Source organism: Peribacillus muralis (genome assembly GCF_001645685.2).
Taxonomy (GTDB): Bacteria; Bacillota; Bacilli; order Bacillales; family DSM-1321; genus Peribacillus; species Peribacillus muralis_A.
The window spans coordinates 3,471,933-3,529,603 of record NZ_CP017080.1; the positions used below are offsets into that span (position 1 = coordinate 3,471,933).

Here is a 57,671-nt window from a genome sequence, read left to right on the forward strand (position 1 = left end):
CCGAAGGCTCGACCCCATCCACCCGGTCAATGAATTGCTGCTCAGGCACTGGCTTCCATTCATTTTTCGCTTCGTCGGTTACATATAAAGAGTCCAAATGATCGGATGAGAAGACTTCCGCAAAAGATTTCGTCACCCGGTCATATTGATCTGTCCCAATTTGATCATCACAAAAGAATCGCTTTAACCGGTTGAACTGCGCTTTGCCAATTTTTTTGTATAAGTAGATATTCAGCATCCCATCCGTGAAAAACTGCTGAGGGGACAGCGGCGGGTTCAATTCATAGATGAATTCCTTCGAATCATTCTTCGATTGCTTATATACATTCAGCAAGCCTATTCCCTCCAGTAATAGACGTGCTTCATAAATGTCGCCTAACTTCATGCCGATGGTATTCATCAATTGATAATGTGAGGAGGTTTCCGACCATAACCTGTTTTCCTCAAGCTCACTCCACAGCGTCATGTATAGGCTGATGCAGATAGGTCCAATAAGAGGTTGATATAGTCGGGTCAGTATTTTCCGATCATAATCATGAAGCAGCCCCGCAGATGAAACCAAGTATGAATCCGCTGGGAGCAATTCTTGCCAATGCATTGACATCTCCATTCAAACCTTTCAAAAGATGTAGTGAAAAAAGAGCCAAAGTGAATCTTCAGCTCTACTTTCTTTCTTTATTGATCAAATCCTTCAGTTCATCGATAAAGACATTGATATCTTTAAATTGCCGATAGACGGATGCGAACCTTACATAGGCAACCTCATCGACTTCCGCCAGCTTGTCCATCACCATTTCGCCGACATTGTCGCTTTTCACTTCCGATATGCCCTGGTTGCGCAGTTCTTTCTCTACATAACTGGTAATTTGCTCTAGCTCCTTCAAGGGAACCGGACGTTTTTCGCAAGCCCTGATTAAGCCACGCAGGATTTTATCACGACTGAACTCTTCGCGTGTCCCGCCTTTTTTGACTACAATAAGCGGTGTTTCCTCCACCTTTTCAAATGTCGTGAACCGAAAACCACATGCCTCGCATTCACGGCGACGTCGAATCGATTTGCTTTCATCGACTGGCCTGGAATCGAGCACTCTTGTTCCATTATATTGACATGATGGGCATTTCATCATTATCAGCTCCGTATTTTATGTAGGACTCCCCTATCTAAATGTTCCCCAAGTAATTTATCTTCTAGCTCAATCTTATATTAAAAGGAACGGCCAGTACAAGTAAAAAGTGTAACTTGAAGGCAGCAGCCGTTATCTTCCTTTATTTCAGGACCTTCTGAAAAGAACGAATCATTGCATTAAAAAAGAGATGCACCCATGGCATCTCTGTGTATACGTGTTTTTTATAGGGCACTTATATTGGTTTTTTTCATTTGTACAGGACCTAATCCACGTGGCAATTCGATGTTTTCACGTGTTTGCGCATTTAAAGCTTCTGCAATATAATCTGCCGCAATGTTCGGATCCAAGTTACCGCATGTATAGACATCAATGCTCGCATAGCCGTGTTCCGGAAAACTGTGAATCGTCAAATGTGATTCAGAAATGATGACAACCCCGCTGACTCCTTGTGGAGCAAACTTGTGAAAGGCAACTTCGCGTACCTCTGCACCTGATTTCAAAGCAGCATCAACAAATATCTGTTCAATCAAATCGATATTGTTCAGTTTTTCAAAGTCACAACCCCAAAGTTCAGAAATGACATGTCTACCCATTGTTTCCATAGTGTAAGCTGTTTCCATATTAAGCTTCCCCCTTACAATGATTAAAATTAGTTCTGATAACTACCACGGGGGAAAGTTAGTCCAAAGAGGTCCTAACCCTTTAAGTAGCCATCATGCGAACCGTCTTTTGAAGAAGTTCACGATTCATAGTATATATTGTTTGAATTTTTTTTGCAACTCCAAATTTGAAGTTTTGGAAAGATAAACTGCATTTGGAAAAGGTATATCAGCTTTCCAAGCAGCCAAGATTGCCTTTATTCCAGTTTATCGCGACACCTCATCACCGTAAGCAACTAGATCAATCTGTTGAAAAAAGACTTTCATGTAGGTCGTTTTAAGAACTCGCGAGTAACGCTCCAAAATGGTGACAGAAAGCAGTAATTAGGAGGAGAACCCGGGTCAAATTGGCTGGTAAAGGAAGAAAGTGACGAGAAACGGCCTCCGACAGCGTGTGAAAAGCGCAATTTTTATGGGAATCCGCCTCAAAATCGATGCAAAGCCAAAAACCTCGAGTCATAAGAAGTTGGAATCCAGCTTTCCCCCCATTCCTTACTGTAATTGCCCATTACCTAAAGACAGCGGAACAAAAAAAGATGTCGCCTGCAAATGCAGACGGCATCTTTACAAAAGGACATGTTAAAATTCCAGCAGGCTTATTTGACTGATAATTCAACTTCTGACGTTTTTTTCAATTCGGATGCCACCAGTTTCACAAGATCGACTACCCGGTTGGAGTAACCCCATTCATTATCATACCAAGCAAGTACCTTGACTTTCCTGTCACCAATCATCATCGTTGTCAGCCCATCGATGATGGCGGAATGGGGATTGGTTTTGAAGTCACAGGAAACCAGTGGTTCCGTCGTGAACTCCAATATCCCTTTCAGTTCATTTTCCGAGGCATCAATGAATGCTTGGTTCACGTCATCGATGGTGACATCTCTGTTTAAGTCCACAACAAGGTCGACCAAGGACACGTTAGGTGTAGGTACGCGGATAGCCATTCCATGAAGCTTGCCTTTTAATTGAGGCAGCACGAGGGAGATGGCTTTTGCAGCTCCTGTCGTCGTAGGAATGATGCTTTCCGCAGCGGCACGCGCGCGTCTTAAGTCTTTATGCGGGTTATCGATATTATTTTGATCATTCGTATAAGAATGGATTGTTGTCATCAAGCCGTTATTGATGCCGAATTTCTCATCAAGCACCTTCGCAACAGGTCCAAGGCAGTTAGTGGTGCAGGATGCATTGGATATCACAAAATGCTTGTCAATTTCCAGCACTTCCTCATTGACGCCCATGACAATGGTAACGTCTTCATTTTTACCCGGTGCAGATAATATTACCCGTTTTGCCCCTGCTTCCAAATGAAGAGCCGCTTTAGATCGTTCATTGAATTTGCCTGTAGCTTCGATTACGATATCTATGTTCATCTCTTTCCAAGGCAATTGCTTTGGATCGCGGTTATTGATTAGCTGTACCCGGCGGCCATTCACAACAAGTGAATCATCCTCCGCTACAATGATTCCGTCAAATTTACCATGTATCGTATCATACTTTAGTAAATGGGCTAAAGTTTCAGCAGGATAGCTTGCATTAATGGCAATAATGTCCAAACTCTCATCTAATATGGCCTTTCGGAAAACCATTCTTCCAATTCTCCCAAATCCGTTAATCGCTATTCTTGCATTCATTGTTCGGACCCTCCTGAAAATATTAATGTTATACTTATTACCCCTCTTATGTAATTAGTATAACATATTTCAGTTTTATTGTGCTAATAAAATTGCGGATTGTTTCTTTTTTTTCAACACAAAAGGAAGAAACACAATGGTTCCTTCCTTTTGTGTAAACTATATGACATGCCAATCGTTAAGTATGGCCCTGACCTGCTTCTTCGTTTCCGTCAGTTCACCATTATTATCAATGACCGCATCCGCTAAAGCTTTCTTATCGGCTAAAGGCATTTGTGAATGAATTCGGGCAAGGGCATCCGCTTCCGATAGGCCATTCCTATTCATCAAGCGTTCCAACTGAACTCTTTCATCCGCATAGATCAAAAGCGTTTTTTCCACCATGTATGTCAGCTTGCTTTCGAATAAAAGCGGAATATCCATGAATACCGTTTCTTTGCCTTCAGCAAGCGCTTCTTCCGTTTTGAGGCGCATCCATTTTCTAACGGCCGGATGCACAATGCCATTCAACAGCAGCCGTTTTTCCCGATCATGAAAGATGATCGCCCCCAGCTTGGCGCGATCAATAGTCCCATCCGCCAATAAAATATCTTTACCAAATGCACGCAACACTTGCTGATAGGCCTCTTCACCAGGCTCAACGACAGCACGGGAAGCCAAATCTGCATCTATGATCGTGAAACCGAGCTCCTGTAAATAGAGGCTGACACTGCTTTTCCCGCTGGCGATCCCCCCGGTGATTCCGATGATTTGTCCCATAAGCTCCCCCTTTTACATCTTTTATCATAACTTGTATAACCCGATTAAGATCAATAGTACACCCGGAAGAAAGGTCAAACGCTGAACCACTTTATTATTTGAAAGCAATTTCCCGCTTTGAATTCCGCTCCATATGAAAATTGAACTCATGACAGCGATGCATGCGGCAAGGATAATGGGGGAAATTCCGATCATGGCCGCGCCAACACCAGCCCCGAACGCATCAAGCGATAAGGCGAATCCTAGGACGAGCGCTTCGATTCCGGTTATCGTACCTGATTTGTCAAAATCGGCATTCAATGGTTTTTGTAAAATATTGATGACGACCCCGAGTGATTTAATTTCAAAATTGAAGATGATCTTCTCATGATAACTATCTTCTTTCTGATCTTTGTCCGGCTTGAAATACTGGTATACCATCCAGGCACCAAGGAAAATGAGAATGATGCCTCCCGTTTTTTCTGCCGCCCCGATGGATATGAGCTGACTGATGAATTGCCCGATGACCATCGCTATGCCTAGACTCAATGCAGAACAAAATGAGATGACCGCTATTGACTTAAGCGGAATCTTCATTTTCCGCATACCAAATGTCATGCCTACACCAAATCCGTCAATACTAACTGCAAAAGCAAGAAAAATAATCTGTAGCCACATCGGAATATTGCTCCTTCCCTTCTCGTTGCTACCTTAGTATATGGAAGGAGCCCATCCGATGTGTGTGAATGCACGAGCTAAATTAGCGGCTGGCATACTGGGCAAATATGTGTGCCGCGCCCTGCTACAACAAGCTTTTCAAGTGGCGTCCCGCATGTTTTGCAGCTCTCGCCCTTGCGCCCATAGACATTCAGCTCGAGCTGAAACATGCCGATTTGCCCTTGGGAGTTGACATATGAACGAATCGTGCTTCCTCCCTTTTCGACAGCCTCACCTAGTGTGGCAATGATTTCAGCATGAAGCTTTTCGATTTCTTCCAAGGAAAGCGAGGAAGCTATCCTCTCGGGATGGATGCCGGAACGGAATAACGACTCGTCCACATATATATTCCCGATTCCGACGACAACCGTTTGGTCAAGGAGCACCGGCTTGATTTTCCTGTTGGTTCTTGCCAATTTAGCCCTGAGCCCCTCGACAGTGAAATCCACCGATAACGGTTCAGGTCCTAAATGCAGCAATGGCAGTCGCTCTAATTCCTCCCCTTTGGCAAATAAGTGCATCGTGCCGAATTTACGAACATCGCGGTACCGGAGTTCGCTGTCATCCGTGAATGTGAAAATCACATGTGTATGTTTATCATACGGTTCTTCCTTTTGATGCACCCCGTATTTGCCTTCCATCCTTAAATGCGAAACCATCGAATATTCATCCAAGGTGAAAATGAGGAACTTGCCCCGCCTGCCGATCGCTTGGATCGTCTGCCCCTTCAATGCATCCTGAAACTGTTCGATTGGCTCGGGCGCTTTAATGATTTTTGGCCAGAAAACGGACACTTCCTTAATCTCTTTTCCAAGTACGAGCTGCTCTAACGTTCTTCTGACTGTTTCCACTTCTGGAAGTTCTGGCATTGCAATCACCTATCTTTTCTTATTTGGCATCAAACCATGTTGGCCCGAAGGCATAATCCACTTTAAGAGGCACATTCAATGCGATGGCATTTTCCATTTCCTCAGGAACGATCACCTTCAGGATTTCGAGCTCCTCCGGCGGAGCTTCAAAAATCAATTCATCATGCACTTGAAGAAGCATCCTCGTCTTGAGTCCGTCCTTAATCAGTCGCTTGTTCATGTTTATCATCGCAAGCTTGATGATATCGGCGGCACTTCCTTGAATCGGTGTATTCATCGCCGTACGTTCGGCAAAGCTCCTGATGTTGAAATTCCTGCTTGTGATCTCAGGTATATAGCGCCTTCTTTGGAGGAGGGTGGTGCTGTATCCTTTTTGACGAGCTTCATGTATGCTTTCTTCCATATATTCCTGTACACCCGGAAAGCTCCTTAAATACTTCTCGATGAACTCCCCAGCTTCTTTTCTCGTAATGCCCAGGCTTTGTGATAGCCCGTAGTCACTTATCCCATAAACGATCCCGAAGTTAACCGCCTTGGCCTGGCGTCTCATGTTCGATGTGACTTCCTCAGCCGATACATGGAAGACGTCCATCGCTGTTTTTGTATGGATGTCCATCCCAGCCTGGAATGCTTCCACAAGTCCGCTGTCATTGGCAATGTGTGCCAACACGCGTAATTCGATTTGCGAATAGTCAGCTGCGAAAATGATCCAATCCTTTTCGGAAGGAATGAAGGCCTGCCTGATTTTTCTTCCTTCCTCAAGCCTGATCGGGATATTTTGCAGATTCGGATCTGTCGAGCTTAACCGGCCCGTCTGGGTCAGCGCTTGGTTGAAACGGGTATGCACCTTATCGGATTTGCCATTGACCACTTTTAGCAAGCCTTCGATATATGTGGATTGCAGCTTTCCAAGCTGCCGGTACAGCAATATATCCTTCACGATATCATGCTTGCTCTCCAGCTTTTCCAGCACATCTGCTGATGTGGAATACCCTGTTTTCGTTTTCTTCATGACCGGAAGCTCCAACTTTTCAAAAAGTATGGCCCCAAGTTGTTTAGGTGAATTGATATTGAAGGCTTCTCCTGCCAAGTCAAAAATTCTGGCTTCGATCGTCCTTAAGCGGACGGCCAATTCCTGCCCCATATTTTTCAACCGGCCAATATCCACCTTGATGCCCTGCCATTCCATGTTTGCCAGGATGATCGATAATGGCAGTTCAAGATCCGTCAATAAATGATATTGCTCAAACTCATGAAGTCTATCGATCATCGGTTCTTTCAATGAAAGTATCGCCTTGGATTTCCGGGCAATATGCTCGCTCAATTCAGCTTCACCTGGGATCATGCGTTTTGCGCCTTTTCCATAGAATGCATCATCGGTTTCAAGAGGTACCGCCCCTTGGGTTTTGGTGATTTCCGCCACTTCAGCCACTGACTCTGCAGGATCCAGGATATAAGAAGCTAAAAACACATCAAAATCGATTCCCTTGATGTCGACTCCCCGATGGCGAAGTGCCACCACGGTGCGCTTCGCATCGAAAACCGTTTTCTTTTTCGTTTCATCCTCGGCCCAGGATTTGAATGGCCCCGAGCTCAATGCACTGTCACCATGGAAGTAGAAATGACCATGCTCATTACTGATGGCAATCCCGATGATGTCCGCGCGATGGTAATTATCTTCTAGGATTTCGACATATAGAGCACTATCATCCGTGAACATCCCTTCTGTCATTTCTGCCGTATTGACCTCTATCTTTTCCTGCTCAAGCGGAACACTTTCCGTCACATCCAATTTATCGAGCAAGGTCGAAAAGCCTAGCTCTTTATAAAATGAAATGACCCGATCCTGGTCCATCCCGCTGTACTCGGTCTCGTTCAGGGACACATCAAGCGGCGCTTCCCTCGTTATCGTGGCAAGCTCCTTGCTTAAAAGAGCCAGATCCTTGTGTTCTTCTATTTTCTCTTTCAATTTTTGTCCGCTTACCTCCCCAGTTGACTGAAGGAGGTTTTCGACCGTTTCAAATTGATGCAACAGTTTAAGGGCCGTTTTCTCGCCAACCCCAGGAATCCCGGGAATATTGTCGGAAGCATCTCCCATCAGCCCTTTTAAATCAATGATCTGCATAGGGGATAGCCCGTACTTTTCATGTATATGCTTTGGCGTATATTCCTCAATTTCAGTAATTCCCTTTTTCGTTATCGAAACCGTCGTACTAGGGGAAGCGAGTTGCGTCAAATCCTTATCACCGGAAATGACTTTGACTTCGAATCCATCTTTTTCTGCTTGTAACGACAGTGTACCGATAATATCATCCGCTTCGTAATTCTCCAGTTCATATCGTTTGATTTGAAAACAATCGAGTAATTCGCGAATGAAAGGAAATTGCTCGGACAGTTCAGGCGGCGTTTTCTGGCGTCCGCCTTTATATTCCTTGAAGGTCGCATGCCTGAATGTCGTCTTGCCCGCATCAAACGCTACAAGTATATGCGTCGGTTTTTCCTCCGCGAGTATGCGGTTGAGCATCATCGTGAATCCGTAAACGGAATTCGTGTGCACCCCTTTATCATTATTCAGGAGCGGAAGCGCAAAAAATGCTCGGTAAGCAATGCTGTTCCCATCTATGAGTACTAATTTTTTATCCATATCCGTCTACCTCCAGACCAACTGGTTTATGTATTTTCAGCTTCTATTCATACCGCAAAAAAGCCGTTCATTTTCTCCCTCTATTCTACCATGAGTAGAAGCGGAAAGAAAAATGACGGCTATGCGATTATTTTGTATTCCCCATTAACAAGCTCGCATAAGGGGAATCCGATGGCAGTACGATGACCGTTTGATCGCCGATCGTTTTTTTGTAGGATTCAAGAGTCCGGTATAGTTTATAGAATTCCGGATCCTTGGAAAAGGACTTATTATAGATTTTCGCTGCTTCCCCTTCTCCTTCCGCCCTAATCACTTCGGCATTCGCCTCCGCAGTCGAGAGCAATTCCTTCACCTTCCGATCCGTATCCGCAATGATCCGGTTTTTCGTCGCGTCACCTTTGGACAGGTACTCCTGCGCTTTCGATTCACGCTCGGAAATCATCCTTTTGAAAACGGACGCTTCATTTTCAGCAGGTAAATCCGTCCTTTTTATCCGGACATCCGTCAAGCTGATGCCATAATGGTCATTTTGCAGCAGCGAGTTGACCTTTTCCGTTATGCGGTCATTTAAACTTCCTCTGGACGACTTCTCATCATTGATGATTTCATCATAATTCAATTGGCCCAGCTCTGAACGAACGGCTGAATAGATGAACTCCCCCATTTTCGTTTCCGCATTTTCTATCGTCCGTGCATTTGTAATCAACTTCTTGGGATCTTCGATTCTCCATACTGCGTAGTTATCGATCAGCATTCTTTTTTTATCTTTCGTATTGATTTCCGCCTCGGATACATCGGAACTCATTTGATACTTCGGCAAGGTCATTACGCTTTGGATGAATGGCGCTTTCACCTTTAATCCAGGGGTTTTGTCGATCCTTACAACCTCACCGAATTGACGGACGACTTTGTATTCTCCCTCTTTGACGATATAGACATTGGTGAATATGATCAGCAGCAGCACGATGAAAATAATGAAGAAAATGCCAATCCTGAAATAGCCCCTCCAATGAAAGTCGCCTTTTTTCAGCTCAGTGAAATCGATTATTTTCCCGCTCATTGTTTTGCGCCCCCTTCCGCTTTTCCTTCAGATGGATCCTGCTTTTTCGTTTCAGTATCAGAAGCCTTATCTTCGGAAGCTGGCGCTTTTTTCGTTTCCTCTTTTTCCAGGGAACGAAGCGGCAAATATTTCATCGTATTTCCATCATCATTCATGATATAAATCTCGGCATTCGGTAATACTTCTTCAAGTGTCTCAATAACAAGGCGGTCCTTCGTGATTCCCTTATTGCCTTTATACTCACTATATAGCTTTTCAAAAACAGCTACATCCCCGCGAGCGGACTCGGTACGGGCAGCTTTATCCCCGTTGGCCTGTGAAATGATGGCGTCTTTTTCCCCTTCCGCTTCATTCATCCGTTTATTTTCATATTTTTCAGCTTCGTTTCGTTTCGTATTAGCCGTTTCACGAGCATCCGTCACGTTCGTGAACGCTTTCCGCACTTCTTCATTCGGTAACTCGACATCCTGGAGCTTGACGGCAGAAATGGAAATCCCAACATCATACTTCTCCATCAGCTGGGTCAATAATTCCCGTACATCCGCTTCGATTTGCGCTTTCCCGGAAGTGAGTGCATCATCGATTTCCGTGCTGCCGATGATGCTCCTTAATGCAGCAGAAGTGGTGTCATATAATATTTTTTCTGGGTCATCCGCATTATATAGATATTTTGGAGGGTCCGTGATTTTCCACTGAACAACCAGGTCGGCCAGCACGATATTTTCATCACCCGTAATCATTTTCGTCTCACTCGGGTAATCCTTCATCTCTCCGTCCTCTTCCTTATATCCGAACTTAAGGCTGAACGTTTCTTTCGATAGCTTCTCAACCGATTGTATCGGCCAAGGCAGTTTAACGTGAAGACCTGGTTCCGTGATCGTCTCCTTTACCTTACCAAACGTCATGATGACAGCCTGATCGGATTCATCGACCGTATACCAGGTCGATATCGCAACAACCCCCAAAATTAAAATAAGAAAAACAAGTCCTGTGATCGTATAGATCCTTTTTAAGCTAACGATATGTATCACCCCTTCTTTGCCGTTATATCTTATTTACGCAAGAAGGGGCCTAAAGTTTCATGAAAATGAAATATTTACCTGACTAAACAATTGGGAGATACCCACAATCGGACATGACACAAAATAAAAGACAGAGACGATTTGTCTCTGTCCTTGCTTAACTCCTTGGATGAGGGGCTGTACAATCATTGTATCCCGCCATTATGAAGTCGATTTTAAGGAATTGTAAAGGCTGTGTAAATTTACAAAGAACGATTTACATTTTTCCTTTTAAGCTTTTATTTAGTGTCACCGTAAATGTCGTGCCTGTGCCAGGTGTGCTTTCCACCCTGATATTCCCTTTATGGACTTCAATGATATGCTTGACGATCGCCAGGCCAATCCCCGTTCCGCCCGAATCACGGCTTCTTGCCTTATCAATGCGGTAAAACCTTTCAAAGATCCTCGGCAACTCCTTTTCGTCAATGCCAATCCCATTATCCTGAACGGTAATGTCCACAGTCTGTTCATTTTCAATGACATTCACGGACACCCGTCCGCCATTTGGCGTATAAGTCAATGCGTTCGTTATCAAATTAATGAACACCTGTTTGATTCTATCCGATTCCCCTTCGACATAAACATGGTCCGGCGATGCTTTAATTTCAAGCATCACTTCTTTTTGCTTCAGCTTCCCTATCAACATCTCCTGTATTTCCCCAAGAATTTTCGTTAAGTCAACGACGCCTGCTTTCAAAACGAATTCCTGTTGCTCCATCTTGGACAAATTCAAAAGCTCCTGAATCAGTTCTTGCAGCCGGTCGCTTTCTTTCAAAATGATCGATAAGAAGTGCTTCAATGTCTTTTCGTCTTTTAAGGCACCATCCAGCAATGTTTCGGAAAAGCCCTTAATGGAAGTAATCGGTGTCCTCAATTCATGTGAAACGTTCGCCACGAAATCCTTTCGCATTTGCTCGAGCCGCTTCAATTCGGTGATATCATGGAAAATGAGCAGGATTCCCTTCCATTCGTCATGATTTCCGATGATTGGCGCCCCATAAATTTCAAAATGCTTGCGCTCTATCTCAAGCGGCATTTTCACCTGCCGTTTTATCGTTTTTTCGGTTCGGAAAATCTCTTCGATGATCGAGATGACTTCCTGATCTTTAATGACCGAATAATATTCTTGAAACAAAAACGTAGCGGCATCCACACGGAAGCTTTTTTTGAATTCGCGATTGATTACGGTGGTATACCCCTTGCTGTCAATAAGCAGTACACCGCTACCGATATTTTCTACCAGCGTTTCCAACCGATCCTGATTCATTTCCCTCGCTATTTCGGTTTCTTGAAGGTTCCTTGCCAGTATGTTCAAGGACGTAGTCAGCATTCCCGTTTCATCGGAGTGCCGCTCCAACGTCCTAGTCCCATAATTCCCTTTGGCCAACTCAATGGCTGCCATCGTCGCTTCCTCGATCGGCCTGGTATAGTATGAAGTGATTTTACTGGCAAGCATGAGAATGATGATCAAAGCCACCCCTAAACAAATGATCAAAATTTGCCACATTTGCTTATTCACTTGATGAATGGCTTTGATTTCGTTGCTATGGACAACAAAACCCTCAATCTCGCCATCCTTTTCGACCGTCTTCCAATAATAATGAAGGTCCGAATCCCCTTCAACCACTTCATATCCTTCCCCATGCTTACGCCCTTTTTCCAACGTAATTTCACGAAGGACCTTTTCGTGGTTTTTCAGTATCTCATTGGATGATGTCGAATCGTATAATATGTCCCCATTCGTTGAGAGAATGGTTAAATTCGAGTCCAAGAGCGGCGTCAGCTTCTCCGTTTTCCCTTTTTCCAAAAAGGAGGCGATCCCCCCGTGCTCTTGAATATATGTAGATATGAAAAATGTTTCATTCTGTATACGCTCATTGAATGTTTTAATATAATAACTTTTGAAAAGATGTCCCAATAAAAAGCCCACGGCCATCAGGACAACCATCACAAGCGTGATGAGGGTAAACAGAAGCTTCTTGCGATAGGTCGTCATTCTTTTTTAGGCTCCTCAAGCTTATAGCCCAAACCTCTGATCGTCTTGATATATAAAGGTTTTTTTGTATCAATCTCGATTTTTTCGCGAAGATGGCTAATATGCACATCGACGATTCGGGAATCCCCCGCAAAATCATAATTCCAGACCGCACTTAACAGCTGGTCCCTCGTTAAGACTCTTCCTTTATTTTTTGCCAAATACAAAAGTAATTCAAATTCCTTTGGAGTCAGTTCTAATTGCTCTTCATCAAAGAATGCTTCATATCGATCAGGGAACACCTTCAAGTCTCCTAAATTCAAGAGTCCATCCTCCTGATCATGACCTGCCTCATTTCCATTGGATTGCAGCTGCGATCTTCTTAATATGGCTTTGATCCTTGCCACAACCTCACGTGGACTGAACGGCTTGGTTAGGTAATCATCCGCTCCAAGTTCAAGCCCCAGCACCTTGTCAAATTCATCGTCCTTGGCCGTCAGCATCAAGATCGGAATATTGATCTTCTGTTGGCGAAGCTGTTTACATACCTCTAGCCCGTCCATTTTAGGCAGCATCAAATCCAATACGACCAAATCGGGACGTATATCCACAGCAGCCTGAAGACCTTCCTCTCCATCCAAAGCCGTGATCACCGAATAGCCTGCTTGCTCTAGGTTGTACTGAAGTAAGGTAACGATTGATTGTTCATCATCCACTACGAGAATTTTCTTTGACATTAGATCCTCCTGAATTATGTATTACCCACATAGACCAATTCTTCTGTCTACTCATCCACTTTCATTATAAAGAATATTATTTGAAATTCACACAAAAAAAATCACTTATCGCGTTCCACTTTTCATTGTTCCCGATAATGGATGAAAAAAACTGCCTGAAGATGGAGAGTTAGGTCTTAGCCTCCCTTCCCATATCCAGGCAGTTTTATCGGGGGAACCTTCATAGATCCTTACTGAAGGACCTGCATGACCGCTTTAACAGACTCGACCGATTTGGAAAGTGCCGCTTTTTCGTCATCAGTCAATTCAAGCTCGATGATTTGCTCAATACCGTTGGCACCCAGTACAGTCGGCACACCGAGGTAGATTCCTTCGAATCCGTATTCACCTTCAAGATAAGCAATTGATGGAAGAACACGTCGTTGATCTTTGAGGATCGCTTCAGCCATTTCCACTAAAGCCGCTGCAGGTGCATAATAGGCGCTGCCGTTTCCGAGAAGGTTTACGATTTCACCGCCGCCAGTACGGGTACGGGCCACGATTGCATCCAAACGTTCTTTAGGGATCAATGTTTCCAAAGGGATTCCGCCAGCATATGAATAACGTACCAACGGGACCATATCATCCCCGTGTCCGCCTAGAACGAAACCAGTCACATCTTTAACGGACAAGTTTAGCTCACTCGCAACGAAAGTACGGAAACGAGCTGTATCGAGGACACCTGATTGTCCGATCACCCGTTCCTTGGGAAAACCTGATTCTTTATAAACGGTATACGTCATTGCATCGACTGGGTTCGTCAATACGATGATCGTTGTATTTGGAGAATGTTTAACCACTTCTTTAGTTACGGATTTCATGACTTTTTGATTGGTTTGAACTAAGTCGTCACGGCTCATGCCAGGCTTACGGGCAATACCGGCAGTGATGATGACCACCTCGGAGTCTTTTGTATCGGCATAATCGGAAGTACCGATGATGTTAGCGTCGAAACCTAGGACGGGACCTGCTTCCGCCATATCCAGCGCTTTACCCTTTGTAGGGTTTTCCGCTTGCGGAATATCGACTAAAACGATATCACCAAGCTCTTTTTGAGCTGCAAGGAATGCTGCTGTGGCGCCCGTGAAACCTGCACCGACCACCGTGATCTTTTTACGCTTGGACATATTATCTCCTCCTTGAAATCATGCAATTTTCAGAAATCTAAAAACATCCTCATGTACACATATAAGCCTTCCGGAAAAGAACCCGCAGAGGAACTTTTCCGGAAAGCATCATAAGCAAAGATTATTATTTAAGGTTTTTGATAAGCTCGTCAGCGAACTCCGAACATTTAACTTCTGTAGCACCTTCCATTAGACGGGCAAAGTCGTATGTAACAACTTTAGAAGCGATCGTTTGTTCAACTGATTTCGTGATGCTGTCTGCAGCTTCGTTCCAGCCAAGGTGTTCAAGTAAAAGAACGCCTGAAAGAAGAACGGAAGATGGGTTCACTTTATCAAGACCAGCATATTTTGGAGCCGTTCCGTGAGTTGCTTCGAAGATGGCATGTCCAGTTTCGTAGTTGATGTTTGCTCCAGGAGCGATACCGATTCCGCCAACTTGTGCAGCCAATGCATCGGAAATGTAATCTCCGTTCAAGTTCATTGTTGCAACAACGTCAAACTCTTTAGGACGAGTCAGGATTTGTTGTAAGAAGATATCCGCAATGGAATCCTTAACGATGATTTTGCCTTCAGCTTCAGCAGCAGATTGTGCTTTGTTAGCAGCTTCAGTGCCTTCTGCGTCTTTAATTTTGTCATATTGGTTCCATGTGAACACTTTATCGGCGAATTCTTGCTCAGCCACTTCATAACCCCAAGTTTTGAATGCACCTTCCGTGAATTTCATGATGTTCCCTTTATGAACAAGAGTTAAAGATTTACGGCCTTCTTTGATCGCATAGTTAAGCGCAGAGCGAACAAGACGTTTTGTTCCTTCTTCGGAAATCGGTTTGATCCCGATACCTGAAGTTTCTGGGAAACGGATGTTTGTAACACCGAATTCATTTTGTAGGAAGTCGATCAATTTCTTCGCTTCATCAGAGCCTTTTGCATATTCGATGCCTGCATAGATATCTTCAGTGTTTTCACGGAAGATGACCATGTCAGTGTCTTCCGGACGTTTGACTGGTGAAGGTACACCATCAAAGTAACGTACTGGGCGAAGACATACGAATAAGTCCAATACTTGACGCAATGCCACGTTCAATGAACGGATACCGCCGCCGATTGGAGTTGTAAGAGGTCCTTTAATAGCGATCAGATATTCGTTAATGACATCAAGAGTTTCTTGCGGAAGCCATTCGCCTGTTTGGTCAAATGCTTTTTGTCCAGCTAAAACTTCTTTCCATTCGATTTTCTTTTCGCCATTGTAGGCTTTTTCAACTGCTGCGTCCAATACGCGAGAAGCTGCTGCCCAAATATCAGGACCGATTCCGTCTCCCTCAATAAAAGGAACGATTGGGTTGTTTGGCACGTTAAGAGCACCGTTAGTAACTGTAATTTTTTGGCTTTGTGTCATGTCTCTTACCTCCGATTCAAATTCAAAGGTTAGATCGTCCGCCATTCAAGCAGGCAGCACCACTAACCCTTTTTTACTCACATCTATTAATTTACTACAAATCCGATGAAATAAAAATAAGTTTCGAAAAACTTTTGATTAGCGTTTTTCGATCGGTACGTATTTTTGCATACCCGGTCCAACATACTCTGCACGAGGACGGATCAAACGGTTGTTTGAATACTGCTCAAGGATATGAGCGATCCAGCCTGAAGCACGGCTCACAGCAAAGATTGGTGTAAATAGGTCGTGCTCGATACCTAGACTATGGTATACCGAAGCAGAATAGAAATCCACGTTTGGCGGAAGATTTTTTTGACCGGTTACGATGTCATTGATTTTAATGGACATATCATAATATTGAGGTTGTCCAGTAAGCTCCGTCAATTTTTGGGACATTTCTTTAAGGTGCTTGGCACGCGGATCTCCTTTACGGTATACACGGTGGCCAAAGCCCATGATTTTTTCTTTATTGGCTAATTTTTCGTTGATGTAAGGCTCGACATTTTCAACGGAACCAATTTCCGTAAGCATTTTCATGACTTGTTCGTTAGCTCCGCCGTGAAGTGGGCCTTTTAAAGCGCCAAGGGCAGAAGTAACACCAGAATAGATATCCGATAATGTAGCCACACAAACGCGTGCCGTGAATGTGGAAGCGTTCAGTTCATGGTCAGCATGAAGAACCAATGCTTTGTTGAATGCTTCTTCTTCGATTGCCGTTGGTTCATTGCCGCTTAACATATATAAGAAGTTAGCAGCAAAGCTTAAATCTGTACGCGGCGCAATCGATTCTTTTCCTTGACGGATACGAGCGAAAGTTGTTACCAATGTAGGGATTTTAGCTTGGATGCGGATGGCTTTACGATAGTTAGCATCTTCACTCATTACATCTGCCTCTTCATCATATAGACCAAGCAGGGAAACGGCTGTGCGAAGAGCTCCCATTGGGTGCACTTTATCAATTGGGTAAGTTTTGAAATGATTAACCACTTCAGCTGGAATTTCAGCATTTTCAGCAAGTTGTTTAGTTAACTCTTCTAATTGGCTTTTAGTCGGAAGAGCTCCATGCCATAATAGATAGATTACTTCTTCGAATGTTGCATTTACAGCCAAATCATCGATATCATAACCTACATACGTTAATGTATCATCGATGATGGAGCTTACTGATGAAGTTGTTGCTACCACACCTTCAAGACCTTTTGTTGCTGTCATACTAAATCTCTCCTTTTCCTGAGTATTCCCCTATGTCCTTGCTCGTTGCGTATAAATATAGCGCTTCCAAGAGATTAGCCTTTGATTACAACCATCTATTTTTTAGCAGAAGACATACATCTTAAGTTGGAAGCGTTCACAGATTAAACCCCCACAATAGTAAAATGTACGCTAAACCTTAAGAAAAGATCTAAAAATTTAATGCTTGTAGCCATTCCTAGTGAGCGCTTGCTCAATAACTACATCTTTTTTAAGATTCCTCAAAAATATCATTGATATCCCGAATCCCAATTTTTTATAATCCTGAGCAGTTACATCATTATTATAAACAATAAACACTTTTTTGGGAATGAAAAGCACTTAAAATGTGAAAAAATTATTATTTTATCAGAAGAATTAGCTACATATTCTCTTGCTTTTTAAAAGAGGATTCAAACGTTTTTTTAGAAAATTCGTTACAAAGCAGAAAAAATGAAACATTAAATAGAAAATCCACATGACCAAGTTGGGCGGACCATCCTGTCATCCGCCACTCCTTCATTTGAAAAAATTGAAGATCTGCATGCATAAATAAGCAATGCCTGCCCCGATTAACGGTCCGACAGCAACGCCCTTGAATAAGGCTACCGCAAGAATCGTCCCGAAAACAAGGGCCGTGGTGATATGCGGATCATGAGACAAAAGCGTAATCCCATTTTTCGCTATAAGTGCAACCGCTATTCCGGATGCAAGCGCGATCCAGGCATAAGGAGATTTAACCGCATCCCCGAGTTCCTTGAACCCTATTGCCCCATTCGCTATCGGTATCAGTACGGAAATGGTGATGATCGTGACTCCCAAATTGATTCCTTTCGCCTCCAGATAGGGGAAAACCTTTGCGTCGAGACCAACCACCTTCATGAATAGCAGAAAACCTGCAGCCATGATCAGCGACGTATTCTTGCCGAACCAGCCGATTGCTGCAAGTAAAATTAAAAATGCGATAGGTCCGTTTACCATTATACCTTCGACTCCATTCTTCTTTTTTTATTATTTTAACATAGCAAACGCCATTCTTCCCTCGTCATGTGAGCCATCAATTGGCTGAAATAGTTATATGAAAGGACGAAAGAAACTTTCCTTTCATTTCCATTCTCGTTACAATTATAATACAAACTTTATAATAGAAGGAGGATATGTCTTGAATCCAATCTATCTGTATCGCTTCATTCGCTTTTTACTCGTCATCGGCGGGGTAATTTTAGGTGGAATTGGCTTGTTTTTTTTATCTAAATATACATATCCATTCATCATTGCGATGGTAATCGCATTCTTGATGAATCCGCTTGTCACTTTCTTCGAGAAGAAAGGCAGGTTACCAAGGGGGTTTGCCGTATTCGTTTCTCTCTTACTCATTTTCCTTTCATTCGCAGGGCTCATCACCTTACTGGTTACCGAAATCATATCAGGGACCAATTACCTTGCAGGAGTCATACCTGAACACATCGAAACGATCGTGGACTATATTGAGTCCTACATCGCCACCACCATCATTCCTTTATATAACCAAATCGCTGCGATGTTCAATAATTTGGATGTCGACCAACAAGATACCGTCCTCAAGAATATCCAGAATATCGGGGAATCCATCACTACGGGAGTAAGCGGGTTCATTCAAACGTTCTTGAAGAACATCCCCACGATCATCGGCTGGTTCCCAACCACTGCAACGGCACTCCTGTTTACGCTGCTTGGCACTTTCTTCATCAGCAAGGATTGGGACACTTTCGGCAGGATGACTGGCAGGGTGCTGCCCGATAAGATTTTCTCTGGCGCCAAGCGTTTGTTCCGGGACTTGAAACGGGCCTTATTCGGCTTCATCCGTGCTCAATTCACGCTTGTTTCATTGACGACTGTTACGATTTTGATTGGGTTTCTCATTTTAGGGGTGAACTATTCGATCACGATTGCCCTGATTTGCGGCTTGGTCGATATCATTCCTTATTTAGGGACGGGCACCATCTTCATCCCATGGATCATATTCGAGTTCATCGTTGGAAATACGAGCCTTGCCATCGGTTTGTCCGTGCTTTACATAATCGTCGTCGTCCAGCGGCAATTGATAGAGCCAAAGGTTCTCTCTTCCAGCATCGGTCTTGACCCGCTTGCCACCCTCATCGCCCTGTTCATCGGTTTCAAGCTGATCGGGTTCCTAGGACTGATAGCAGGTCCTGTCGCACTCGTGATATTCAATACACTTCAGCGTGCCCATGTCTTCAAGGCCATCTGGTCCTTCATCATCGGCGCGGATACAAAAAAAACCATATAAAAACAACCGATCTATATATGTTAGCATTCTCCTAAAGACCAGATAAAAATCCGCCTCGGATGGAGGCGGATTTTTTATATGTCACCCTTATTTGGAAGTCTCGAATTGCTCTGCTTCCGTAGAACCCGCAAGTGCCGTCGTAGACGAGGTTCCTCCTGAAACGACTTGTGCCACTTCATCGAAATAACCCGTTCCTACTTCACGTTGATGGCGTGTTGCCGTATAGCCATCAGGTTCACTGGCGAACTCAGCTTGCTGCAATTCAGAGTATGCAGCCATGCCGCGCTCTTTATAACCTAAAGCAAGATTGAACATGCTATGATTCAATGAGTGGAAGCCTGCAAGCGTAACGAATTGGAATTTGTAACCCAATTTACCTAATTCGACTTGGTAAGTGGCTATTTCTTCATCGCTTAATTTCGCTTTCCAGTTGAATGATGGGGAACAATTGTAAGCTAGCAGTTTCCCCGGAAACTCTGCATGGATCGCTTCCGCAAAGCGGCGGGCATCTGCCAGATTAGGTTCCGAAGTCTCACACCAGATGAGGTCGGCATATGGTGCATAGGCCAAGCCGCGTGCAATGGCCTGGTCCAGACCTGCATTCGTGCGGTAGAATCCTTCTGGTGTTCTTTCACCTGTGATGAAAGGCGCATCCACCGGATCGATATCATCGGTAATCAAATCAGCCGCATCTGCATCCGTACGGGCGATCAAGATGGTCGGTGTCCCCATTACGTCCGCTGCCAAACGGGCGGAAACCAAATTACGTACGGCCGTTTGTGTCGGAAGAAGGACCTTGCCGCCTAGGTGGCCGCATTTTTTCTCGGAGGAAAGCTGGTCTTCAAAGTGAACGCCGGACGCTCCGGCTTCGATCATTCCTTTCATCAATTCGAAAACATTAAGGGCTCCCCCAAAACCTGCTTCAGCATCCGCCACGATTGGAGCGAACCAATCGATATCATCTTTGCCTTCAGCAAAGCTGATTTGATCTGCACGCTGAAGAGTCTGATTGATGCGTTTCACTACTTGCGGCACAGAGTTGGCCGGATATAAGCTTTGATCCGGATACATTTGCCCTGCAATGTTGGCATCTGCTGCCACTTGCCAGCCACTAAGGTAAATCGCTTTTAGGCCAGCCTTCACCTGTTGCATGGCTTGGTTGCCCGTCAATGCTCCCAAAGCATTGATGAAATCCTCTGTTTTCAATAAGTCCCATAGTTTTTCAGAACCTCTGCGAGCCAATGTTTGCTCAATATCGATCGATCCTCTTAATTTAATCACTTCTTCGGCCGTATAAGGACGTTTGATCCCAGTCCACCTTGAGTCGTTTTCCCAGCTTTGCTGTAATTTTTGCGCTCTTTCATTCGTCATTATCATTTCCTCCTATTTTATATGAATATTTAAATATCAAGATAGTTGTTTGTATGCCGAATTGGTTAAGAAATCAGCAAACTCATCGGCTTCGATCAATTCTTCGAATAGTTTAGTAGCTTCCATGAACTTTCCTGCTTCGAAGGTTTCTTTTCCTACCTCCGATTTAATGGCCGCCAATTCTTCTTCTTTGATTTGGTGGAATAATGCCTCGTCTATTTTCCTGCCATCATCGAGAATCCCTTTTGGATGACGGATCCATTGCCAAACTTGAGCTCTTGAAATCTCGGCCGTTGCTGCATCCTCCATTAAGTCATTAATCGGCGCTGCCCCTCTGCCGCTTAACCAAGACGCAATATATTGGATGCCTACGTTAATGTTCGTCCTCAATCCTGCTTCCGTGATCGTCCCTTCTGGTACTGCGAGTAGCTCTTGGGCGGTTACATGGATATCTTCACGTTTTCGGTAAATTTGGTTCGGTTTTGGAACAAGCAGGTCAAACACCTCTTTCGCCGTGCTCACCATCCCTGGGTGGGCCACCCATGTTCCATCGTGACCATCCCTTGCCTCACGCTCTTTATCGGCACGGACTTTTGCAAAAGCCTCAGCATTCTTGAGCGGATCATTTTTCACCGGGATTTGTGCGGCCATTCCCCCAATTGCCGGGGCATTACGAGTGTGGCACGTTTTGATTGCCAATAAGGAATAGGCCCTCATGTTCGGTACAGTCATCGTGACCTGCAGGCGATCCGGGAAAATGACTTCATCCGAGTGACGGAATTTTTTCAAGAAACTAAAGATGTAATCCCAGCGGCCACAGTTCAAGCCAGCCGAATGCTCTTTCAGCTCGTATAGAATTTCGTCCATTTCAAATGCAGCAAGAATCGTTTCGATCAATACTGTTGCCTTGATGGTTCCTTGAGGGATTCTCAAGTCGTTCTGTGCATATACGAATATATCATTCCATAATCTTGCTTCCAGATGGCTTTCCATTTTTGGCAGGTAGAAATACGGGCCGCTTTGTTTTTCCATCAATGCTTTTGCGTTGTGGTAGAAGTAAAGGCCAAAATCAAATATGCTTGCTGATATTGGCTGTCCATCCAAAAGGACATGTTTTTCTTCTAAATGCCAGCCCCGGGGCCTAACTTTCAGTACAGCTGTTTTTCCCTTCAATTCGTATACTTTTCCATTTGGATTTTCGAATGAAATTGTACCCCTGATGGCATCGCGCAAATTCAGCTGCCCATCCAGGCAATTTTCCCAAGTGGGTGAGTTGGCGTCTTCAAAGTCAGCCATAAACACATTGGCACCAGAATTCATGGCATTGATGATCATTTTCCGGTCGACTGGCCCGGTAATTTCAACCCTGCGGTCTTGCAGGTCATGCGGGAGAGAGGCAATCGTCCACTCACTTTCACGAACATGCTTCGTTTCTTCAAGGAAATCAGGAAGCTTGCCTTGATTCAAGTCCTCTTGAACCCGATTGCGCCGTTCTAAAAGTTCTTTTCTTCTTTCACTGAAATGCCGCTCGATTCTTTCAATGAATTGAAGAGCTTCCGCTGTAAGTATTTGTTCATATCCCGGCTTAATGTTTCCTGTAACTTGTAAGCCTTTTGCTTCCGTAATCATGTTGCCTCTCCACTTCCTTTCCAACTTCTTTATGTTATAATACAGTTGTTTTATTTCCTGTTTGTATTATATAACACGTTGTATAATTTTGTCACCAATTTTTTCTAAAAAATTCAGAAAAATGTGAACAAGCTAAAAAAAGCCTGTATTATCAACGTTTCCACCAGACTTTTTTCCGGAATTTTGGCCATTCCATGTGATTCACTAGTTGTGAAACAGAGCGCGATACCTCCCATGGAATAAAAAACATCCCTAGTATCTTTATTGCATAAACCGGAAGGGATAGCACCGGCAGCCTCCACTTTTGAAACTAGTTAATTTCAAGGAATCATTCAGGGATGAAGTTTTACCTAAAAGTTGTAACCACGTTGATTGGAGTGTAACGTGCGAGGCTCCTGCCGGAAAAGCGATTGCCCCCCTTTAAGGACAGCGGTCATGTATTGACAGCGATTTTAACACCTGTGGATCCCATGTTAGTCGAATCTTGGAGGAGGATTCGGAATCTTTTGATGGAATTTTTCCGTCCACTAACCAACATCACTGGAGAAACGTCCGGATGCCTTCATTGGTCTCCTTTTCCCAAAATAAAAAGGCTGTCTAAAAGCGTGAGCCTTTAAACAGCCTTATATATTATTTATGTCGAATGATGGTGACTTTTCCTTTGTTCATTCTGTTCATCAGAAACCGGATAACAATCGGTTTGAGGAGATTCCGGGTTGGCGGAAACACAAGGATCAATCCCATGATATCCGAGATGAGACCAGGGGATAGCAGCAGGGCGGCCCCGATGAAAATACAGATCCCATCGATGATTTCATTTCCAGGCATCATTCCATAACGAATTTGTTCCTGTGCCTTTCTCCACGTTTCCATTCCTTGCTTTTTAGCCAGATAGGCACCGATTAAACCCGTGCCTATGATCAGGAACAACGTAGGCCAAAAACCAATTACCTTACCTGACAGCAATAGGACAATAATTTCAATGACCGGCATCGCAATGATAAACAATAAAAAATATCTCATTTACTTTCCTCCTGCACAGCCCATTTCTGGTACGGTACACCCATCTTACCTCATTGGCACGGAATGAGCCAAAAATTTCATTCTATAAAACGTTGGCATGCCCGTCATAAATGACACCGCGCCCTGAATCGACGGTTACTCGTTGTCCATCCTTGAAAATCTTGGTCGAATCTTCCGCTCCCACGATGACAGGAATGCCCAAAGTGACGCCCACTACAGCAGCATGACTTGTCAATCCGCCTTCTTCGGTAATCAATGCCGCACATTTTTCAATCGCTGGCATCATATCACGATCGGAGCCGATCGTAACCAATACAGAGCCTTCGGTCACTTTTTCCAAAGCCTCCTTGGCGTTCTTCGCGATGACCACCTGACCTTTTGCGGATTTTCTGCCGATTCCCTGAGCCTTCAACAGGACCTCTCCCAGCACATGAATCTTCATCAAGTTAGTCGTTCCTGTTTCACCTACAGGGACACCTGCTGTAATGACCACCAAGTCTCCATGTGACACTAAACCTGAATGCAGGCTTTCATCGATCGCCGTTTGAAGCATTTCATCCGTAGTCGTCGCCTTCGGTCCGATTTGCGGATAAACTCCCCAAGCTAGTGCAAGGCTTCTCGAAACATGTTCATTGGATGTGACCGCGATAATCGGTGCTTTAGGGCGATATTTAGAAATCATTCTTGCCGTATGACCGCTTTCGGTAGGAGTGATGATCGCACCGGCATTAAGATTGAGTGCAGTATGAGCAACTGACTGACCGATGGCATCGGTAACATTATGACGGTTCACTTTACTTCTGATTGATAATATATTTCGATAATTGAGCGCTGATTCAGCACGTGATGCAATATTATGCATCGTTTGCACAGCTTCTACAGGATAGGTACCTGCAGCCGTTTCGCCCGAAAGCATGATGGCATCCGTCCCATCGAATATGGCGTTGGCGACGTCACTGGCTTCAGCACGAGTCGGCCTTGGGTTACGCTGCATCGAATCGAGCATTTGTGTAGCCGTTATGACAGGCTTGCCGGCGTTATTGCACTTTTTGATCATTTGCTTTTGGACCAACGGCACTTCTTCAGCCGGAATTTCCACGCCTAGATCGCCACGAGCCACCATCAAGCCATCTGAAACCTCAAGGATTTCATCAAGACGGTCGACGCCTTCCTGGTTTTCGATTTTAGGGATGATTTGAATATGCCCTGCTCCATTTTGCTGCAGTAATTCACGCACTTCGAGGACGTCGGAGGCTCTGCGTACAAATGATGCCGCAACAAAATCGATACCCTGTTCGATTCCAAACAAGATATCCTGCTCGTCTTTTTCCGTGATACCTGGCAAATTCACCGAAACACCGGGCACGTTGACGCCTTTTTTGTTCTTCAAAGTACCGCTATTCAATATTTTCGTATGGATTTCTTTGCTTACTTCATCGATCTTCAATACTTCAAGGCCGATCAATCCATCATCCAGAAGGATTTTGGATCCGGTTTGGACATCATGAAGAAGTCCTTCATAAGTAATGGAGAATTTCTCTGGCGTCCCAAGCACTTCATTCATGGAAATGATGACTTCGTTACCGGCTGCCAGCTCCATTGAATCGTTCTCCATGTTATTAGTGCGGATTTCAGGTCCTTTTGTATCAAGCAGGATTGCTACCTGTTTCCCTGTTTTTTCGCTAGCCTCCCTAATGTTGGTGATCCTGGCGGCATGTTCTTCATGATTGCCATGAGAAAAGTTGAGCCGAGCTACATTCATGCCCGCTTCTATTAATTGAACCAGCTTTTCGATACTTTCACTTGCGGGGCCGATCGTACAAACAATCTTTGTTTTTCGCATGGTGTATCCTCCTTTAAGGAAAACTCGCCGCCTGTCCAACTTATGTAGACAGGGGCATAGTGTAATTTGTCTCTATCTTTTTATAAAATTGAATCTTTTTTCAATCTGATCATTGGTCAATCCTGATTGTTTAAATGGATAGCTCGGATGATAAATCATACATTTTCTTGTCAATTGTATGCGGCTTACCAAGGACTTCGATGATATCATAGTCGACTAGTCGATTCTGTTCTATCCCAACAGACCTGCCCCCTTTGCCATCCAGGAGCAATTCGACGGCCCTGGCGCCAAGCCTGCTTGCCAAGACCCGGTCGTTTGCGGAAGGAGATCCGCCGCGCTGTACATGTCCAAGGACCGTCACGCGTGTTTCAAACCCTGCTTTTGCCTCGATCTTCCTGGAAACATCGACAGCACTTCCAACACCTTCTGCAACGATGATGATGCTATGCTTTTTGCCGCGGTCATGCCCGCGCTTCAATTTCCCGATCAACTCTTCCATATCGTAGTCATATTCCGGGCAAAGAATCGTTTCCGCGCCTCCGGCCAATCCGGCCCAAAGTGCAATATCACCTGCATTTCTTCCCATTACTTCAACTACATAAGTCCGTTCATGAGAAGTCGCCGTATCCCGGATTTTATCGATGGCGTCGATGACTGTATTCAGAGCGGTATCGAAACCGATCGTAAAGTCTGTCCCAGGTATGTCATTATCAATCGTTCCCGGAACTCCTATACAAGGAAAGCCCCTTTCGGTCAGAGCTTTAGCTCCCATGTAGGAACCATCGCCACCTATTATGACAAGGCCCTCGATTCCATATTTATTCAATTGTTCTATCGCTTTTAGCTGCCCTTCCTCTGTCTTGAATTCAAGACAGCGGGCCGTATGTAGCATCGTACCACCGCGGTGGATGATATCACCGACAGATCCAAGTTCCAGCTGCCTAATATCGCCATTGATCAGACCTTGATAGCCATAATAAATCCCGAAGACCTCCATCTCATGAAAAATGGCTTTCCGGACAACCGCTCGGACTGCCGCATTCATACCTGGAGAATCTCCTCCGCTTGTCAATACACCTATTCTTTTCATAAATGTCACCTCTCTACAACACTAATCAAATTTAATCCCTTATATACCATTGTACCCTTTTTCAAGCTTCAATAAGCAGTAACTATTTCAACTTATGGTCACTTGATGTAATAAGACTAACCGATTCTGTTCAGAAATTGAAGCAATATGGCGTAAATCTTTACATTCTTCACACAAATATATAGCTTTCGCATTAGACCATCGGTGCATCGGCTCGGTATGAAAGGCTGAAAAAACGTGTTGCCCAAGGCAGCACGTTTTTCCTTTACAAATGTTTACGAATGCTGCTTTACTTCCTCAGGTTTCCCATCAGGTTGTTTGGCAAATTCATATTCACCGATTTTCTTGAATTTCATGTAACGTTGATTGATGAGATCCTCACTATTCAATGGGAGCAGCTCATTAAATGAACGTTTCAAGGTTTCCTTGATGGCTTCTGCCTGTACATTTGCATTCCGGTGGGCGCCGCCTTTCACTTCCGGGATGATTTCATCGATGACTCCCAAGCGATTTAAGTCTGGAGCCGTGATCTGCATCGATTCAGCAGCCCTTTTAGCCTGGGAAGCATCCTTCCATAATAACGCAGCAGCCCCTTCAGGAGAAATGACCGAGTAAGTTGAATTCTCAAGCATGAAAATCCGATCTCCCACTCCAAGTGCCAAGGCACCGCCACTTCCACCTTCACCGATGACGATGCTTATGACGGGCACCTTCAGCCCGGCCATTTCAAAAAGGTTTTTTGCAATGGCTTCACTTTGACCGCGTTCTTCTGCAGCCTTACCAGGGAAAGCCCCCTTCGTGTCGATGAAGCAAATGATCGGCCGATTGAATTTTTCTGCCTGTTTCATCAAGCGCAGCGCTTTTCGATAGCCTTCCGGATGAGGCATGCCAAAGTTACGACGGATATTCTCCTTCGTATCCTTGCCGCGCTGATGACCAATGACCGTCACCGACCGTCCATCAAACTGTGCAATACCAGCAACGATCGCCTCATCATCCCCATAATATCTGTCACCATGAAACTCGATGAAATCATTGAACAATAACGGGATGTAATCAAGCGTTGTCGGGCGAGCGGGATGCCTGGCAATCTGTACTCGATCCCATGGTTTTAAATGGTCATAAATATCCACTTCCAGCTTTTCCAAACGTTTTTCCAACGTTTCGATTTCAACCGTAAGATCCACATCGGCATCTTTCGTAATGGCCTTCAGCTCTTTAATCTTATTTCTCAGGTCCGTAATGGGACGCTCAAACTCCAATTCATATATCAAGACCGTTCACCACCCGGGGCATGGATTTTTAGGATCGTCGTCAAGGTTTCTTCCAATTCCGTCCGTTTGACGACCGCATCCAATTGACCGTGCTTCATCAAAAACTCAGCCGTTTGGAAATCTTCGGGAAGCTCTTCATGAATCGTCTGTTCAATGATTCTCCGCCCTGCAAAACCGATCAGGGCACCAGGTTCGGCAAGGTTAATATCACCAAGTGATGCGAAGCTTGCCGAAACACCACCAGTAGTTGGGTGAGTCATGATTGAAATGATCAAACCGCCTTCATTGCTGAACATCTTGAGGGCGGCACTCGTCTTGGCCATCTGCATCAAGCTCAGTACGCCTTCCTGCATCCGGGCACCGCCAGATGCTGTAAATATGATGAACGGAATCTTCAATTCGCCTGCACGCTCGATGGCACGGGTGATTTTTTCGCCAACAACCGACCCCATGCTTCCCATCCGGAAATTGGAATCCATGATCGCTGTCGAAACTTGATGCCCATTGATGGTCCCCACTCCTGTAACGACCGCTTCGTTAATTTTGGCTTTCTTTTTATCCTTCTCCAATTTATCCAGGTAATCCGGGAATCCAAGCGGATTGACTGAAATCATTTCTTTATCAAATTCCTTGAAACTGCCGGCATCAAATAAACATTCAATACGTTCATGTGAAGACATCGAATGATGGAACCCGCAATGGAGGCAGACTTTCTTATTTTTCACTAACTCTTTTGTATACATGATTTTTTTACAGCCGGGACATTTAGTCATAATTCCTTCTGGTACATCTTGTTTCTCCCGATCTAAAGGAACCGTTGCATATTTCTTCTTAGACTTCGCAAATAGCTCTTTAAGCAAGCTTTAGTCCTCCCTTTACCACCAATTATCTATTATATGATACTTGGTACAAACTATATCAGAAATAAAATTAGTATCGTGTAAAAAGTTGTCACTCGTCTTTCGACATATTTCTAATTCTAATAAGATACGTTTCGATAGCTTTTTCTTCATCCCGTTCGAGCAAATATGTAAGAAGTGACAAATAGTCTTCTTTTTTCACATTACCCAGCACCATCTCTGATGTTCTTGCATAGCTGTTGACAATGCGCCAGATTCTTTCCAGCAATCGATTTCGATTCAATATCGCGATTCTTAAGAAGAAATCGTCATCACGAAACTCCCCCGCTTTGACCCAGCCCATCAGCCGCTTGATATCTTCAGCCGTTGCGAAGAAAGCGACGATCCTCAAACAGTCAATTTCAATCAACCTTTTCGTCTCAGCCAAGTCTTCCTGTACCTTTTTGTCTTGCAAAAAAAAGGTTCCCAGAAGCTCGACTAGCTTATGCTCCTGGAAATCCCTGATAAACGTCCCTTCACCACGCCTCGTTTCTATCAAACCCAATAGCTCCAAGGCACGCAATGCCTCACGGACTGAGGAACGGCCGACATTCAAACGATCCGAGAGCTCCCTTTCCGAGGGGATTTTATCCCCTGGCAGGAGGCTGTCCGCTTCGATCATTCCACGAAGGCTCTCAACGACATCGAGATAAATTTTGGATGAAGAAGTACGATCCTTCAAATTAATTATTCCTCACTTTTTCCAATGATCGCTAATTTTCTTGTTTTTTCTTTAATTTCCTCAGGATCGACATGAATTCTGGCTACTCCCGTTTCCATCGCTGCCTTGGCAACAGCAGCTGCAACGGCAGGAGCCACCCTCTCATCGAAAGGAGCAGGAATGACGTAGTCTTCATTCAACTCATGTTCTTGTATTAAACCGGCAATGGCCTTTACAGCAGCTACCTTCATCTTTTCATTGATGTGAGTCGCACGTACATCCAATGCCCCACGGAAAATCCCTGGGAATGCAAGAACGTTATTAACCTGATTCGGAAAATCCGAACGACCGGTTCCTACCACTCTTGCGCCTGCAGCCTTCGCGTCTTCAGGCATGATTTCCGGATCGGGATTGGCCATCGCAAATATGATCGCATCCCGGTTCATTGTAGAAACCATTTCTTTGGTCAATGCACCTGCGGCAGAAACACCTATAAATACATCCGCGTTTTGGATGACCGCTTCCAAAGGTCCTGAAACCTTATTTCGGTTGGTCACTTTCGCCACTTGTTCTTTAATATCATTCATGCCTGTCGAACGGCCCTCATAAATGGCACCCTTCGTATCACACATGATGATGTCGCGAACCCCATAGCTATAAAGCAATTTAATGATGGCGATGCCGGCAGCGCCAGCCCCATTCGCCACCACTTTAATTTCCGATATGGATTTATTGACAAGTCGTAAAGCATTAACAAGACCGGCAACAGTTACAATCGCTGTACCGTGCTGATCATCATGAAAAACGGGGATGTTCATTTCCTTTTTCAGCCGTTCTTCAATTTCGAAGCAATTCGGTGCGGCGATGTCTTCCAAATTCACTCCGCCGAAAGTTGGTTCGAGTAATTTAACGGTCTCTACAATTTTATCCACATCCGTCGTTTTTAAACAAATTGGAAAAGAGTCCACTCCCGCAAAGCTTTTGAATAAAACGGCTTTACCTTCCATTACGGGTAAAGCGGCCTCAGGACCGATGTTTCCAAGCCCAAGTACAGCCGTTCCATCTGAAATCACTGCGACGGTATTCCCTTTCATCGTGTAATCATAAACGGTTTCAGGTTTATCGTATATTTCTTTACAAGGTTCTGCAACGCCAGGAGAGTAAGCGAGGCTTAAATCCACCGCATTCCTAACAGGCACTTTCGAAATTGTTTCTAATTTCCCTTGATTCAAGCGATGCATATGTAAAGCTTCTTCTCTTAATGACATATTTTCACTCCTAAAACGAATTGGGCAAACCTGATATTATATGCTGAAATCTAGTGGTCAGACCACAGCGGCCTGTGTTCAATATAACATATCTATTAAAGTTGTAAAACAGTTATTCTTTCTTGTAAACCACATTCCCTTTTCCAACCATGTCAATTAATGACTGCATCAAACGGTCCGTAGGATTGACCCAATCCCAATAAGATAGCTGTACATAGCGGTTTTCCCTTTCGTAAAAAAGCATGACCTTCGTTTCACCGCCGTGCTGCAGTAAAATTTTTTTTATTTTTTGCAGCGTGTCCTTCGTTTGCTTGTCAGCCTCGACCTTCAGGAAAATGGTTCCATTTTTTTCTTCCTTCATCCGTTTCACTTTTTCCAATGGATATACACTCCTGATCAGCAGCTGGTTTTTTCCATCCCGCTCTTCCAGCGTTCCTTGAAGCATGACAACTTGTCCTTGGATCAATTCGACAGAATGGAGTTTATACACATTAGGAAAAGCGACCGCTTCGATATCCCCCTCTTCATCGCTTACGCTCAAAAACGCCATCACATCGCCCTTTTTCGTCCTAATGGTTTTCACCGCCGTAATATAGGCGCCAAGCAGGACTTTGGATTCCTTTTTATTGGTCGCTTCGTCTATGCTCAAGCAGCCAAAGTATTGGAAAAGCTCCCTGTAGCTTGTCACAGGATGATTCGATAGGTAGAGCCCCAATGCGCCTTTTTCCAACGCCAGTTTATGTTCGATCGGAATGGGCTCGACATGGTTGTACTTCGGCTTGAGTGAAAATTCGCCATCGGAAAACATATCGAAAAGATCGTCATCGGGATTCACCAATTCTGTATGGCTGATCGCAACGTCCAAGCTTGCCAGCAGCGTCGCCCTGTCTTCCCCGAATTCATCGAATGCACCTGAATTCACAAGTGCCTCGAGCACTTTCCTATTTACGATCTTTCCAGATACCCGTAAACAAAAATCGAATAAATCCTCGAATCTCTTTTGCCGTCTTGCCGCAAATAATTCCTTTAAGACAGTGCCGCCTATCCCTTTAATGGCACCAAGGCTAAAACGGATCCCTTCCTTTTCCGGTAAAAACGGATAGCCGCTCAGGTTGATGGAAGGAGGGAGGACGGTAATCCCTTTCTTTTTTGCTTCACGGATATATTGGGAAACCTTGTCATCATTCCCGATTACCGATGTCATGAGGGCTGCCATGAAATGTTCAGGATGGTGGGTTTTCAAGTAACCTAGCTGATAGGCAATGACACTGTATGCGACCGCATGGCTGCGGTTGAATCCGTAGTTAGCGAACCGGACGATCAAGGAATAAATTTCATCCGCGGTTTTTTCGGAATATCCTTGCTGCAATGCCCCGCTCACAAAATGCTCCCGCTCCTGATCGAGCACATCCTTTTTCTTTTTCGACACGGCCCGTCTGAGCAGGTCTGCCTCCCCAAGCGAAAAACCGGCTAAGCGAGAGGCAATTTGCATAATTTGTTCTTGATAGACAATGACTCCGTATGTAGGCTCAAGAATATCCCGCAAATCCTCGTGCAGGTAATCGATTGGTGCCAATCCATGCTTTCGCTCGATGAACAATGGTATGTTCTCCATCGGACCTGGCCGATAAAGGGCATTGACCGCGACGATATCCTCGAAACGGTTAGGCTTCAGCTTGATCAAGACCTTTCTGATGCCATCCGATTCGAATTGAAACACCCCGGTTGTTTCGCCTCTTCCCAAAAGCGCCAAGGTCTCGGGATCATCCATCGGGATTTGCGACAGGTCGAGCTTCCTCCCGGTTGCTTTTTGGATATTTTTCAAAATATTATCAATGAGCGTCAAATTGCGAAGACCAAGGAAATCCATTTTCAGGAGTCCAAGCTCTTCAAGGACGTCCATTGGATATTGCGTCAAATGGATTCCATCATGGCCTCCGGCAATCGGGATATGCTCGGTCAGTGCCTGGTCGCTGATGACGACGCCGGCAGCATGCGTCGAGGTGTGGCGCGGCAAGCCTTCAAGCAATAACGCGGTGTGAAAAAGCTTTTGATTCAGCTCGCTCTCATTAACGAAATCGCGCAGCTTTTTTGATTCCTTGAAAGCGTCGGGCAGTGTTATCCCAAGGCGGTTTGGTATCATTTTCGAGACCGCTTCCTGCTCCTTGGAATTCAAGCCGAAAACGCGTCCCGTGTCCCTTAATGCAGCTTTGGCCGCCAACGTTCCGAACGTAATGATTTGTGCGACATGCAATTCCCCGTATTTCTTCGCAACATAAGCGATCACCTCTTCACGGCGGTTATCCGGGAAATCAATATCGATATCGGGCATCGAGACCCTTTCCGGATTCAGGAAACGCTCGAACAGCAAGGAATGCTCGATCGGATCGACATCCGTTATCGACAGCACGTAAGCGACCATCGAACCTGCGGCCGACCCCCTTCCAGGTCCGGTCAGGATGTGGTGATCCTTGGCGAATTTCATGAAGTCCCATACGATCAAAAAGTAATCGCTGAATTTCATCTTAGTTATGACATCCAATTCATATCGCAGTCGCTCTTCATATTGAATGGGCGGCTCCTGCAGTCTCTTCTTTAAACCTTCAAAACAGACGGCTTCGAGCATTTCCTCTGCTGTCACCCCGGCTTCGGTAGGGTACTTAGGCAGCAGGGAACGGTGAAACGGTATGTCAAGATTGCATTGCTCGGCAATAAGGAGCGTATTTTCGAGTGCATCCGGCCTATCATGGAACAGCTCCGCCATCTTGGCGCGGCTTTTCAAATAATAGTGCTGGGATTCAAGCACTGTGTGCGTTTCATCAGCCAGCTTGTCACCATTTCCGATTGCCAGCAGCACTTCTTGGGCAAGTGCATCGCTTTCGTTCAAGTAAAGGACTGGATTGGTCGCTACGACCTTAATCCCCAGTTCCTTCGCAAGCACACTTATCGCTTCGTTTTCTTGATCCTCATTTGAGATCGACAATCTCTGTATCGATGCATAAAAGTTATCCGCTCCAAAAATCTGCTGAAATCTCCTTGCTGCCTGTTGAGCCTCCTCCGCCCGTTCTTCCCTTAACAGTGTTTCTATTTCCCCTTCGGAGCCAGGGGTGATCGCAATCAATCCCCTGGAGTAGCCTTTAAGCCAATTCATCGGGATACCCGAAGGTGATTTCGTTTTTATCGCACTGCTTATCTTGAGCAGGTTCTGGTAACCTTGTAGATTTTTTGCTAATAAAAGAAGTCCATGAGCCGCTTCCCATTCATCCAGGACATCTACAAGAATCCCGATGATCGGCTTTATGCCCTGCCTTTTGCATTCTTTATAAAAATAAACTGAACCGTACATGACATTTCGATCGGTTAGTGCAAGGCTTGTACAGCCATCCGCTTTCGCTTTGGCTACAAGCTCGGCGATCTTCACCGTACTTGTCAGCAGGCTATATCCGCTCTGAATATGGAGATGAGTATACACGTTTTTATTCTCCCACCTTTGTAAGGCATGTTTCTTTCATTATAGTGTTTATTTCAAAAAAAGAAAATATGTTCTCATTTCCAATCCCCTTTCGCACGTATTTCCACCTGCTATCATAATACTCCGACACTCCCCATATAATTGGAATAGAAGACTATCAAAGCCAAAAAGGATGATGATACATGAATGAAGCCTTTGTTCCAGCCTTTCTCAACAGCTTTTTCATATCGCTTGGCGTTTTGCTTGGAGGTTCGATCATCGGGGGGCTCGCCGCTTTTTTTACAGGACAGGCCCCGATGACGGCTGTTTTCCGATTATCGGACAGCCTGCGGATTTGGGCGATTGTCGCGGCCATCGGAGGTACCTTCGATATGGTCTATAATTTTGAGCGTGGCATTTTCCACGGGGAAACGAAGGATATCGTCAAACAGGTTCTCTTGATTTTATCTGCCCTTGGCGGAGCACAGACAGGAGCACTGATCATCAACTGGTTCACCCAGGAGCATATCTCATCATGAGGATTCCCCCTTATCATCGGGCACCCACCTGGCAGCGTTTCTTTGCAGGTGCTGCCCTTGGCGCATTGCTGAGCTGGGTGATGTTCTTTTATATGCATGGGGTCCAGCAGGAAAAGCAAATCCGGACCCTTCACGAACAGCGGGAAGATATTAAGGACTTCAAGGATAAAATCGCCATTTGGGAGCAAGATTACAAAAAATTAAATCAGCAAAACGAAGAGATTCTAACGATTCAGGAAGTGGAGGTACTGATTACGAATGGTAAGGATTACAGCCTCGATAACCTGAGTGTGGCGGAAGCGGAGGATTTGATAGAGGACGACCTATCCTCACTGGTTGCCAAGGATGTCGCCAGTGTATATAACGGAAAGATGCTATTGAAAAAATCCATTGAAAATAAAATCATGACCATCAATAAAAAGCGTTATAAACTCGAAGTCGCCGAGATCATGTTTTATACGAAAATGAATATCGAGATCAAACTGAAAAGAACCACTTCTTAAACATAAAGACCAAATCATATGCGATTTGGTCTTTACATTTTTTCACTCCGCCTTATTCAACGCTTCCAAATCGGCTAGGATGTTGTCGACTTCATCCCAGGAATGGATCGAAGCCCCAGCAGCAAGAGGATGGCCGCCGCCGTTATATTTCCGGGCGATCGTATTGATGATCGGACCTTTAGAACGGAAACGCACTCTAATCTCTTGGTCTTCTTCAATGAAAAACACCCATGATTTCACATTTTTGATCGAGCCGAGGGCGGAAACGAGCTGTGACGCCTCCGATGCCGAAGCATCGAATTTTTCAAGGATTTCTTTAGTGATGATCATTTTACCCGTGCCATGCGTCAGGATTTCAAAATGCTGCAGCACATAACCATTCAAGCGGACGATGCTTTCCTTGACATCGTACATCTCCTGATATAGCTGCGGGCGGGAAAACGAATAGGTGATCAATTCACCGGCATGGTCAAATGTCTTTTCAGTCGTGCTTTGGAACAGGAACCGTCCTGTGTCGCCAACGATGCCCGCATATAGAAGACGCGCGGCTTCATCCCCCATCTTCAGCCCTTGATCTTTTCCAAATAGGTAAAAATCATAAATCATTTCGCATGTGGAACTTGCTGATGTATCGACCCACCTCATATCTCCATAGGGATCTTCATTTGGATGATGATCGATCTTGATCAGCTTATCACCTGTCTTGTACCGTGCATCACAAATCCGGTCCGTATTTGCCGTATCACAGACGATCACCAAAGCCCCTTGATACGTTTCGTCCGAAATCACATCAAGCCTTCTTAAGTAATTCAATGATGGTTCTTCCTTACCTACCGTGAATATCCTCTTTTCAGGGAAAGAAGCTTTCAGGATTTCCGCCAGGCCCCCTTGTGAACCATAAGCGTCGGGGTCCGGACGGACATGACGATGGAGAATAATGGTATCATAACGCTTTATTTCTGCCAAAATTTCAGCTTTCATATAAATCTCCCTCCAACATATGTATTAGTAGTTTCCAATTTAAAGATGATATCTTTCATTTAATCAAATATTTGGGGAAATAGGAAGACTCATCTTGTTTACTGTGGCATTCCCTGGCATTTCCCGCTACAATAAAAAGGTACATATGTTAAATTGGGGGAATTATAAACGATGCCTATCCTTGTCACCTTGATCGTTCTATCACTAGGGGTCTATCTGTTTTATAAAATTAAATCGATACGCACCAAAATGCCGATGGAGAAAAAGTGGATTTCCGGAAAGTCTTCCATAGCCCTTGGAGCATTTGTCGCCCTATTCGGAATGAATCAGCTTTTTCTGTTCCACTCGACCACCACTTATATCATCGCCGCGGTTTTCATCTCAGTCGGCCTGTTCAGCGTTTATGGAGGCTATAAAATGTATAAATATTACCTGCCATATGCGATTGAAGAATCCGCAAATCAAAAAGGATAATCGTCATTCGATTATCCTTTTTGATTTATTTTCATGATCTGTCCAGCAGCTGGCACGTTAACATTGCCTTTCCGACGAGTTTGCCTTGGTTAAACACCTCGACATCCACTTTTCCGAATTTACGTCCTACGTCAAGAACACGGGGGTGTATTTCAAGCGTACTGTCAATTTGGACTGGCTTAATGAAATAAATCGTCATATTCTCTACGACCAAATCACCTCGTTTGTAGCTTCTCAGTGCCCGGTTAGCCGAATCCGTAACCAATGTCGTAAACACACCGCTGGAAATCGTCCCAAGATAATTGGTCATTTGCGGTGTGACGCCATACTTATACACTTCCTCACCCTTACCCCGATTCGACGTCATCACAAGCTGACTCGTAATCGTATCGTCGATCGTTTCGCCAACCTGTGGCTGCCTTTGGCTCATTTGCAGTGCCTTCAGCACATCCTGCCTGCTCACGATTCCTTGCAGGATATGACTGTCATTGACTACCGGGATCAATTCGATCCCTTCCCAAACCATCATATGTGCAGAAGAGGCCACACTCGTTTTATCACCGACGGTCATCGGATTTTTCGTCATCACCTTTTCGATGAGCGTCCACTCATCCTGACCGATGATATCCTTTGAAGTGACCATTCCTTGGACCTTCATATTGTCATCAACAACAGGAAAACGGCTATGCCCTGATTCCTGGTTGAGCTCGTGCCACGTCTGAACCTTATCACCAATCGTCAAAAAGGTCGTATCCTGAACAGGTGTCAAGATATCCTCCACGAGCAAGATTTCCTTTTTAATCAATTGGTCATAAATCGCCCGATTGATCATCGTTGCGACAGTAAAGGTATCGTAGCTCGTTGAAATGACCGGCATTTCCAATTCATCCGCTAACCTTTTAACAGGCTCTTCCGTATCAAAGCCTCCGGTAATCAGCACCGCCGCCCCTGCTTTCAGCGCATGCTCATGGGCCTGTGTACGGTTCCCGACGATCAGCAGATTTCCCGCACCTGTATATCTCATCATCGCATCGAGCTTCATTGCCCCGATGACAAATTTATTCAATGTTTTATGAAGTCCCGTTTTACCGCCCAGAACTTGTCCTTCCACAATATTGACCACTTCGGCGAAAGTGAGCTTTTCAATATTCTCTTTTTTCTTCTTCTCAATACGAATCGTGCCTACCCGCTCGATCGAGCTCACATAGCCCTGATTCTCTGCCTCTTTAATGGCCCGGTACGCCGTTCCTTCACTAACATTCAATGCTTTCGCGATTTGACGGACGGAAATCTTCTCGCCAACCGGAAGCCCATCGATATGCTTTAATATTTGTTCATGCTTTGTAGCCAAGCGCTTCACCCTTTTCACGGTATTCCTATTCCCCATTATAAGGTCAAAGAGCCCCGTTTATCAAACAACTACTAATATTGGCGCAGCCTTTTGTGTTCCACCTGCCGTTTCAGCTTATGCTTTTTAGGCGAATATAGAATGCCCGTCAAATTCCCCGCCACCGCCAGCATCGCAAACAACAACCAACAGCCTGCAAATAAGCCCCTCAGCCCCCCGCTTTCCAATGACAAGCGCGGCACGGCATAATACAGCATCACACCGCATAATAACAAACACAGCAACAACCTCTGCTTCATCCAATCCCCCCTTATTTTTCATCTATTCATTTTATGCCTGCGAACGAAAAAAAGACTGACCTGCATGAACGAGAATTACTGGTCTATATGTCCATGTATCGCGCACCCTATAAAATGAAGCGCCATAACGTGGATTTAATGGTTCACGAGCCTTTACGAGGATTTCTTCGTTTTCATGCAAAAGAGGGTGGAACTTCAGGCGCAAAGCACGAGCTATGCATTCTTTTTTTCGGCCTGCACTCAACTTAATTCAACCTGCCTCCTCTTTTTTTCGACCTGCATTCAACTTAATTCGACCTGCACCCACTTTTTTCGGCCTGCACTTAGCTTAATTCGACCTACTTCCACTTTTTTTCGGCCTTCACTCAACTTAATTCGGCCTGCATCCTCTTTTTTTCGGCCTGCACTCCACTTAATTCGACCTACACCCACTTTTTCGGCCTTCACTCAACTTAATTCGACCTACACCCACTTTTTTTCGGCCTTCACTCAACTTAATTGGGCATGCATCCTCTTTTTTTCGGCCTGCACTCCACTTAATTCGACCTACACCCACTTTTTTTCGGCCTTCACTCAACTTAATTCGGCCTGCATCCTCTTTTTTTCGGCCTGCACTCCACTTAATTGGGCCTGCATCCTCTTTTTTTCGGCCTGCACTCCACTTAATTCGACCTACACCCACTTTTTTTCGGCCTTCACTCAGCTTAATTCGACCTACCTCCACTTTTTCGGCCTGCACTCAACTTAATTCGACCTGCCTCCAGCTTAATTCGGCCTGCACTCAGCTTAATTCGACCTACACCCACTTTTTTTCGGCCTTCACTCAACTTAATTCAACCTACACCCACTTTTTCGGCCTGCACTCAACTTAATTCGACCTACCTCCACTTTTTCGGCCTGCTTTCAACTTAATTCGGCCTTCACTCAGCTTAATTCGACCTGCCTCCACTTTTTCGGCCTGCACTCCACTTAATTCGACCTACACCCACTTTTTTTCGGCCTGCACTCCACTTAATTCGACCTGCCTCCACTTTTTTTCGGCCTGCACTCCACTTAATTCGACCTGCCTCCTCTTTTTTTCGGCCTTCACTCAACACCAGCCTACTCCACCTCATTAAAACTGCAGGCTCAAGGATTTCTTTATCATGTTAGAGTGGATTGGAATGTTCAAGCCCGCAGGAACAGAAAGAAAAAAGCAATAATAAAAAAATACAGCCAAACTCCATTATTATCGAGTTTGGCTGTATTTTTGCAGAAGCTCCTAAAGTAAAGGCTACCGCTCTTCTCTTTATAGGTCAATTTCATCTCCTGGTTCCATGATGAATCCATTTCCTTCTTCAAGCAGGTCAAGGAATCGTTTGGGATCCTGCTTGATGACAGGGAAAGTATTGTAATGGATTGGCACGACTTGTTTCGCTTGAAGGAATTTCGCCGCCAGTGCCGCATCTTCAGGTCCCATCGTGAAATTGTCGCCGATCGGCAAGAAAGCCAGATCAATCGGATGGCGCTCCGCAATCAATTTCATATCGGAATATACCGCCGTATCGCCGGCATGATAAATGGTTTTGCCTTCTATCGTCAATAACACGCCAGCAGGCATCCCTAAATATATGATTTGTCCATCACCCGCATTGAAGCCCGTACCATGAAAGGCAGGCGTCAGTTTCACTTTTCCAAATTCGAACTCAAAAGCTCCGCCGATGCTCATTCCATGAGTCCGGACTCCTTGTGCACCGAAGTAATCGGCAAGCTCTGCAATGCCAATGACAAGTGCATCATGTTTCTTTGCCAATTCAACCGTGTCACCTACGTGGTCATTATGCCCATGCGTCAGGATGATCACATCCGGTTTAACCTCGTCAACCTTCAAATCGGTTAGTGCATTTCCATTAATGAACGGGTCGAACAAAATCGTTTTTCCATTCGTTTCTACTTTTACGACTGCATGTCCATGAAAAGATACTTTCATTTGATGATGCTCCCTTCCCATACCCCATAATTTTGATTCGATAAGCTTTCTTAGGACTTTCCCATTTACTATGCTTTTAAATATTGCTAAGGTAATTATATCTTATCAATGGAGGTATCGTCATGAATGAACGTTTGACAGAATTACAAAATTGGCTTCAGACCAATGAGGTCGAAGCCGCTTTTCTTACATCCACCGAGAGCATCTTCTATTTAAGCGGATTTTTTAGTGATCCTCACGAAAGATTGCTTGCACTTGCCATTTTTGCAGATGCCGATCCTTTCCTCGTCTGTCCGCAAATGGAGGTCCCCGATGCGAAACAGGCTGGATGGGATGGAGATATCATCGGATACACCGATATTGAAGATCCATGGGAAAAAGTTAAGCAAGCCGTTGCGAAACGCGGTCTGGCCATCAATAAAATGGCGATTGAAAAAGAACATATGAATGTGGAACGCTACGAGCAAATCCAGCAGCATTTTGGAGCACCAGCGCTCGTTCCGGCAGAAGAAAAACTGCAAAAGATGCGAATGATCAAGTCGGAGGATGAAATGGTCAAAATCCGCGAAGCGTGCCGACTTGCCGACTTCGCGATTGAAGTCGGCGTCAGCGAAATCCATGAAGGTAAAACGGAAATGGAAATCCTTGCAACGATTGAATATGAATTGAAGAAGGCCGGTGTCAGCCAAATGTCATTCTCCACGATGGTGCTCACTGGTAAAAACGGCGCATCGCCACATGGTACACCAGGAAATACGAAGGTTCAGCGCGGCGACCTTGTCCTTTTCGACTTAGGCGTCGTTCATGAGGGATACTGCTCTGACATCACCAGGACCGTTGCATACGGTGATATCAATGATAAACAGGCAGAAATATACGAAACGGTTCGCATGGCCCAGGAAGCGGCCGTAGCAGCGAGTATGCCGGGCGTTGCTTGCTCGGAGGTTGACTTGATCGCGAGAAACATCATCCGCGATAAAGGATATGGCGAATTCTTCCCGCACAGACTAGGCCACGGACTTGGGATCAGCGTCCATGAATACCCGTCCTTGACCGAAACGAATTCCCTCAAGCTTCAATCTGGCATGGTTTATACGATCGAACCAGGCATCTATGTTCCGAATGTTGCAGGCGTCAGGATCGAGGATGATCTTTTGATCACGGAAACAGGCTGTGAAGCTTTGACCAAATATCCGAAGAGCTTGCAAATCATAAAGTAACCAACCTTAGGAACCCCCAAACTCATTCGAATTGGGGGTCCTTCTTTTCATTCGCAAGCCCTTGTCAATAATTAATCGGTCCTTATTTCCTGCTTCACGACTTTGTCACGGCCATCATACCAAAGGAGCAGCCATTCGCTATCTATCCTTATAAATCCCCTTTCCGCTCCAAGATAATAAATGCTCGCAGCTTCCCCTGAAAAATATTCAGTGTCCGTCGGCGGACCTAAAAGCGCGATGACTTCTTTTTCCGACTTTCCGACGAGCCCGCGTCCCTTCAATAAATCATCGACCATATAGATTCTTTCTTCATGATCCCCCAGCCACCTTTCAGTGGTGAAACGGGCTTTGGATTCATTCACTCCCAAAAGGACCAGGCAAGAAAGCAAAAGCAGGAGGCCAACACTTGTTATGATTATGGATATCATTTTCCTATCTTTGTTTTCATGTCCATCGGTATATCTAGAGGAAATCCACTGAACCAATAGCAAGGGTGCAAACGGAAGAAGCAAGGCAGCGATGCTTGCTACACTGATAGAAACCATTGCCATATTAATGTAAATGATTGCAAGGAAATAGATTAGCATAAACACGAGTACATACAGATAAAATGCCAGATTCACCATTCTTGAAAGACTCAACGAAAACTCCCCTCCCCAGCCGTCAGATTACCATAAATAAACAAATAAGTTAATGGCATAAAAGACAAAAGGAATCAATCTCTTATTGTGCCCAGATTACGGTTTCTTTGGTTATTGGCTAAAACAGTCGCTAATTTGTTATAATTGAAATAATATCCAATAGGAAAACCATAGTATAATAGGAATGAAATAGAAGGAGGAGATTCACTATGAATAGTATAGATTATAAAAATATTCTCGTAGCGGTGGATGGTTCGGAAGAAGCGGAGTGGGCATTGAAAAAAGCCATCTACTTGGCGAAACTCAGTGACGCCACCCTTGTGCTGGCACACATCGTTGATACAAGGAATTTCCCGACAATCGAAGCTTATGATATGACCCTCCGTGAACGTTCTGATGCCTTTGCCAATGAACTTTTGGAAAAGTACAAGATGGATGCAGTGGCATCCGGAATCGTACACGTCCAAACTGAAGTCGCCTACGGTTCACCAAAGGTACAAATTCCAAAAGATTTAGCGAAAAAATATTCAATCGATTTAATCGTCTGCGGTGCAACCGGCCTTAATGCCGTCGAACGCTTCCTGATCGGCAGCGTGTCTGAGGGCATCGTTCGCCATTCAAGCTGCGATGTAATCGTCGTGCGTACGAATACCGATAAATAATCAGCAAAAAAGCTCGTTCACAATGTCGGTGAACGAGCTTTTTTTGTTTTTATTTATTCACGAGCTTCTCCGCTTTTTCAATGGCAAGCTGTACTTGAGCGAAACCAGTACCGCCCGCACTATTACGTCGTTTAACTGCTTCGTAAGGATCCAGGGCATCGAATATATCATGGTCAAACAACTCGGATGCTTCCTGGAATTGCTCAATGCTCAGATCGACTAAATAGCAGCCGTTCTGCACACAGTGCAATACCAGTTTCCCGACAACCTCATGCGCCTTCCGGAAGGGCATTCCCTTTGCAGCTAGATAGTCAGCCAATTCCGTCGCATTCGAAAAATCATTCCTTGTCGCCTTCTCCATGATGTCCTTCTTCACCTTCATGGTTGAGATCATGCCGGCAAATATCTTAAGCGAACCAACTATCGTTTTGACTGTATCAAAAACGCCTTCCTTATCTTCCTGCATATCCTTGTTATAGGCAAGCGGAAGTCCTTTCAAAACAGTCAATAACCCCGTCAAATTCCCATAAACCCGCCCGGTTTTCCCACGGATCAATTCAGCCATATCCGGATTTTTTTTCTGCGGCATGATGCTGCTTCCCGTTGAAAATGCATCGTCCAATTCAACGAATTGAAATTCCTGGCTTGACCAAAGGATGATTTCTTCGCTGAAACGGGATAAATGCATCATCATCGTCGCACTATTGCTCATGAACTCAATGGCAAAGTCCCGATCGCTTACCGCATCCAGGCTATTTTCATATATTCCTTCAAACCCCAAGAGCTCGGCACTGAGGGCACGGTCAATCGGGAAGGTCGTTCCGGCCAGTGCACCAGCACCCAATGGCGAAATGTTGATTCTTTTATAGCTTTCTGAGAAACGCTCTTTGTCACGCTCAAGCATCCAAAAATAAGCCATTAAATGGTGGGCAAACGAGATCGGCTGCGCCCGCTGTAAATGAGTATATCCTGGTATGAGTGTTTCCACATTTTTCTTGGCCTGTCCCAAAATCGCTTCCTGAAGGTCGTGGATGAGCTGCAGAATCACGTTCGTTTGATTTCTCATATAAAGATGAAGATCCGTTGCAACCTGATCATTACGGCTTCTCCCAGTATGGAGCTTTCCGCCAACTGGCCCAATTTCGTTTATTAGCATACTTTCCAGGTTAAGATGGATATCCTCCATCTCAACCTTAAATGTCAACTCTCCCTTTTCAGCTTTTCCCTGCAAGGATTTAAGGCCAGAAATAATCTGATCTGCATCTTCTTCAGGCAGGATGCCGCATTGCTTTAGCATCGTTACATGAGCTAGGCTTCCTTGAATGTCTTCTTGGACAAGTTCCTGGTCAAAGGAAATGGAAGCTCCGAATTCGTCTACCCATTCCTCTGCAGATTTAGTGAACCTTCCTCCCCAGAGCTTGCTGCTCACACTGTCACCTTCTTGTTATTGACCATGCTGTTCACTTTCGTTGGAAGTCCCCATAGTTTAATGAAACCAACTGCTGCATCATGATCGAATTCATCCGCCTTTGTATAAGTGGCCAATTTTTCATCATAAAGGGAGTATTCCGATTTTCTGCCTTCTACGATCGCATGTCCTTTGAATAGCTTCACACGAACTGTTCCCGTTACGTTCACTTGTGTTTCTTTCAGGAAAGCGGCCAATGCTTTTTGAAGCGGTGAGAACCAAAGTCCTTCATAAATCAATTCAGTCATTTTCTTTTCGATCACAGGTTTGAAATGAGCCAGCTCTTTTACAAGCGTAATGTCCTCAAGCTCTTTATGGGCAGCTATCAATGTCATGGCTCCAGGAGCTTCATAGACTTCACGGGATTTGATTCCTACTAATCTATTTTCCACATGATCGATACGTCCAACACCGTGTTTGCCGGCTATTTGATTCAATTCGACAATCAAGTCGGCCAGTTTATAGTGTTTATTATTCATCGTGACAGGAACACCTTGTTCGAATCCAATTTCAATGATATCAGCGGTATCCGGCGTGTCCTCAAGACTTGCAGTCAAATCGTAAGCATCCTCCGGCGGAGCGGCCCATGGGTCTTCCAGGATTCCACATTCATTGCTTCTTCCCCAAAGGTTTTGATCAATCGAGAATGGGCTAGCCAAGCCGATCGGTACAGGAATTCCGTTTTTTGCTGCATATTCAATCTCCTCTTCGCGAGACCACTTCCAATCACGAACAGGTGCAAGAACTTCTAAATTAGGGTTCAAAGCTGAAATGGAGACTTCGAAACGCACCTGGTCATTTCCTTTTCCCGTACAACCGTGCGCTACAGCCACTGCATTTTCCGCTTCAGCCACTTCCACTAATTTCTTCGCGATCAGCGGACGTGATAAAGCCGATACCAATGGGTATTTCCCTTCGTACAATGTGTGTGCCTGAAGGGCCGTTAATGCGAATTCATCCGCAAATTCATCTTTGGCATCAATCACATATGAACTGACGGCACCAACCGTTATCGCTTTTTCCTTAATGAAGTCCAGATCTTTCCCTTCACCGACATCCAAACAGCATGCCACAACCTCATATCCTTGTTCTTGTAACCATTTAATTGCTACGGAAGTATCCAATCCTCCGGAATATGCTAAAACAACTTTTTGATTTCCCATTTTCATCGTCCCTTTCGTGTGAATAAAAATTCATATGTTTTTATTTTTATTCATTCTATGATTAGTACTTTATCATTTTTATAAAAGGAATACAAGGGGTATTTTGAAGATTCAGCTAAAAATTCCGTTCCTATTATCAAGCCCCTGATACATTGGCAGCGCCCGCCGGAATATAGTAAACTAAGAGTATGAAAAACGGAAAAGCGGAGGGAATATGAAAGAGTTATTTACCTATGATGAACGGCTCGGCATCGCCATTCCTGATTTGAACCTGGAGTGGGATGAATATACAAAGGGCGAGCAGCAGCAAATACTCGTGCACTGGGAGAATATCCGGGGGAGCATCCCTGACCGAATCAAGGAGCTGGAAACAACCATTAACCATAAGCAGAACCAGCTCTCCGATGAAAGTGACTTCGCCGCTTCATGCAAGCTCAATTCCGAAATTGCCGACCTGGCCTCGATCATCAATGACCTGTGGCTTTGGTATCGGGCCAATCAAGGCGTGAGTGGGAAGATGCATAATTGAAGGCTGTTCTATGCAAAAAAGGCCACAGGCTAATTAGTACCCTATTGAATGGACACTCTAAAAATGTCTACGCTATAGGGTACTTATGTTTATATTAAGAAAAAGCGATTTGGAGCGGCCTTGTTCGATTTGACGGACCGTTCCTTTTCGACATGCATTCTGTACATCTACAGTTTTTAAGCCGTTCGCGTGAAAACGATGAGGGAATCCCGATTGTCCGCATGTAGCTGGTGAGAAACGGTATCTCAAACTCGCGAGTAAAGTCAATGAATTGGCGAGTAGAGGTGCCGAATTCGCGAGTAACGCTCCAAAATGGCAAAAAAAACCAGTAATGGTACGGAGAAACCCGGGCGGAAATTGCTAGTAACGCAACAATTTGACGACAAATGTCCCTAATAGCGTGTGAAAAGCGCAATATTTATGTGGACCCACCCCAAATTCGAGGCAAAGCCCGTACTAGCGAGTAAACTGTACCTTAGACCGTTCTAGACCCGGTGGCACATGAACAGGTAGAAGCGATGTAAAATCAAAAAAAGCCGCCTGCATAGTGCAGACAGCATCTCCTTCAAGTTGCCTAGTTTTTTTAAAAGCCCATTCAAAGGTCCATTTTATAGGAAACTGGGTCCTTTTTTACAATTCGTTCATAAATCCTTCCTGAGTTCACCGACGACATGCCGCAATTCCGGAAGAATCAATTTATTCATCGCAAGCCGAACCGCCCCTGATGAGCCAGGAGTGGAAAATACCGCTTTATCGTTCACGATTCCGGCAGCCGCCCTCGATAATATCGCTGCCGAACCAATGTCCTCCTGATAGCTGAGCATACGGAAAAGCTCGCCGAAACCAGGGATTTCCTTGGTCATCAATTCCTTGACCGCCTCGATCGTTACATCCCTCTTGGCGATTCCCGTACCGCCATTCATCAATACGACGTCGACCTTTCCGCTTCGACAGCCTGCCATAACCGCTGCTTGAATTACATCTTTTTCATCTTTTACGATTTCGTATCTTGTCACTTCATGACCATTCGCTTTCAGTAATTCCATCATCAATGCGCCGCTTTTATCATTTTCTTCATTACGCGTATCGCTAACGGTAATCACCATGCAGTGAATAACCTCCGTGATCGCCTTTTTATGATTCTTGACGCTCATCATTCATCAGCCTTCTTCTCCAGTAAATAACGATATTGATAAAACTTCTGGGCAAATTCACTGACACTCCGGGTCATTTGATAATTCGCGCCTGCCCCGATGGCGATGCTGATGATCGGAATGCCCCGAACCAGCTTTTGGCGGAAAACAGTAATCGATAAAGCCTTCAATAGCTGCTTCAATGGCTGCTCCATCCAGGTCGGATTTGTCAGCTCCTCAATTCCCAAATAAAAATAATCATCTTCGGCAGTTTGGATTTCATGGATCAATTCTTCCCATGCTATTCCCTGTAGCCTCTTTGGCATTGCCCCTGCATTGAATACCTTAAGTGCCATCATCATTTCGAAAGGCGTATTCACCTCGAAGCCATAAGACATGGCGATCAGCTGCACAGTCCGGATATTGATGACCGTCATGGCCGGTAAATCACTTCCAAGCAAAAGCATGCCTCCTGACCCACTCATCCCTCCTTGTGCAAAAGAGTATAAACGATGCTTGGCAATATGCTGGTTCGCTATGTAATTCAACTGGTCGATCGATAGGAGATTCAAGTCACCAAGCGTTTCGATTTCCTCGTTGAAAACGCGTGCTGATGCTAAAATCCGCTCCCTTGCATCTATTTGAATTTGTGAACTCTGAACCATGGCGTGCAAGTGAAAAAGCCAAGTATCAAGCTTTTCAAAAAACTGTTGCTGTACGTTTTCAGGCAACAGCGAAAACCCCTGCTCCAGCCATTTATCATACAATGCAGCAAGATCCGTCGGCTCATATTGATAAAGGTTTTCTTGCCATTCATTAATTTCATGCCAAACTTTCATTTCCCGATTGGTGAATTCCATGCATCAAGCCTCCTATGTATAGAATTGGTTGATTCTCCCTTAAGTATATCATACACAATGGGCTTTCAAGAATAGGTGACTTCCCGCGTTTCACGTAAGTGTACAGGGAAAACCCGTGATGAATTTGGCTTATGGTCCATATGGATAAAAAAATTCCCTTACCGAAAAAACCGGCAAGGGAACCTCTTATCCGAAAAATCAGGAAGGCATATTTTCGGCTTTTCCGTTCAAAGCAACCTTCATCGTATCCCTGACGATCATGATTTCTTCATTTGTGGGGATGACCATCACTTTCACTGGGGAATAAGGTGAATTGATGAACGCTTCTTTACCAGAGGAGGTACGATTAAGGTCCCGATCCCAATAAACACCCATGAATTCAAGCCCCTCCAAGATCCGGGCTCTAATGGCTTGGCTATTTTCACCGATACCGGCCGTGAAAATGATGCCATCGACTCCACCCATTTTCGCTGAATAGGAACCGATATACTTATGAATCCTGCCTGCAAACACTTCAAGGGCAAGTTTGGCCCTTTCATTGCCTTTGTCAGCTTCGCCTTGGATATCGCGCAGATCGCTGGAAAATCCGGAAAGGGCCAGCATGCCGCTTTGCTGGTTCAAGACATCCAGCACTTCATCAGCTGTTTTACCTGTTTTTTCCATTATATAAGGAATCAATGCAGGATCGATATTTCCTGAACGTGTCCCCATGGTAACACCTGCCAATGGTGTAAAGCCCATGGATGTATCCATCGACTTACCGCCCTTAATGGCAGTAATGCTGGCACCATTGCCTAGATGGCAGGAAATTAAGCGAAGCTGTTCAAGCGGACGGCCAATCATTTTTGCGGCCCGTTGGGAAACATATTTATGGGAAGTACCGTGAAATCCATATTTTCTTATTCCATAGTCTTCATAGTATTTGAAGGGTAAGCTATACATATATGAACTTGCGGGCATCGTCTGATGGAAGGCCGTATCAAATACCGCAACAGCCGGAACATCGCCTAGTATTTGCCTGAAGGCTTTGATTCCCGTACTATTGGCAGGGTTATGAAGTGGTGCCAACTCCGATAAGCGATCAATTTCCTTGATTACTTCCTCGTTAATCAGGACCGAATCACTGAACACCTCACCGCCATGAACAACACGATGGCCAACGCCGTCTATTTCTTCAAAGGAGTCAATGATGCGATGGTGAATCAGCTTTTTCAATAATATTCCTACAGCCACTTCATGATTAGGTATATCCATCGTTTCGGAAACATTTTCCCCTCCGACACTCAAAGTGAAAGTGGAATTCTTCAAGCCAATCCGTTCCACAAGACCTTTTGTAATTACTTGTTCATCAGGCATCTCAAAAAGCTGAAATTTCAATGAAGAGCTGCCTGCATTTATTGCGATGATTTTTGACATCCATCCTGCTCCTTTACTCTAAGCTTGTCTACATTTTCTTATGATTCCCTAAAAAGAAATATGCAGTATATAGTACAATCTTATCATGGCAGGTGGATAGTACCAAATAATAAGGGGAGGTAAAAAATAACCAGTACCGTCAAACAAAAAAATGAAAGCCAATGCGAAGCGCATCAGCTTTCATTTTTCATTTTTCCTCTTTAAACCAATCATCCATCTGCTGCATGACAGAACTTGTCGCTTCAAAATCCGAAAGCTTCGGAAGTTGTACGAGCAAGGCTTTCTTCGGTGCTTCGATACCTTCTTTTTTCTTTTGAAGGATCAGGATGCTTTTCGCTGCCGCTTCATTTTTAAACATGGAAAGCGGCAATTGCACCATTCCTTGGATATGTGTATGTTTTTTCAAGAAATCATTAAGTTTCGGCGCTTCATCTGAAACGAATAATTTATTTGGGACGATGAAGAAAAGGTGACCGCCATCCTTCACATGTTTCACACTCTGCTCGATAAACAAATGATGTGCATAAGAATGTCCCTCCCCAGCCTTCAATTCATAATCGGATGCACGGATATCATTCGGATAATACCCAATCGGCAAATCACTGACTACGACGTCCGAGGGATCGATGAATAATGGCTCCAGGCTGTCCTGGTTGAAGAATTCAAGCGGATGTTCTTGCAGGTTGGCACCTGCATAAGCAAGCCTGATCAAGGTTTCATCAATCTCGACTCCATATGAAGCGATGTTTTTATCAAGCAGTTGGTTCAGAATCGCAAATAACAAATTCCCTGTTCCGACGGCGGGATCCAGCATGACCAACTCTTTTTGACCCTTGGTGAATTTCCCGACTAAATAACTGACGAACATGCCTACTGCATCAGGGGTCATTTGATGATTTGGCTGCACGCTCTGCTGCATGCCTTTCAATATGGCCAACTGATACGCTTTACGGATTGCTTCCTTCTCATATTTCTCAGGTGAAAAGTCCGCATAATGCTTCATTAACCTTTTCTTTGATACTTCACTCAATTCCTCCTGCAGGATTTTCCCTTGGAAGAAATTCTCGCCCGTTTCACCTAGGGCATCGAGATACGTACATGATAGTTCACCTTGCAATATCTGGGCTGTTTCATTGAATTCATTAAATAATAGTTCAACTGGGGTAGACTTCACTTGTTAATTCCTCCTGTTTGGTTCTGTCCCTATTTTAAAGGTATGAAGAAAGAGATACAAGCCAGAGACCCTAGCAATCATTCTTGGCTGTACTTCGGACTTTCCTTTACACCTTATGTGAACACGAAGATGGAATTGTACTATGTTCGTTTCGTTTCACTGCAGGCACTCGCTTTCTACTGCAGGAGTTGAAAAAATATTGCTTTGAACCAGTTGCTTCGGCAATATCACTTGAACACAGTTCCGTTTTGCTCCATTGATGACCGAATACCAATGGAGTAATATGCATGAGGTGGTGATTATATGGATAAAAATCAATTTCATCATGGGCAGGTTAATCCGATAAATCAGCAACATGATATACAGTCAGCAACAATGGTTTCGGCAAGGGTATGGGGATGGATGTCGGACAGGGGAACAAGCGGGTTTTTACCTAAGACAAATGCTGTCTTGGTCTAATGAAGTCGACATAAAAGAATAGAAAAACAATCTTGCCAGACCACTCTTGACCATTAGGTGTACCGACAGTCTAGAGCCTTAACTAAATCGAGATAAAAAAACGTGTATCACAACGAATTGTATGGCCGGCAAACACAGATTTAAATACCTGCAGCTCCATTGAAATTCTGAGTCTAAAAAGGCTGTTGATTTTTTCAAAAACAAGTTGTTTATCAACAAAAAAACCGGGCATATTGTGCCCGGTTTCTTAGAATTGAATTCACATCTTATTTTGCCGCTTTGGCCGCTTCGATCGCACCTTCGTAATTTGGATGGTTCGTGCCTTCGCTCACATATTCCACATAAGTGATTTCATCGGAGCTGTTCACGACGAAGACGGAGCGTGCCAAAAGACGTAATTCTTGCATGACCACACCATATGCTTCACCGAAGGAAAGGTCACGGTGATCGGAAAGAACTTGAACATTTTCCAATCCACTTGCTGCGCACCAGCGTTTTTGGGCGAAAGGAAGATCATTGCTGATCGTCAATACTTTCACATTGTCCAATTTTGCCGCTTCTTCATTGAATTTTCGTGTTTGTGCATCACATACACCTGTATCCACTGAAGGAACTACACTGATGATGCGTACGGAACCTTTGGAGTCGCTTAATGTAACAGGTGATAAGTCGTTAGCCAATACTGTAAAATCAGGAGCCTTGTCCCCAACCTTTAGTTCCTGTCCCACTAAAGTGACCGGATTGTTTTTAAATGTAACTGAAGCCATTAAAAATTCCTCCTTTTTCTTCTATATGTACAAGCATAATCATATTTGTTTTACCGGAATTTTGCAATTAATTGAATTGGGAAAAGCGAAATTGACTGGAGCAATCAAGTCCGCCATAAATATAATGGCGATATTCCTGCAAAAAGAAAACTCGGCGTATGCCGAGTCGCAGTTAGAAATCTAAATCCTGTTTAGGTTCCTGATATCTTTTTGTTGGAGGTTGTTGACTTGCCCCCTGCTTTTGATTACTATCCTTCTTGGAAAGCATGGACTGGATTTTATCGACGACCTGGGGAGCTAAATCCATCATTTTTTCGAGAAGGTGCGTCCCTTCATCAAGATGAATCATCTTGACGCCATGGGAACCGACGATCAAAAAAGCAATCGGCGTTATCGAAACACCACCGCCGCTACCGCCGCCAAATGGCTGTTTCGATTCACCTTGTTGCCCTTGATGATTGCCATCAATCACAAATTCACTGCCACCTGCCGCAAACCCGAAGCCCACTTTGGAGACGGTTAAAATGACACTTCCATCCGGAGTTTCCACCGGATCGCCGATGATTGTGTTCACATCGACCATTTCTTTCAGATTTTCCATCGCTTCTTTCATCAATCCTTGGATTGGATGATCTGACATCTAAATTCCTCCCTCTAGAACGATTGTTTATTGGAATCACCTGATAGCCTCGCTAAATTTCCGGACTTGAAATTCGCTTTTTTGCCTTTCCAATAACGAAGCAGTTTTATTCCAGTCCACATAGCCTGCCCGATTCTAAATTGTAATATGCAGGAAATTAACGTATTCGCCTGCCATCGCTGAAAGTTAGGTGTAATCGAATAGGAGGGCATGATTTGAAAATTCAAATAGGAAGTCAATAAACCGATGATGGATCCTTTAAGCGCCCAGCAAGCCCCAGTTAGCATACCGGTGTGGGCAGCATTTTTAGTTCCGACCATGCTGTGCCACACGAATTTCTTGACCTTGACCTTTCGTGTGAACTGCCGGACGATCTTGTGAAAGCCGACAATATGCACAATCATCGTACGGAGGTCAGCCAACCCATCACGTAAATTTTCCGGTGTGACTTTTTTCGTTTCTTCCTTTTTGCTTTCTTCCTTCATACCTTGTTCTTTCTTAACTGTTATCGTTGCCGAGCCTTCTTCCTTTTTAATGACAGGCACTTTGATCGTATAGTGAAAAAGCCCATACCAAGCTGTTAATTTAATCTGTATTTTGTCATTTTTGTGAACATGCTTTAAGTCAATGTACACCTTTATTTTAGTGAACATAAGAAGAAGCAGCAGTAAGATGAGACAACCTGCAATCAACAAAAGCCACTTCATGCATCCACACCCTTTTTCCTCCCAGTATCGGCATATCCACAAAAAAATAAACCTGCAAAAGCGAAGATCTCGCCCTTGCAGGTTCATGAATTCATCATCATCTTCTTGTCAAGACCACGCTCGTATCTGCAAAGACATCATGCAAGGCCTGTTTCTTCGGCAATAGTCCTGCCAGGAGATAGCCAATCCATGTAATCTTTGAGATATAGCGACCGACCAGTTCCCTGAATAATACCGTTCCCCAGGAAATGACCTTTGCCTCTTCCTTCAATGCCACGACCTTCAGGCCGAAAATCATTTTGCCCAAGGTTTGGTTCATGAACTTGGTCATCAGTACAAAGTATAGGAAGAATACGATTCCCGTCAAAAAGCCCTCTGCCGAAAACCACAGATCATCTGCGCCTTCATAAAACTTGAAAATTGGATGAATCAAGATCCGATTCAAGCTTCCGATAATCAGGAGATCAGCTAAATATGCCCAAAATCTCATCCAAAACCCAGCAAAACAAACAGCCTTCAGTTCCTTATCACCGTTAACCTGCGCTGGTGGCATATCCAACTGCATGGGATCTTCCAGTAGATCCGGTGAAGCGAATTCGATTGGTTCATTGTTTTCATTTCTTTCCGTCATCCTTCAGCCCCCCTATTCCGCATACAAATACATTAAGCGTGGAGAATTTGAAGAGGAAAGGATTTTTGTCAAGACTGCCGTTTCCACATCATTTCCCAACATTTTTTGCGCTCCCATACTGAATAAGGAACCAAAGCCTGCTTCATCCGTATAACGGATGACTTGAGCATCTTTTTGACCTATATCCTTTTTCATGGCGGCAATGACATCATCCAAATGGCCAAAATCATCAATCAAATGGTTTTCCTTCGCCTGACGCCCATCATAAATGCGGCCATCGGCGATCTTCCTTACTTCCTGCTCCGTCATACCGCGGCCGTCTGCAATGACCTTCACGAATTGATCATAAGAGTTATTAATCATATTTTGCAATATATCTCGTTCCTCACCCGTCATTTCCCGGGTCGGACTCATGATGTCCTTGTGCGGTCCGCTTTTGATTGTCTCGAACTCGACGCCATATTTCTTGGCAAGCTTTTCATAATTATACCCGTGCATGATGACGCCGAGGGAGCCCGTCATCGTTTCCGGGCTTGCATAAATCTTATTGGCCGGTGCGGAAATATAATATCCACCCGACGCGGCCATTGACCCCATCGAAACATAGACAGGTTTTTTGACCTTTTTAATATCAAGGATCTTGTCATGGATTTCTGCACTTTCGACGACACCGCCGCCAGGTGAATTCACCCGGAGGATAATTCCCTTGATATCATCATTTTCTTCCGCCATCTTCAGCTTATCCATGAAGGCGCGGTGATTATAGGTTGCCGAACTTAGTAATGATGCTTCTCCCGTATCCTGAATCGTTCCCTCTACATCAAATACGGCAATGACATTCGTGTAGTCCTCGCCTTCAATGACGTCTTCGTAAAACTCGCTATCGGAAGCGAATAATTCATCAATCACGCTTTCCGTATCAGCTGTAAAAAAAGTTGTCGCCGTCCCTACCAGAATAGAGACAAAAAATAAAACGGCTGCGATTCCAAGTGCGGCCCAACGCTTTCCATTCATCTGTGTTCCCCCTTAACGATATGTATCCTTCTTACCATACGAACTGCATCCAAAAATGTTTCATCCCATGATAAACTTAGATATTTAAAATTGTAGCAAATAATCCTCTAATTGGAAATGGGAGCCACCTATTACATGTTTTTTTCTTTAGGCATACAAAAAAAGTCCTTTCCTCCCACCCTTCTACTAATGGGAGCTTCATGGACTCTCCGTGAAAATTCATTATACTTCTCCTATGGAGAAAAGAATGGCTTCCTATCGCATCAGCCTTCCAGATGCTGACGCAAGTGCCGTAATAATTAAGAAAGCTGCCGGAATAAATTCCGGCAGCTTTCTCCTTTCATTCCTTTGGCGCTAATTCAATGGCTGAATGAATCGCCGCAAGCATGCTTTTCTCATCGGCAATGTTCTTCCCCGCTATATCGAATGCAGTGCCGTGATCGACGGAAGTTCTTATGATGCCGCCTTTCAGGCCGACGGTAATATTGACCCCTGCCTCGATCCCCATTACTTTGATCGGGGCATGTCCTTGATCGTGATAACAAGCAACGACCATATCAAAATCCCCGCGGCCTGCCCTGAAGAACAATGTATCAGCAGGAAGCGGCCCTGTTACATTGATTCCTTCTTTTTGTGCCCGTTCGATGCCAGGCATTAATTTTTCTTCCTCTTCACCATTCCCGAATAAACCATTTTCCCCTGCATGAGGATTTATTCCGCATACCGCGATGCTTGGATTATGGAATCCAGCCTTCGTCAGTGTTTCATGTGCAAGTTTGATCACTTTGTACGTTCGCTCAGGATTAATGCTTTCGATGGCTTCAATCAGTCCCATATGTGTCGTCAAATGGATGACCTTCAGGTTGGGTGTAGTCAGCATCATTGAAAAGTCTTCCGTATCCGTAAGGTCAGCGAGAATCTCCGTATGTCCCGGATACATATGCCCCCCTTTATGGAGCGCCTCTTTATTCAGCGGTGCAGTACAAATTGAATGGATTTTCTTCTCTTTCGCCAAGTCAATCGCCTTTGCCAAGTATTGAAATGCGCCGTCTCCCGCTACAGCCGACACCTCTCCGAACGGGAGGTCTGAAGGAATGATGTCTAAATCCAGAACATCTATCGAACCGAATTCATACTTTGCCTCAGAAGGATCTTTTATCGCATTCACGATTCCGGTAAAGCCTACGATGGGCTTTACCTTCTCAATTATTTTGGCATCTCCGATCAACAGCGGCCTGCACTGTTGATATACCTCGGCATGCGTTAATGCCTTAACGATAATTTCCGGGCCAATTCCAGCCGCATCTCCCATGGTAATTCCTATAATCGGTCTCATTTAAGCATATTCTCCCTTCAACTTTTTCATGGCATGTATAAATACGTCCTCTGAACCGAATCCGCCCGCTTTCGTGACGACATATATAGCGTCATTACCCAGGAACTTGGATATAGGGACTCCTATTTCCAATTCGTCCAGCAATTCGAATCCTTTTACATCCCATAAATTGCATATTTGCTTGGCAGTATCGCCGCCAGTCATGGTTACACCTTTAAAATATTGTTTCTCTAATAGGACGGAACATACTGTGCCCATCGCTTTCACAATCTCGTTGCTGATTTGGGTATGCGTAAGGCCCCTGGATTTTCCAGTGTCCCAAGCCTTTTCGATATCAGCTTTCTCAGCAGTCGAATAGATGACGACATCTTTCCCGATTGCAGCCTTTTCGATGGCCTCCTGATAAACCCGTCGAATCTCCTCCGTTCTTTCCTTGTCATCGGCTATGGCTTTATAGGATTCGAAGGGTATTGCATGTACCTCGGTTTGTTCTAACAGTTTTTTCAATTGCAGCCGTGAATTCTTATTTACACTTCCAATCACAGTGAGCACCGGGGAAGTTGCATGAGGGATCGTGAACTGGTATTCCCTGGCTGGAATAGAATAATAGTCTGGGAGGTAATTGGCGATCCCCGCTGAACCCGCCCACGTTAGTTCAAGCTCGATATCTTTTGTATACTCCAATATTTCCTTCAAATGCTGCTCTGTGGAAGAATCGATGATGATATACGGAATCGAATCTTCCGCAAACCTTGATAGCTTCCTTTTCACATGTTCTTTGCCTTTATCCAGGTCCCCAACGGTGATTGTACCTATCGGGCGGGCCGTCTGTGTAGCGATAAGCTCTGGCAAATACGATTGGGTCACCGGGGTTTTCGGATCCTTGGAAATCTCCGTTTCCCCAAGAGGTATTCCATTTAAATAGTGAACAGAATCAAGAATCGATCTGCCGTTTTTAGGATACCCCGGAGCGATCATGACCAAATTCGGCTTAACGGCGTCATATAGGGCGTCAATTTCTGCACCGATATTGCCGCGCATGGTCGAGTCCAGCTTTTTATATATCGTCGAAAAGCCGGACCGCTTTAAAAAATCTGCCGCTACCTTGACTTTATCGTAAGCGTCTTGCTTTTCTAGTGAACGGCTGTCTGTATCGAATACGACAGCGTCATAATCCTGTACACGTTTTTCATCCATTCCAAAAAGAACGGTCGTCTTAAGTCCATGACGTGCCAATTGAACTCCGCTATCATTGGCGCCCGTCAAATCATCTGCGATGATCGCTAATTTCATAGTTAATCCCCTCTACTCATTGTATTTCGCCACTCCACCCTTTTTATCCAAATGCTTGGATAGGAAGCCGATGAAGATCGGGAGAAGGATGGCTGTCGTAACGACACTCGCTGCAATTTGTACGGTCGCAAGCTCGGCATGGACACCAAATGAGGCATTGGCTGCCACGATGGCAACAGGAGTACCGACCGCGTTACCCGCTGTAGAACCTTCGGAAGCACCGACAATCGGATTCCATCCTATCCATTTGAAGATTAGATATCCGCCTCCACCCGTTAGCACGACGGTGATCACACCAAGTAATACGCCACTTAATCCCCCTTGGATGATCGCTGTGAAATTAATCCCCATCCCTAACGAGAAAGCAAAGAATGGTACAAGTTTATCACTGCCCTTAGAAAGGAAATCCTTCATCTCGGAATCTAAATTACCCAATACCACCCCGACTATAAGCGGAAGCAATACGGCTATGAATGAGGTTGGAGAGAACATTCCGTTTGCGAAGCCCATTGTCCCAAAAATGGACAGCGCTACCATTGTCAGGAACGGACCATCACTTAATGCTAGAAATGGATAGGCCGCTTTATCTTC

At 44.6% G+C, this 57,671-nt stretch carries 53 protein-coding genes (2 of these 53 cut by a window edge); 8 read left to right on the top strand and 45 right to left on the bottom strand.

What is annotated here, in order from left to right; genetic code table 11:
- The 16 genes from ABE28_RS16890 to ABE28_RS16965 form a co-directional block, all read right to left on the bottom strand.
- Positions 1-598, bottom strand: partial view of a replication initiation and membrane attachment family protein gene (locus ABE28_RS16890; RefSeq protein ID WP_306807300.1) — the 5' end (the start) only. It extends 818 nt beyond the left edge of the window; 598 of the gene's 1,416 nt are visible here — the first part of the coding sequence; the start codon lies at positions 596-598; the stop codon falls past the left edge of the window.
- Positions 599-662: 64 nt separating this feature from the next.
- Positions 663-1,124, bottom strand: a complete 462-nt coding sequence (nrdR, locus tag ABE28_RS16895; protein WP_057911467.1) for a transcriptional regulator NrdR — start codon at positions 1,122-1,124, stop codon at positions 663-665.
- A gap of 224 nt (positions 1,125-1,348) precedes the next feature.
- Positions 1,349-1,729, bottom strand: coding sequence for an adenosylmethionine decarboxylase (gene speD, locus ABE28_RS16900; RefSeq protein ID WP_064466142.1), 381 nt, complete (start codon positions 1,727-1,729; stop codon positions 1,349-1,351).
- A gap of 653 nt (positions 1,730-2,382) precedes the next feature.
- Entirely contained in the window at positions 2,383-3,420 is a 1,038-nt protein-coding gene (locus ABE28_RS16905) for a glyceraldehyde-3-phosphate dehydrogenase (RefSeq protein ID WP_064465964.1), read from the bottom strand.
- A gap of 159 nt (positions 3,421-3,579) precedes the next feature.
- On the bottom strand, positions 3,580-4,179 hold the full coding sequence (coaE, locus tag ABE28_RS16910) for a dephospho-CoA kinase (RefSeq protein WP_064465965.1): 600 nt from the start codon (positions 4,177-4,179) through the stop codon (positions 3,580-3,582).
- 24 nt (positions 4,180-4,203) lie between these two features.
- Positions 4,204-4,836, bottom strand: a complete 633-nt coding sequence (gene ytaF, locus ABE28_RS16915) for a sporulation membrane protein YtaF (protein ID WP_064465966.1) — start codon at positions 4,834-4,836, stop codon at positions 4,204-4,206.
- Between the two features lie 77 nt (positions 4,837-4,913).
- On the bottom strand, positions 4,914-5,744 hold the full coding sequence (gene mutM / locus ABE28_RS16920) for a DNA-formamidopyrimidine glycosylase (RefSeq protein WP_064465967.1): 831 nt from the start codon (positions 5,742-5,744) through the stop codon (positions 4,914-4,916).
- Positions 5,745-5,763: 19 nt separating this feature from the next.
- Entirely contained in the window at positions 5,764-8,388 is a 2,625-nt protein-coding gene (gene polA / locus ABE28_RS16925; RefSeq protein WP_064465968.1) for a DNA polymerase I, read from the bottom strand.
- Positions 8,389-8,515: 127 nt separating this feature from the next.
- Positions 8,516-9,448 (bottom strand): protease modulator HflC, encoded by a 933-nt coding sequence (gene hflC / locus ABE28_RS16930; protein WP_064465969.1) that lies wholly within the window; start codon positions 9,446-9,448, stop codon positions 8,516-8,518.
- On the bottom strand, positions 9,445-10,470 hold the full coding sequence (gene hflK / locus ABE28_RS16935) for an FtsH protease activity modulator HflK (protein ID WP_064466143.1): 1,026 nt from the start codon (positions 10,468-10,470) through the stop codon (positions 9,445-9,447). Before hflK ends, hflC begins: the two co-directional genes overlap by 4 nt.
- 256 nt (positions 10,471-10,726) lie before the next feature.
- Positions 10,727-12,505 carry a two-component system histidine kinase PnpS gene (gene pnpS / locus ABE28_RS16940; protein ID WP_064465970.1) on the bottom strand — a complete coding sequence of 593 codons (1,779 nt, stop codon included), beginning with the start codon at positions 12,503-12,505 and terminating at the stop codon, positions 10,727-10,729.
- Positions 12,502-13,221, bottom strand: a complete 720-nt coding sequence (locus ABE28_RS16945; RefSeq protein WP_064465971.1) for a response regulator transcription factor — start codon at positions 13,219-13,221, stop codon at positions 12,502-12,504. The genes pnpS and ABE28_RS16945 overlap by 4 nt, the downstream gene beginning before the upstream one ends.
- Positions 13,222-13,451: 230 nt before the next feature.
- On the bottom strand, positions 13,452-14,387 hold the full coding sequence (mdh, locus tag ABE28_RS16950; protein ID WP_064465972.1) for a malate dehydrogenase: 936 nt from the start codon (positions 14,385-14,387) through the stop codon (positions 13,452-13,454).
- Between the two features lie 124 nt (positions 14,388-14,511).
- Entirely contained in the window at positions 14,512-15,828 is a 1,317-nt protein-coding gene (gene icd / locus ABE28_RS16955) for an NADP-dependent isocitrate dehydrogenase (protein ID WP_257390612.1), read from the bottom strand.
- Between the two features lie 93 nt (positions 15,829-15,921).
- On the bottom strand, positions 15,922-17,037 hold the full coding sequence (gene citZ / locus ABE28_RS16960; protein ID WP_064465974.1) for a citrate synthase: 1,116 nt from the start codon (positions 17,035-17,037) through the stop codon (positions 15,922-15,924).
- Positions 17,038-17,574: 537 nt separating this feature from the next.
- A complete protein-coding gene (locus tag ABE28_RS16965; protein WP_064465975.1) occupies positions 17,575-18,036 on the bottom strand; it encodes a DUF441 domain-containing protein in 462 nt (153 codons plus the stop codon).
- Between the two features lie 181 nt (positions 18,037-18,217).
- On the opposite strand from ABE28_RS16965, the gene ytvI reads away from it, so the two are divergent.
- A complete protein-coding gene (ytvI, locus tag ABE28_RS16970; protein ID WP_064465976.1) occupies positions 18,218-19,345 on the top strand; it encodes a sporulation integral membrane protein YtvI in 1,128 nt (375 codons plus the stop codon).
- A gap of 87 nt (positions 19,346-19,432) precedes the next feature.
- Here the strand turns inward: ytvI and aceA are convergent, their stop codons facing one another.
- The 10 genes from aceA to dnaE all read right to left on the bottom strand — a co-directional run bounded on the left by aceA (position 19,433) and on the right by dnaE (position 33,875).
- Complete coding sequence (gene aceA / locus ABE28_RS16975; protein WP_064465977.1) at positions 19,433-20,716, bottom strand: isocitrate lyase; 1,284 nt, start codon at positions 20,714-20,716, stop codon at positions 19,433-19,435.
- Between the two features lie 36 nt (positions 20,717-20,752).
- On the bottom strand, positions 20,753-22,345 hold the full coding sequence (aceB, locus tag ABE28_RS16980; protein ID WP_064465978.1) for a malate synthase A: 1,593 nt from the start codon (positions 22,343-22,345) through the stop codon (positions 20,753-20,755).
- A gap of 630 nt (positions 22,346-22,975) precedes the next feature.
- Positions 22,976-23,368, bottom strand: coding sequence for an FxsA family protein (locus ABE28_RS16985; protein WP_064465979.1), 393 nt, complete (start codon positions 23,366-23,368; stop codon positions 22,976-22,978).
- Positions 23,369-23,450: 82 nt separating this feature from the next.
- Complete coding sequence (gene pyk, locus ABE28_RS16990) at positions 23,451-25,211, bottom strand: pyruvate kinase (protein ID WP_064465980.1); 1,761 nt, start codon at positions 25,209-25,211, stop codon at positions 23,451-23,453.
- Positions 25,212-25,341: 130 nt separating this feature from the next.
- Positions 25,342-26,301, bottom strand: a complete 960-nt coding sequence (gene pfkA, locus ABE28_RS16995; protein ID WP_064465981.1) for a 6-phosphofructokinase — start codon at positions 26,299-26,301, stop codon at positions 25,342-25,344.
- 275 nt (positions 26,302-26,576) lie between these two features.
- The gene (accA, locus tag ABE28_RS17000; protein WP_064465982.1) at positions 26,577-27,575 is read right to left on the bottom strand and encodes an acetyl-CoA carboxylase carboxyl transferase subunit alpha; all 999 of its coding nucleotides are present in this window, start codon (positions 27,573-27,575) and stop codon (positions 26,577-26,579) included.
- Positions 27,572-28,435, bottom strand: a complete 864-nt coding sequence (accD, locus tag ABE28_RS17005; protein ID WP_064465983.1) for an acetyl-CoA carboxylase, carboxyltransferase subunit beta — start codon at positions 28,433-28,435, stop codon at positions 27,572-27,574. The genes accA and accD overlap by 4 nt, the downstream gene beginning before the upstream one ends.
- A gap of 91 nt (positions 28,436-28,526) precedes the next feature.
- Positions 28,527-29,156, bottom strand: a complete 630-nt coding sequence (locus tag ABE28_RS17010) for a FadR/GntR family transcriptional regulator (RefSeq protein WP_083232120.1) — start codon at positions 29,154-29,156, stop codon at positions 28,527-28,529.
- 5 nt (positions 29,157-29,161) lie between these two features.
- Positions 29,162-30,403, bottom strand: coding sequence for an NADP-dependent malic enzyme (locus tag ABE28_RS17015; RefSeq protein WP_064465984.1), 1,242 nt, complete (start codon positions 30,401-30,403; stop codon positions 29,162-29,164).
- A 112-nt stretch (positions 30,404-30,515) separates the two neighbouring features.
- A complete protein-coding gene (gene dnaE, locus ABE28_RS17020; RefSeq protein ID WP_064465985.1) occupies positions 30,516-33,875 on the bottom strand; it encodes a DNA polymerase III subunit alpha in 3,360 nt (1,119 codons plus the stop codon).
- A gap of 182 nt (positions 33,876-34,057) precedes the next feature.
- Here dnaE and ABE28_RS17025 point away from each other — a divergent pair, with 182 nt between their 5' ends.
- Both ABE28_RS17025 and ytrI read left to right on the top strand, forming a co-directional pair.
- Positions 34,058-34,393, top strand: a complete 336-nt coding sequence (locus ABE28_RS17025; RefSeq protein ID WP_057911443.1) for a sporulation membrane protein YtrH — start codon at positions 34,058-34,060, stop codon at positions 34,391-34,393.
- Entirely contained in the window at positions 34,390-34,896 is a 507-nt protein-coding gene (gene ytrI / locus ABE28_RS17030; RefSeq protein WP_064465986.1) for a sporulation membrane protein YtrI, read from the top strand. The genes ABE28_RS17025 and ytrI overlap by 4 nt, the downstream gene beginning before the upstream one ends.
- A gap of 42 nt (positions 34,897-34,938) precedes the next feature.
- Here the strand turns inward: ytrI and ABE28_RS17035 are convergent, their stop codons facing one another.
- Positions 34,939-35,877 (bottom strand): DHH family phosphoesterase, encoded by a 939-nt coding sequence (locus tag ABE28_RS17035; protein ID WP_064465987.1) that lies wholly within the window; start codon positions 35,875-35,877, stop codon positions 34,939-34,941.
- Between the two features lie 171 nt (positions 35,878-36,048).
- On the opposite strand from ABE28_RS17035, the gene ABE28_RS17040 reads away from it, so the two are divergent.
- Positions 36,049-36,351, top strand: coding sequence for a YtpI family protein (locus ABE28_RS17040; RefSeq protein ID WP_064465988.1), 303 nt, complete (start codon positions 36,049-36,051; stop codon positions 36,349-36,351).
- A gap of 31 nt (positions 36,352-36,382) precedes the next feature.
- Here ABE28_RS17040 and ABE28_RS17045 read toward each other — a convergent pair whose 3' ends face one another.
- From ABE28_RS17045 to ABE28_RS17065, 3 genes are all read right to left on the bottom strand, one after another.
- A complete protein-coding gene (locus tag ABE28_RS17045; RefSeq protein ID WP_064466145.1) occupies positions 36,383-37,702 on the bottom strand; it encodes a DRTGG domain-containing protein in 1,320 nt (439 codons plus the stop codon).
- A 71-nt stretch (positions 37,703-37,773) separates the two neighbouring features.
- Positions 37,774-37,998, bottom strand: a complete 225-nt coding sequence (locus ABE28_RS17050) for a hypothetical protein (protein ID WP_064465989.1) — start codon at positions 37,996-37,998, stop codon at positions 37,774-37,776.
- Positions 37,999-39,286: 1,288 nt separating this feature from the next.
- Positions 39,287-39,967 (bottom strand): metal-dependent hydrolase, encoded by a 681-nt coding sequence (locus tag ABE28_RS17065; RefSeq protein ID WP_064465992.1) that lies wholly within the window; start codon positions 39,965-39,967, stop codon positions 39,287-39,289.
- Between the two features lie 122 nt (positions 39,968-40,089).
- On the opposite strand from ABE28_RS17065, the gene ABE28_RS17070 reads away from it, so the two are divergent.
- On the top strand, positions 40,090-41,187 hold the full coding sequence (locus ABE28_RS17070) for a M24 family metallopeptidase (RefSeq protein WP_064465993.1): 1,098 nt from the start codon (positions 40,090-40,092) through the stop codon (positions 41,185-41,187).
- Positions 41,188-41,258: 71 nt separating this feature from the next.
- Here the strand turns inward: ABE28_RS17070 and ABE28_RS17075 are convergent, their stop codons facing one another.
- Positions 41,259-41,828, bottom strand: coding sequence for a hypothetical protein (locus tag ABE28_RS17075; protein ID WP_257390614.1), 570 nt, complete (start codon positions 41,826-41,828; stop codon positions 41,259-41,261).
- Positions 41,829-42,037: 209 nt separating this feature from the next.
- On the opposite strand from ABE28_RS17075, the gene ABE28_RS17080 reads away from it, so the two are divergent.
- On the top strand, positions 42,038-42,490 hold the full coding sequence (locus tag ABE28_RS17080; protein WP_064465995.1) for a universal stress protein: 453 nt from the start codon (positions 42,038-42,040) through the stop codon (positions 42,488-42,490).
- Between the two features lie 49 nt (positions 42,491-42,539).
- Here ABE28_RS17080 and argH read toward each other — a convergent pair whose 3' ends face one another.
- Together argH and ABE28_RS17090 are read right to left on the bottom strand one after the other, a co-directional pair.
- Positions 42,540-43,919 (bottom strand): argininosuccinate lyase, encoded by a 1,380-nt coding sequence (gene argH / locus ABE28_RS17085; protein ID WP_064465996.1) that lies wholly within the window; start codon positions 43,917-43,919, stop codon positions 42,540-42,542.
- Positions 43,916-45,121 (bottom strand): argininosuccinate synthase, encoded by a 1,206-nt coding sequence (locus ABE28_RS17090; protein WP_064465997.1) that lies wholly within the window; start codon positions 45,119-45,121, stop codon positions 43,916-43,918. Before ABE28_RS17090 ends, argH begins: the two co-directional genes overlap by 4 nt.
- Positions 45,122-45,335: 214 nt before the next feature.
- On the opposite strand from ABE28_RS17090, the gene ABE28_RS17095 reads away from it, so the two are divergent.
- A complete protein-coding gene (locus tag ABE28_RS17095; RefSeq protein WP_064465998.1) occupies positions 45,336-45,650 on the top strand; it encodes a hypothetical protein in 315 nt (104 codons plus the stop codon).
- Between the two features lie 641 nt (positions 45,651-46,291).
- Here the strand turns inward: ABE28_RS17095 and ABE28_RS17100 are convergent.
- The 4 genes from ABE28_RS17100 to ABE28_RS17115 form a co-directional block, all read right to left on the bottom strand.
- Positions 46,292-46,804: a MogA/MoaB family molybdenum cofactor biosynthesis protein gene (locus tag ABE28_RS17100; protein WP_064466146.1), complete on the bottom strand. Its 513-nt coding sequence runs from the start codon at positions 46,802-46,804 to the stop codon at positions 46,292-46,294.
- Positions 46,804-47,643, bottom strand: coding sequence for an EcsC family protein (locus ABE28_RS17105; RefSeq protein ID WP_064465999.1), 840 nt, complete (start codon positions 47,641-47,643; stop codon positions 46,804-46,806). Before ABE28_RS17105 ends, ABE28_RS17100 begins: the two co-directional genes overlap by 1 nt.
- A 198-nt stretch (positions 47,644-47,841) precedes the next feature.
- Positions 47,842-49,059, bottom strand: coding sequence for an acetate kinase (locus ABE28_RS17110; protein ID WP_064466000.1), 1,218 nt, complete (start codon positions 49,057-49,059; stop codon positions 47,842-47,844).
- A gap of 187 nt (positions 49,060-49,246) precedes the next feature.
- A complete protein-coding gene (locus ABE28_RS17115) occupies positions 49,247-50,233 on the bottom strand; it encodes a class I SAM-dependent methyltransferase (protein WP_064466001.1) in 987 nt (328 codons plus the stop codon).
- A 303-nt stretch (positions 50,234-50,536) separates the two neighbouring features.
- Here ABE28_RS17115 and ABE28_RS25165 point away from each other — a divergent pair, with 303 nt between their 5' ends.
- Positions 50,537-50,692: a hypothetical protein gene (locus ABE28_RS25165; protein ID WP_156775812.1), complete on the top strand. Its 156-nt coding sequence runs from the start codon at positions 50,537-50,539 to the stop codon at positions 50,690-50,692.
- A gap of 266 nt (positions 50,693-50,958) precedes the next feature.
- Here the strand turns inward: ABE28_RS25165 and tpx are convergent, their stop codons facing one another.
- From tpx to ABE28_RS17160, 8 genes are all read right to left on the bottom strand, one after another.
- Positions 50,959-51,459 (bottom strand): thiol peroxidase, encoded by a 501-nt coding sequence (gene tpx / locus ABE28_RS17120; protein WP_064466002.1) that lies wholly within the window; start codon positions 51,457-51,459, stop codon positions 50,959-50,961.
- A 172-nt stretch (positions 51,460-51,631) separates the two neighbouring features.
- Positions 51,632-52,099, bottom strand: coding sequence for a GerW family sporulation protein (gene ytfJ, locus ABE28_RS17130; RefSeq protein ID WP_064466004.1), 468 nt, complete (start codon positions 52,097-52,099; stop codon positions 51,632-51,634).
- 14 nt (positions 52,100-52,113) lie between these two features.
- On the bottom strand, positions 52,114-52,806 hold the full coding sequence (locus ABE28_RS17135) for a DUF2953 domain-containing protein (protein WP_064466005.1): 693 nt from the start codon (positions 52,804-52,806) through the stop codon (positions 52,114-52,116).
- 97 nt (positions 52,807-52,903) lie between these two features.
- Entirely contained in the window at positions 52,904-53,437 is a 534-nt protein-coding gene (locus ABE28_RS17140) for an RDD family protein (protein WP_257390615.1), read from the bottom strand.
- A 12-nt stretch (positions 53,438-53,449) separates the two neighbouring features.
- Positions 53,450-54,451, bottom strand: a complete 1,002-nt coding sequence (sppA, locus tag ABE28_RS17145; protein ID WP_064466006.1) for a signal peptide peptidase SppA — start codon at positions 54,449-54,451, stop codon at positions 53,450-53,452.
- A 340-nt stretch (positions 54,452-54,791) separates the two neighbouring features.
- A complete protein-coding gene (gene pdxA, locus ABE28_RS17150) occupies positions 54,792-55,787 on the bottom strand; it encodes a 4-hydroxythreonine-4-phosphate dehydrogenase PdxA (protein WP_064466007.1) in 996 nt (331 codons plus the stop codon).
- Positions 55,788-57,080: a four-carbon acid sugar kinase family protein gene (locus tag ABE28_RS17155; protein WP_064466008.1), complete on the bottom strand. Its 1,293-nt coding sequence runs from the start codon at positions 57,078-57,080 to the stop codon at positions 55,788-55,790.
- A 12-nt stretch (positions 57,081-57,092) separates the two neighbouring features.
- A protein-coding gene (locus ABE28_RS17160; RefSeq protein ID WP_064466009.1) for a 2-keto-3-deoxygluconate permease crosses the window boundary here: on the bottom strand, positions 57,093-57,671 show its 3' portion. It continues 396 nt past the right edge of the window; only the last 579 of its 975 coding nucleotides appear in the window; the start codon falls outside the window, past its right edge; its stop codon occupies positions 57,093-57,095.

What these genes read in the sequence shown, in the direction of transcription:
- aceB (WP_064465978.1), bottom strand. Translation starts at nt 22,345, where the DNA reads ATGATTACGGAAGCAAAAGGCTTACAAGTTACAGGAAACATTAAGCCG.
- ABE28_RS25165 (WP_156775812.1), top strand. Translation starts at nt 50,537, where the DNA reads ATGGATAAAAATCAATTTCATCATGGGCAGGTTAATCCGATAAATCAG.
- hflC (WP_064465969.1), bottom strand. Translation starts at nt 9,448, where the DNA reads ATGAGCGGGAAAATAATCGATTTCACTGAGCTGAAAAAAGGCGACTTT.
- ABE28_RS17155 (WP_064466008.1), bottom strand. Translation starts at nt 57,080, where the DNA reads ATGAAATTAGCGATCATCGCAGATGATTTGACGGGCGCCAATGATAGC.
- ABE28_RS17080 (WP_064465995.1), top strand. Translation starts at nt 42,038, where the DNA reads ATGAATAGTATAGATTATAAAAATATTCTCGTAGCGGTGGATGGTTCG.
- ABE28_RS17090 (WP_064465997.1), bottom strand. Translation starts at nt 45,121, where the DNA reads ATGGGAAATCAAAAAGTTGTTTTAGCATATTCCGGAGGATTGGATACT.
- ABE28_RS17065 (WP_064465992.1), bottom strand. Translation starts at nt 39,967, where the DNA reads ATGAAAGTATCTTTTCATGGACATGCAGTCGTAAAAGTAGAAACGAAT.
- mdh (WP_064465972.1), bottom strand. Translation starts at nt 14,387, where the DNA reads ATGTCCAAGCGTAAAAAGATCACGGTGGTCGGTGCAGGTTTCACGGGC.
- ABE28_RS17095 (WP_064465998.1), top strand. Translation starts at nt 45,336, where the DNA reads ATGAAAGAGTTATTTACCTATGATGAACGGCTCGGCATCGCCATTCCT.
- ABE28_RS17140 (WP_257390615.1), bottom strand. Translation starts at nt 53,437, where the DNA reads ATGACGGAAAGAAATGAAAACAATGAACCAATCGAATTCGCTTCACCG.
- aceA (WP_064465977.1), bottom strand. Translation starts at nt 20,716, where the DNA reads ATGACGAATGAAAGAGCGCAAAAATTACAGCAAAGCTGGGAAAACGAC.
- speD (WP_064466142.1), bottom strand. Translation starts at nt 1,729, where the DNA reads ATGGAAACAATGGGTAGACATGTCATTTCTGAACTTTGGGGTTGTGAC.
- ABE28_RS17105 (WP_064465999.1), bottom strand. Translation starts at nt 47,643, where the DNA reads ATGGAATTCACCAATCGGGAAATGAAAGTTTGGCATGAAATTAATGAA.
- ABE28_RS16945 (WP_064465971.1), bottom strand. Translation starts at nt 13,221, where the DNA reads ATGTCAAAGAAAATTCTCGTAGTGGATGATGAACAATCAATCGTTACC.
- mutM (WP_064465967.1), bottom strand. Translation starts at nt 5,744, where the DNA reads ATGCCAGAACTTCCAGAAGTGGAAACAGTCAGAAGAACGTTAGAGCAG.
- sppA (WP_064466006.1), bottom strand. Translation starts at nt 54,451, where the DNA reads ATGAATGGAAAGCGTTGGGCCGCACTTGGAATCGCAGCCGTTTTATTT.
- ytfJ (WP_064466004.1), bottom strand. Translation starts at nt 52,099, where the DNA reads ATGTCAGATCATCCAATCCAAGGATTGATGAAAGAAGCGATGGAAAAT.
- ABE28_RS17050 (WP_064465989.1), bottom strand. Translation starts at nt 37,998, where the DNA reads ATGAAGCAGAGGTTGTTGCTGTGTTTGTTATTATGCGGTGTGATGCTG.
- icd (WP_257390612.1), bottom strand. Translation starts at nt 15,828, where the DNA reads ATGGCGGACGATCTAACCTTTGAATTTGAATCGGAGGTAAGAGACATG.
- ABE28_RS17070 (WP_064465993.1), top strand. Translation starts at nt 40,090, where the DNA reads ATGAATGAACGTTTGACAGAATTACAAAATTGGCTTCAGACCAATGAG.
- polA (WP_064465968.1), bottom strand. Translation starts at nt 8,388, where the DNA reads ATGGATAAAAAATTAGTACTCATAGATGGGAACAGCATTGCTTACCGA.
- pyk (WP_064465980.1), bottom strand. Translation starts at nt 25,211, where the DNA reads ATGCGAAAAACAAAGATTGTTTGTACGATCGGCCCCGCAAGTGAAAGT.
- nrdR (WP_057911467.1), bottom strand. Translation starts at nt 1,124, where the DNA reads ATGAAATGCCCATCATGTCAATATAATGGAACAAGAGTGCTCGATTCC.
- ABE28_RS17040 (WP_064465988.1), top strand. Translation starts at nt 36,049, where the DNA reads ATGCCTATCCTTGTCACCTTGATCGTTCTATCACTAGGGGTCTATCTG.
- tpx (WP_064466002.1), bottom strand. Translation starts at nt 51,459, where the DNA reads ATGGCTTCAGTTACATTTAAAAACAATCCGGTCACTTTAGTGGGACAG.
- ABE28_RS17135 (WP_064466005.1), bottom strand. Translation starts at nt 52,806, where the DNA reads ATGAAGTGGCTTTTGTTGATTGCAGGTTGTCTCATCTTACTGCTGCTT.
- ABE28_RS17100 (WP_064466146.1), bottom strand. Translation starts at nt 46,804, where the DNA reads ATGAGCGTCAAGAATCATAAAAAGGCGATCACGGAGGTTATTCACTGC.
- ABE28_RS16985 (WP_064465979.1), bottom strand. Translation starts at nt 23,368, where the DNA reads ATGAGATATTTTTTATTGTTTATCATTGCGATGCCGGTCATTGAAATT.
- ABE28_RS16965 (WP_064465975.1), bottom strand. Translation starts at nt 18,036, where the DNA reads ATGGTAAACGGACCTATCGCATTTTTAATTTTACTTGCAGCAATCGGC.
- ytrI (WP_064465986.1), top strand. Translation starts at nt 34,390, where the DNA reads ATGAGGATTCCCCCTTATCATCGGGCACCCACCTGGCAGCGTTTCTTT.
- pfkA (WP_064465981.1), bottom strand. Translation starts at nt 26,301, where the DNA reads ATGAAAAGAATAGGTGTATTGACAAGCGGAGGAGATTCTCCAGGTATG.
- ABE28_RS17025 (WP_057911443.1), top strand. Translation starts at nt 34,058, where the DNA reads ATGAATGAAGCCTTTGTTCCAGCCTTTCTCAACAGCTTTTTCATATCG.
- ABE28_RS16905 (WP_064465964.1), bottom strand. Translation starts at nt 3,420, where the DNA reads ATGAATGCAAGAATAGCGATTAACGGATTTGGGAGAATTGGAAGAATG.
- ABE28_RS17035 (WP_064465987.1), bottom strand. Translation starts at nt 35,877, where the DNA reads ATGAAAGCTGAAATTTTGGCAGAAATAAAGCGTTATGATACCATTATT.
- ytaF (WP_064465966.1), bottom strand. Translation starts at nt 4,836, where the DNA reads ATGTGGCTACAGATTATTTTTCTTGCTTTTGCAGTTAGTATTGACGGA.
- pdxA (WP_064466007.1), bottom strand. Translation starts at nt 55,787, where the DNA reads ATGAGACCGATTATAGGAATTACCATGGGAGATGCGGCTGGAATTGGC.
- ABE28_RS17110 (WP_064466000.1), bottom strand. Translation starts at nt 49,059, where the DNA reads ATGTCAAAAATCATCGCAATAAATGCAGGCAGCTCTTCATTGAAATTT.
- coaE (WP_064465965.1), bottom strand. Translation starts at nt 4,179, where the DNA reads ATGGGACAAATCATCGGAATCACCGGGGGGATCGCCAGCGGGAAAAGC.
- citZ (WP_064465974.1), bottom strand. Translation starts at nt 17,037, where the DNA reads ATGACAGCAACAAAAGGTCTTGAAGGTGTGGTAGCAACAACTTCATCA.
- pnpS (WP_064465970.1), bottom strand. Translation starts at nt 12,505, where the DNA reads ATGACGACCTATCGCAAGAAGCTTCTGTTTACCCTCATCACGCTTGTG.
- ABE28_RS17015 (WP_064465984.1), bottom strand. Translation starts at nt 30,403, where the DNA reads ATGTCATTAAGAGAAGAAGCTTTACATATGCATCGCTTGAATCAAGGG.